The sequence below is a fragment of the Nocardia sp. NPDC059236 genome (genome assembly GCF_042754085.1).
Taxonomy (GTDB): domain Bacteria; phylum Actinomycetota; class Actinomycetes; order Mycobacteriales; family Mycobacteriaceae; genus Nocardia.
In genome coordinates this window covers 285,413-340,617 of the sequence record NZ_JBHZAF010000005.1, presented here as the reverse complement: position 1 = coordinate 340,617, position 55,205 = coordinate 285,413, and the positions used below count along the sequence as shown (strand labels likewise).

Below are 55,205 nucleotides of genomic sequence, written 5' to 3'. Positions count from 1 at the left end.
CCTACGAGATGCAGCGTGTCGCCGATCAGCTGAACCGCTACGAACAGTTCACGACGACGATCGACGGAGTCGACATCCACTTCCTGCACGTCCGCTCGCCTGTCGACGGGGCGACGCCGTGCATCATGACGCATGGCTGGCCGGGGTCGGTGATGGAATTCGTCAAGGTGATCGATCCGCTCGTGGATCCGGTCAGTCACGGCGGGAAGGCGTCCGACGCGCTTGATCTGGTGATTCCGTCGCTCCCGGGCTACGGGTGGAGCGGCAAGCCGACGGTGACCGGCTGGAATGTCGAGAAGATCGCGCAGGCGTGGATCGAGCTGATGGACCGGCTTGGCTATGAGCGCTGGATAGCTCAGGGCGGCGACTGGGGAGCGCAGGTCAGTTCGGCGATCGGGCGGCTGGCCGATCCCGCGAAGCTGATCGGGATCCACGTCAACTGGGCGCTCGCCGATCCGGCGAAGCTCACGGAGCTCGGCGGGCCGACCGAAGAGGAGCAGCGCTACCTCGCGCGCATCGAGAATTCCAGCCAGGCCGAGGTCGGATACGCGATCGAGCAGGGGACCAAGCCGCAAACGCTCGGATACGGCCTGACCGATTCGCCGGTCGGCCAGCTCGCCTGGATTGTCGAGAAATTCAAAACGTGGTCGGACTGCGGCGATGACATAGAGAATTCTTTTACGAAGGACGAGTTGCTGGACAACGTGATGGTCTACTGGACGTGTGCTGCGGCGGCCTCATCGGCGCGCCTGTACTGGGATTCGCTCGCGTCGAGTTTGGGAAGCTTCGACGAGGTGCCCGCGCCGTCCGCGTACTCTCTCTTTCCCGCGGACAACGTCGCGCTGTCCGAGCGCTGGGCACGGACCCGCTATACCGATCTGCGCTACTACGGCACGCCGGTGCGGGGTGGCCATTTCGCTGCCTACGAGGCTCCTGCCGAGTTCATCGCCGAGGTGCGCGCCGGGCTGGCCGCTCTCGTGCCAGGGTCGTCCAGTACGCATGCATCACCGCAGGTATAGGGCGACGGTTTCGGCATTACGACTTCGTGGTCGACCCCGCCCGGTCCCGCCCGAACCTCAACTCCCGCAAGTAATCGTCAGCAACCGCAACACGATCGAGGCGGTCATCGACCACCGTCCAATACCGATCTCCCGATGGCATCCGAACCCGAAACGCACGCATCCTGCCTCCGCCCTCCGTCGTAGCACCACGGAGCCACACGCCCCAGAGAACCGCCGCAAAACTCCACCGGAGTGTCTGCGACACAACACCACGCCACAGGTCTGGATCCCCCAGCACGCGCGGCCCCCCGGTCGCGCAGGTCGATGTCGCGCTGGGGGCTGCGGAACATGAAATATGCCTTGGCCTGCGGGTGGTTGCCCGAGCGGTAGATCCCGGTCATCCGGCCGGGGGTGTTGAACACTGCCATCGACCGGTCGGGGCCCAGCGCCGCGTCGGCATTGCCGAAGGCGAAGTAATGCCCCATGTACCGCACGAAGTCCGATTCCGGGCCGAAGGCCGCGGTGTCGGTGCGGGAAATCGCTGAGCAGGTCGGGCTGACGAAAACCGCTGTGCTGTACCATTTCCCGAGCAAGATTGACATCGTCGCTGCCTTGGTCGAGCCATTGCTGGCCGATACCGAGGCTCTGCTCGAATCGGCTCGTCCCATCTCGGATCCGCGAACACGGCGCTGGGCGGTGGTGGAGGGGCTCATGGACACCTGGCTGCGGCATGCGCGATTGCTGCGGATGCAGATGCAGGATCAGGCGCTGTCCGACGACGCGACCTACGCGCGGCTACGCGATATCGCCCTGACGGCACGAGAACTGATCGCCGGCCCCGGCGCGGACTTCACCGAGCGGGTGCGGGACACCGGGTCGGCGGGCTGGGGCGACCAAGGACAGGGTGGCGACTGGGGTGGGTACAACCGTCCGAGCTGGACCGACCCGGGCGATCCGTGGCACAACGACTGGCACTGCGACCGCCACGGCAACTGGCATGACGACGAGCGCGACCAGTGGGGTCGTCACGACGATCGCTGCCCCGCCTGGTAATTCCCGGTGAGCCGAATACGATTCCAGTACAAGCCCGAATCAACGGCTCGGCAAAGATGAATACCGCTGAAATCCGTGCGTAAGTCGAGCAATGCGTGCTGTTCGAACAGAACGGATACCGCCGCCGGGAAATTCGATACGCACATTCGAATATCCCGGCGGCCTTGCCGGTTCACGGACAGTGGCGGATGTACTGCGGGGTGGGGCCCGAACACCGCGGATCCTCGCGATCGGGCCAACCTCCGCCCCATCCGCCCCCTTGTCGGGGTTCCGGGCGGGTGAGATCGCCTATTCGACTATCGCGGATTATTGTGTGTCCCTGGGCATCTCAGAAGCCGGTGGAGCCGAGCCAGTTATGTGGTGATCGCAGCAACTGGGTCGTGGAGTTGCATGACCAGCTGTCGAACGACCGGTGGGGCTGCTGTGAGGTCGCCTTCGATCCGAAGTTTGCCGCTGTCTGTTGCGAGTTCGCGGCGGTGTTCGGAGGCGGCGATGGCTTCCGGGTTGCCTGCCCAGGCTTGCCTGGAAAGCTCATGGTGCGTGACGTAGTCGGCGACGATTCGGATGTCGGCGTAGTCGACAGAGCCGCCGCTGACCTCGAGCTCGTTGTCGCGGATGCGGATGAACCAGCTCAGCGTTCCGGCGGGCGTGTTGGCCCTGCCGGGTGGTGGGTTCGTCAGGTCCTCACAGATGCAGAAATCGAGGGAATCGAGATCGTGGCCGTCCAGCAGACCAGCGATGATCATTGCCACGGCATCGAGCCACTTCAGGCTCACGTATTCGAACTTGCGGGTAGGTGCCATCTTCCGGATGTTTCCATGTAACGACCTGCCGATCTTGTGGTGATCTGTGGGGTTCCGGTAGAAATCGCGCGAAAGCAGCGAAGTTGCCTTGACCAGTGGTGAAGGCGGGTTGTCTGTGCCGGGCGCGACGGTGGAGCCGGGTCAATGGCCGGCTGCGAGTGCGCGTGGAAATCGCCCCCGGCCGCGCATTAGGGTCTGACCGTATGGCAGTCGTCTCCCGCCCCATCAGAAGCCTGGCAATCGTACTCGGTGTGGCCGTTGCGATTCCGATGCTCGCGACCCTGGCCTTCGCGGCCATCGGCCACCCCGAATGCGCGACCATCCCGGAAGATGTGGGCCCCTGCGGATACTGGGCCCGCGTGGGGGAATACGGGCCGTTCATCATGCTGTGGGGAACGGTCGTCACCGCAGGCTTCGGGTTGACGGTGTGGCTGGTGGTCGTCGGTGTGCTGAGTCTCTTCGCAGCGCTACGGCCTCGCCGCGAGTAGATAGCCGCGCCGTGTCGAGAATGCCGCCATCTCCTCGATGTGGTCACCGTGAGTCCGGACAGACGTTCGCCCGGTGGCTCATTCCGCCCGACACTCGGGCTGAAATGGGATCTCGGCAGCGGGGCGGTCGACACACACCGGCACGATTGAGCGAATGAAGAGTGGGTGAACCATGATCGAGTGGTGTTGTGTTGTCCGATGGGTATAGGTGGGTCGCGAACTTTGATATCTGAATCGAATAACCGGGCGGCGCACCGCATCTCGATCGGATTCGGGGGACCGTTGTGAGACCCCGCTTCGCACGCAGCGTGTTTCTGCGGGGTGCGCTCGGAATCGCGGTTGCCGGTGTCGGTTTCGCCGGAACCACCCGACTGCCCGCCTCCGACGCAGCGCCCGCCGCGGGCTCCTCCGACGGCACCGCCGGCTCCTCGGACAGCGCCTCCGGCTCCAGCACCGGCAGTGCCGACCCGAAATGGCGTGCGTTGCAGGACAAGCTGCGCGGCCGGGTGATACTGCCCGGCGATCTCGGATACCCGATGGCCAAAGAGGTCTTCAACACTCGTTTCGACGACGAGATGCCCACGGCCATCGTGCAGGTCGCGGATGCCGCCGATGTGGCCACGGCCTTCGGCTTCGCGGCCGAGAACGATCTCGAGGTCGCGGCGCGGGCGGGCGGGCATTCCTACGCCGGGGTCTCCACGGCGACCGGCACATTGATTGTCGACGTCCGGCGGCTGCGCGGCGTCCGAGTCGAGGGCGGACAGGCCGTCATATCACCGGGCCACACCCTGTACGAGGTCTACGGGGAACTCGACCGGTCCGGGCAGAGCCTGCCGACGGGCATGTGTCCCAGCGTCGGCGTCGCGGGCCTCACCCTGGGCGGCGGGTTCGGCTTCGAGTCCCGCGCCTATGGTCTCACCTGTGATCGGCTCACCGCCGCCACCCTGGTCCTGCCCGACGGCACCGTCACCGAGGTGTCCGCCACCGCGCGTCCGGACCTGTTCTGGGCGCTGCGCGGTGGCGGTTCACTGTTCGGCATCGTCACCTCGCTGACCTTCGACACCATCCCGGCGACCGCGAAAGACGTGGTGCGCCTGACCTTCTCGGGCGAGAACGCGGATCGCGTCATCGGTGGCTGGCAGGAGTGGCTGCGTGGCGCCGACCGCGAGCAGTGGGCCGATGTCAGCCTGGACGCCGACGGCGAGGGTGGCCTCCGCTGCTGGATGCAGCTGGTCTGCCCGGCAGGTTCGGCCGATACGGTGACGGCCGCGCTCATCGACGCAATCGGCGTCGCACCTGCCGACATCGATACCCGCACCCTCAGCCATATGGACACCGTTCTGTATCTGGCAGGCGGCACGCCGGATCAGCCGCGCGCCGCCTTCACAAACGGCTCCGACATCGTCTCGGAGCTCACCCCCGACACCATCGGCCGGGTGCTCGAGGCAGTCACCCGGTTCTCCAGCGTCGGCGGCACCGGCTGGGTGCAGATCAACACCCTCGACGGCGCGATCCGCGACCTGTCGCCCACCGCCACCGCCTTTCCCTGGCGAGACCACGCCGCCATGGTGGAATGGGGTGCCTACGAGCCGATCCCGCACGATGCCGCAATGGCCTGGCTCTCCGACGCCCACGCCACCCTCGCCCCCGATTCGGTCGGCGCGTACGTCAACTACCTGGAGCCCGGCGATCCGCTGTCCCGCTACTACGGCGACAACCACACCCGTCTGTCCGAGCTCCGCAATCGTGTGGACCCGGACAATCGGATCCGTTCCGTCCTGACATCCTGACCACGCGCCCGACGGTGACCGGGCACGGGGGAGTGCTGCCAGACGTCGCCTCGCTGAGCGGGGCGACGTTACTGGTCGAGGGCCTCGATGAGGGTGTTGAGGCCGGATTTGACGGACGCGCGCTGGGCCGGGGTGAGGGATTCGAGGGCGCCGGCGAAGCGCTGGATACGGGCGGAGGTAAGGCCGGTGACCAGGTTGTGGGCGGCGGCCGTGGCGGTGAGGAGTTGGGCTCGGCCGTCTTCCGGGTCGGCGTCCCGGGTCAGGTAGCCGCCCTTTTCCAGGCCCGTCACTATGCGGGACATGGTTGGGGCGCTGACCCGTTCGATATTGGCGAGGTCGCCGAGGCGGAGGGGTCCGGAGCGGGCGACGGTCGCCAGGGCCGAGGCCGCCCCGGGGCTGAGGGCCCCGAGGTCGCCGGAGTGGCGCAACAAGCGTAGGAGGCGGCCGATCGAGTGGTACAGGTCGGCAGCTTCGGTGAGCTGGTCGGGGTCGGCGACGCTCGTGGGCTCGGGCAGCGTGATCTCCTCCGGTCAGATTCCCTCGCGGACGGCTTCACGCAGTTCGGCAGCCTCGTCCGCGACGGTGGGGCTACCGGCGAACCACGAGGCCACCGCGCCGATCAGCATCATAATCGCGGCTCCCAGGAAGACCACGACCAGACCCGAGTGGAACGGGCCAGAGATCAAGTGCGGGAAGAACTCCTGGCCCGTGAGGACGTCCTTGTGCACGCCCGGGTGGTCCAGGATGCCGGTCGGGCCCAGCAGCGCCTCGATCGGATTCACACCGAGGAAGGCCGCGAACAGACTGCCGACCGGCGGCAGACCGGAGATGTTCTCCGCCACATTGGCGGGCACACCCTGCGCCTGCAGACCCGAATTCATGGCGCTCGGCAGCGTATTGGACAGGCCGATGATCATGAGCGAGAAGAACACACCGATCGACAGCGCCATACCGCCATTGAGCAGCGTGCCGCGCATGCCGGACGCGACACCGCGCTGCGACGCCGGCACCGCGGACATGACCTCGGCGGTGTTGGGCGAGGCGAACATGCCCGAGCCCAGGCCGTTGAGCGCGATGACCACCGCGAACGCCCAGTAGGAGAAGTCCACCGGCAACACCACCAGCAGCACGAACGTCACCGCGGTGATCGCCATGCCGAGGGTCGCGAACAGCCGCGGGCCGTAGAGGTCGGACAGCTTGCCCGAAACCGGCCCGGCCACAAGGAATCCCACCGTCAGCGGCAGCAGGTAGATGCCCGCCCACAGCGGCGTGGACTCGTAATCGAAGCCGTGCAGCGGCAGCCAGATGCCCTGCAGCCAGATGATCAGCATGAACTGCAGACCGCCACGACCCAGCGACGACATCAGGCCGGCCAGGTTACCGAGCCCGAACGCTCGGACCTTGAGCAGCGACAGGTGGAACATCGGCTGCTCCACCTTGGTCTCGATCCAGCAGAACAGCGCGAGCACCGCGATACCGCCGAACACCGCGGCCAGCACCCACGGGTTGGACCAGCCGGTATTCGAATCCCCGTACGGCTGAATGCCATAGGTGATGCCGGTGAGCAGGGCGGTCAGTCCGACCGCGAAGGTGACGGTGCCCGGAATGTCGAGCGAGCCCGCGTTGCGCTGACCGTTGTCGTGCAGCGACCGGTACGACCAGACGGTCCCGAGAATGCCGAACGGCACGCTCACCCAGAACACGGCCTTCCAGTCCCACTGTGCGAGCAGGCCGCCCAGCAGCAGGCCCAGGAACGAACCGGCCACGGCCGCAACCTGATTGATGCCGAGCGCGAAGCCACGCTGTTCGGCGGGGAACGCGTCGGTGAGGATGGCGGCCGCGTTGGCCATGAGCATGGCGCCGCCGATGCCCTGGAACACACGCCATCCGATGAGCCACACCGCGCCGCCGCCGTGCGTGAACGGATCGAACGAGAGCGCGACCGCCGCGATCGTGAAGATCACGAACCCGTAGTTGTAGATCTTGACGCGGCCGACCATGTCACCGAGCCGCCCGAACATGACCACCAGCACCGCGGATGCGAGCAGGAAGCCCATCATCATCCACAGCAGGTAGCTGACATTGCCCGCCGCAAGCGGGTTGAGATCGATGCCCCGGAAGATGTCGGGAAGCGAGATGATCACGATCGAGGAGTTGATCGTGACCATGAGCATGCCCAGGGTCGTATTCGACAGGGCTACCCACTTGTAGTGCGGGTGGTCATGCTCGATTCGGAGTCGCCTCCGAATGGTCTGGACATCACCGGTATCCAAACCGGTGGTCGGGGCCGCAGCCATCAGAGCCTCCCGCAAGTCAACGAACGAACAGCGCCTGAATATAGTTACATGCCGCTAACTAATGAAATCGTGTGATGGCTCACTCACCGGAATCGCCTGCCGCGCACAGCCCACCGCCTGGAACGCGAGTTGTTGCGGTGCTGCGGATTCCGCGCGGCGCCCGAACTGTACGAGAACCAATCGCTTTCCGAACGCGAGCGGGAATCAACAAGGGAGGCGGGCGGCTTCGGTGTCGATGTCCGTCGGGTCGACGGGGGTGGCCTGGTCGACACGCCTTGCTGTGACACCACCTGGCCGGTGGCGCCGTTTAGGCTTGCGAAGCGGTGTTCCTCCCGTGTGGGTTTGTTCCTGTGCTGTCGAGTTGCCTATCGTCGCGAACCGGAAGGCTCCAGGCATGCGACGTTCGTTCACCGACGCCCTGGCCGCTACGGCCGCGGCAAATCTGGCCGCGGTGGGCCTGTGTACCGGTGGCGCCGGACTCGGCCGCGCCCAGTCGCCCGGCGCAGACGTCTCCGGTGGGGAAGTCCATCTGACGGCGTCGGTCGACAGCATCGAGGCGAACCCGCCCGGTGACCGGACACCGACCTTCCTCATGACGTTCTCGCATGCCGCGCAGATGTCCGGCGATTACTCGGTCACCGTCAACGGTGGCCCGATCACGTCCGGACGGGCGGTCGCGGGATTCATCCTCGGCTGCGGGATCAGTGTGGACGGCGGCTTCGGTGTCGAGATCGGCACCGATCAAAGGCTGGGAGTCAGGGTTTTCCCCTCGGCGGGCTTCCCCGGCGCCTCGGTCATCCTGCCCGGTACGGGTCGGCCCGCTGTCGGCGGGACTCTGGGCGTGGGCGAAGGCGTGTTCGCGAACTTGGGACCAGGCCAGGTCACTGTTGCGAGAACGGAGACGGCCCGCCTCGATGCCAACACGACGTTCCCGCATCACATCGCGTTCAACAATGCCGCGCTGAACATCGCCCAATGCGCCTCGCCGGTATCGGCCGTCCCTTTCATCACCACCACAGTGAGCACCGCCGAGGGACTCGCGCAGACCACCGCCTACGGCGACCAGTTCACGTTCTGAAACCCGACCGAATCGGGTCCTACGGGCGAGATCCTGTACCGGGTGGCCAGGCTCGTCCGCAGGCCCAACGGTGCAGGTAGCATGGGCTGCGCCCTCGCGCGTGATGTGCGCAGTTCGCACGATGCCGCGCTGCGGGGTGTCTGCTGCAAGTTCGGTTCTTCTCCGGATCTTCCCGACCACGTGAGGAGTTCGACGATGACGACTGTGGCACCAGCCAGTAACTGGCCTCTCATGCTTGGCAGCGCAGCGGTGTTTCCCGCCACGGACGGCGGCTTGATGGCACCGTTCATCTTGGTGGGCGACTCGGACGTGACGGCCGTCGATCCCGGTACCTTCGCTCGGCAACTCGACAGCCCGGGGTACTCGTTCCGGGAGGCGCTCCGCGCCGCCGGCGCCGATTTGATCCTGGTGTCGCTGGGCAGTAGTGACACTCTCGACGGCTCCGCCCACCGCAGTGTGCTCGAGGTCCTGTTCCGCGCGATCGGCGAGCGCCTGGGCTCGACTCCGTTCACAGTGTGCGGGATCGGGCGCGGAGCCCTGCAACTGCGCTACACCCTGGCCAGGTGCGAGTGCGACCGCATCGACCACCAGACCGGGCAGTTCGTGTCCTACTCCAGCACTACCCCGACCGCCGCAGAGGCCGACGCGCTCAACAAGGTCGGCTCCTGGCCCGTCATACCCCGCAGACTCGAGGTCGCAGGCCCCGGCATCACCGCGGACAGCTTCGACTACGAGAACAGTGCCTTCGACGACCTCATCACCGGTGCGGCAGCCAACCGGAACCCGCTGTTCACCGAAGAACTGGGCACCAACATCATCGAAGGGACCGTCGACCTATAGAACATGCGCCCCGCGTATGCCGGATCGGTAACCATCTGGACAGACACCGGGCCCGCTCGACAAACGCTCGCCTTCACCACGCAAGGCGGGCGTTTGTCGTTCCCTTCCCCGCCGGACCGGTATCACCGGGGCCCCGACACCGCGATGGTATTCATCGGGAGCATCCACCGCGATCCCGAGCCGACCCAATGTCCGGATCTCCCGAACCACGCGGACATCGTGCTCGGAATACTCGCGATAGCCGTTCGCCGACCGCCGCGGCGAAATCAACCCCATCGCCTCGTATCGTCGAATCGCTTTCGGGCTCGCGCCCGCCAACCGCGCGACTTCCCCAATTCTCACACCCGGACCGTAAACCCTGCCCCCAGGGACAATGTCAATCAGCTGTCGGGGGCCGGGCGCGAGTTTAGTTGCTGGAAAACTCGGCGATCAGGTACTACGCACCGCGAAAGGCCTTGTCCGCCACCCTGTCCGGGTCGGTGATGTGGGAGAGGAACAGGCGGGCGGCGGGGGCTGGGGTGCGGGTGGTGACGACGTGCCAGGGGCGGTTGAGGGGGGTGCCCTCGACCGCGATGACTTCGAGCAGTCCGGCTGCCAGGTCGGTGGCGACGGCGTCGGAGTGGATGAGGGTGATGCCCAGGCCCTCGCGGGCGGCGGCCAGCGCGGCGCCGTGGGTGCCGAGAGTCAATGTGGGCGGGCGGATTTGGAGGCGGTCGAAGAGGGCGAGGGTGGTGTCGCGGGTGCCGGAGCCTTTGCCGCGCAGGAGCCAGGTGGCCTCGCAGGGGTCGGGCCAGGCGTCGGGTGCGCCGACTACGACCAGTTGACAAGGGCGGCGCGCGCGGGTGACCAGTCCGGCGTCGCGGGGTGGGCGGCCGGCGATCACGAGATCGGTTTCGTGGTGGGTCAATTCGAGGTAGAGCACGTCGCGGGGCTGGATGGACAGGCCCAGTTCGATGTCCGGGTACCGCACGCGGAAGGACGCGAGCAGCCGGAGCAGCACGTATTCGCCGGCGGTCGCCACCACGCCGATACGCAACCGGCCGGTCTCGGCTTCCCGGACCGCGGCGTGCGCCTCCTTCATCAAGCCGAGGATGCTGCGGCAGTAGTCGGCGTAGACCCGCCCGGCCTCGGTGAGCGCGATACCCCGCCCGGATTTGGCGACGAGTTTCGCGCCGAGTTGTTTCTCGATGTGTGCTACGGCCGCGGAGGCCGCCGCTTCGGTGATGTGCAACTGTGCGGCCGCGCGGCGAATGCTGGAGTGCTTGGCAACGGCGAGAAAGGTTTCCATGCGCACTGCGCTCACCGTACCCATACTCAACGGTAGCAAACTCGACGAAAAGGTTGAGCGAGAACAGAAACAATCGAATTGTTTGTCGTTAACGGCCCGGTCATCCTGGGAATCACAAGTCGCCCAACCCGGTTCGCAGGAGGAATGATGGCCGGATCTGTCGATGATCAGCGCAGCCGGTGGGATCCGGGTGTGCAGTCGTACGCGTCGATGGGATACTACGCTCCCGACTATCAGCCCAAGGACACCGATGTCCTGGCGGTCTTCCGGGTGACGCCCCAGCAGGGCGTCGATCCGGTGGAGGCGTCCGCGGCGGTGGCGGGTGAATCATCCACGGCCACCTGGACGGTGGTCTGGACCGACCGGCTCACCGCGCACGAGCGCTACCAGGGCAAGTGCTACCGGGTCGACGAGGTTCCGGGCCGCAAGGGCGAGTACTTCGCCTATGTCGCCTACGATCTCGATCTCTTCGAGGAGGGTTCCATCACGAATCTCACCTCCTCGGTCATCGGCAATGTATTCGGTTTCAAACCGCTGCAGGCATTGCGGCTGGAAGACATGCGTATTCCCGTGGCGTATGTCAAGACCTTTCAGGGTCCGCCGCACGGAATCGTTATGGAACGGGAGTATCTCAACAAATACGGCCGCCCGCTGCTGGGTGCCACGGTGAAACCGAAACTCGGCCTGTCGGCCCGCAACTACGGCCGCGTGGTGTACGAGGCCTGCCGGGGCGGACTCGATTTCACCAAGGACGACGAGAACATCAACTCGCAGCCGTTCATGCGCTGGCGCGATCGCTACCTGTTCGCGATGGAGGGCGTCAACCGCGCCATCGCCGAAACCGGAGAAATGAAGGGGCATTATCTCAATGTCACGGCCGCCACGATGGAGGACATGTACGAGCGCGCGGAATTCGCGAAATCGCTCGGCAGCTGCATCATCATGATGGACCTGACGGTCGGCTACACCGCCATGCAGTCCATGTCGAAGTGGGCGCGGCGCAATGGCATGCTGCTGCACCTGCATCGGGCCGGGCACTCCACCTTCACCCGGCAGAAGACCCACGGCGTCAGCTTCCGGGTCCTGGCCAAGTGGTGCCGGCTGATCGGCGTGGATCACCTGCACGCGGGCACGGTCATCGGCAAGCTGGAAGGTGATCCGCACACGGTCAAGGGCTTCTATGACACGTTGCGTGACAACCACATTCCGATGAACCCGGTCAACGGCATCTTCTTCGACCAGGACTGGGCCAGCCTGCCCGGCGTCATGCCGGTCGCCTCCGGCGGCATCCACGCCGGCCAGATGCACCAGTTGCTGGACCTGTTCGGCGACGACGCCATCCTGCAGTTCGGGGGCGGCACCATCGGCCATCCGATGGGCATCGCCGCGGGCGCGGAAGCCAACCGGGTCGCTCTCGAAGCAGTGGTCAAGGCGCGCAACGAGGGTCGCGATCTGCTCAAGGAGGGCCCGGACGTGCTGCGCCGCGCCGCCGAGATCTGCCGCCCGCTCGATGTCGCGCTCGCCACCTGGGGTGATGTCACCTTCGACTACACCTCCACCGACGCCCCCGACGCCGTCCCGACGGCCTCCCGCTGAAAGTCGAGGAATCCCCATGCATCTGCGCCAAGGCACCTTCTCGCACCTGCCGGATCTCGACGACCCCGAGATCGCCGCCCAGGTCCGCTACGCCCTGCTCAACAACTGGCCGGTGTCCATCGAGTACACCGACGATCCACATCCGCGCAACAACTACTGGGAGATGTGGGGCCTGCCACTGTTCGATCTGGACGAGCCCGACGGGGTGCTCGCCGAGATCAACGCCTGCCGGGCCACGTTCCCGCGCCACTACATTCGCGTGAACGCCTACGACGCCTCCTACGGCCGGCAGACCACGGCGCTGAGTTTCCTCGTGCAGCGCCCGGCCCACGAGCCCGGTTTCCGCCTCGACCGGACCGAGTCCGACGATCGCCGTCAGCACTACGGCTTCCACGCCTACGCGCTCGACGACCGTCCGGGCCAAAGGTATGGCGGCTGAACAGCTTTCGGAACGGGAGGATATCGTGAGCGCGGAACGCCCCGCGGTACCGGGCGGCCGGCAGCCTGCAGCCGGCCGCCCGGCGGGCGGGTTCCAGATGCATCGGCCCGGGGTCACGAGCCCCGCACCGGTGCGCGGTACGGCCGCCGATGGTCCTCCCCGACCGGAGGATTCGGCGGCCGGCCACCTGCACCGCCCCGCTTCCGGCCCACCGGAGATGCTGGCCGACGACGCCCTGCTGGATCTGTCGACGGATGTCGCGGGCAAGGACGTCAAGGACACTCTCGCCCGCCTCGACGCGGAACTGGTGGGTCTGGCGAACGTCAAACGCCGCGTGCGGGAAATCGCGGCATTGCTGCTGATCGATCGCGCCCGTCAGCGTTTCGGGCTCCAGGCTACCCGCCCGACCATGCACATGAGCTTCACCGGCGGGCCCGGCACCGGGAAAACGACGGTCGCCCTGCGCATGGCCGAGATGCTGCACGCCCTCGGGTACATCCGGAAACCCAAGGTGCACACCGTCACCCGCGATGACCTGGTCGGCCAGTTCATCGGTCACACCGCGCCCAAGACCAAGGAGGCCCTCGCCAAGGCCGCCGGGGGAGTGCTGTTCATCGACGAGGCCTACTACCTGTTCCGCCCCGAGAACGAGCGCGACTACGGGCAGGAGGTCATCGAGATCCTGCTGCAGGAGATGGAGAACGAACGCACCAGCCTGGTGGTCATCTTCGCCGGCTATCCGGACCGCATGGAGACCTTCTTCTCCGCCAATCCCGGCCTGTCCTCCCGGGTGGCCCACCACATCGAGTTCCCCGACTACACCCACGACGAGCTCATGGCCATCGCCGAACTGATGGTGCGCCAGGAGAACTTCCGCTTCGATCCGGAAGCCGCGCAGGCCTTCTCGCGCTATCTGAAGCTGCGCATGGCCCGCCCCCGTTTCGCCAATGCGCGCAGCGTGCGCAATGCCCTCGAGCGCTGCCGGCTGCGGCAGGCCAAACGCCTGGTCGAACTGCACCGGCCGGTCGGTCGCACGGATCTGATCACCCTGACGGACAGCGATGTCCTCGGCAGCAGTGTGTTCGCGGACACCCTCGCCGACGAGGGGGCCCCTCCATGACGAATTGAGAGCGATTGTGCCCGAAGGATTGAAGACCCTCACCCGCTACACCATCGAGCAGGAGCACCGGCATCCCGGATCGTCCGGGGAGTTCTCGGCGCTGCTGAACGTGCTCGCCACCGCAACCAAGATCATCGGGAATCAAGTGACCCGGGGAGCGATCGTCGGCTCCCTGGGCGCGTCCGATGCCGAGAATCTGCCGGTCACTGTGCACCGGAAGATGGACGCGATCGCCAACGACATCATGGTGGCCGAGAGCCAGTGGACCGGACCGCTGGCGGCGCTGGTGTCGGAACAGATGCGCGAATGCCATCAGGTGCCGACCGAGTACCGGCGCGGGAAGTATCTGCTGGCCTTCGATCCGCTGGACGGATCCAGCAATATCGACGTGAATCTGCCGGTGGGAACGATCTTCAGCGTGCTGCGCGCTCCGGAGGACGGGCGCGAGGCGGCCGGCACCGACTTCCTCCAGCCGGGCGTCCAGCAGGTGTGCGCCGGCTTCACGCTGTACGGGCCCGCGACCATGCTGGTACTCACCACCGGCAACGGGGTGGACGGGTTCACGCTGGACCGCGAGGTGGGCGCGTTCGTGCTCACCCATCCCCGTATGCGAATCCCCGACGACACTTCCGGTTTCGCGATCAATGCCGCCAATGAGCGGTTCTGGGAACGCCCCGTCCGCCGCTACGTCCACGAATGCCTCGAAGGCGTGGACGGCCCGCGCGGACGGGATTTCAATATGCGCTGGGTCGCCTCGCTGGTGGCCGACACCTTTCACATCCTGACCCGCGGCGGGCTCTACATGTATCCGCGCGATACCCGCAATCCCGAACGCCCGGGCCGGGTTTCGCTGCTGTACGGGGCCAATCCGATCGCCTTCATCGTCGAACAGGCCGGGGGTGCGGCCAGCACCGGGCACGAACGGGTGCTGGATGTGCGGCCCGAGGAGCTGCACCAGCGGATCCCGTTCATCTTCGGCTCCCGCAACGAGGTCGAACGGATCGAGCGCTATCACCGCGAACCGGAGGAGGGGCCCAGTTTCGACGCCTCGCTCTTCGGTTCCCGCTCCCTGTTCCGCGCGTCCCGGCACTGAGCTGCCGGTTGTGTGAAAGCTGTTGTCCGGCAATCGAGGAGGTGCCATGTCGGTCAAACATCCCGTGGTCGCGATCACCGGGTCGTCCGGTGCGGGGACGACCAGCGTCACGCGAACCTTCCAGGAGATATTCCGCCGCGAGGGAATCAGTGCGGCCATCGTGGAAGGGGATTCGTTCCATCGCTACGACCGCAACGAGATGAAGCTGGCCATGGCAGAGGCCGAACAGCATCGCAACCTGACCTTCTCGCATTTCGGGCCGGAGGCGAACCTGCTCACCGAACTGGAGTCACTGTTCCGCGAGTACGGGGAGACCGGTGTGGGCGCGGTGCGGCGCTACCTGCACGATGACGACGAAGCCAAACCCTTCGGACAGCCGGCGGGCACGTTCACGCCGTGGGAGGAGCTCTCGCCGGGCAGCGATCTGCTGTTCTACGAGGGCCTGCACGGGGCGGCGGTCGGCGACGGTGTCGACGTGGCCCGCTATGCCGATCTGCTGGTGGGCGTGGTTCCCATCATCAATCTGGAGTGGATTCAGAAGGTGCACCGCGACAAGACCGAACGCGGCTACTCCAGCGAGGCGATCATCGACACCATTCTGCGGCGCATGCCCGACTACGTGAAGCACATCTGCCCGCAGTTCTCGCGGACCTATGTGAACTTCCAGCGCGTGCCCACGGTGGACACCTCGAATCCCTTCACCGCCCGGACCATTCCGACCGCGGACGAGAGTTTCGTGGTGATCCGCTTCGCCGATCCGAAGGTCATCGACTTCCCGTATCTGCTGTCCATGCTGCACGATTCGTTCATGTCGCGGCCCAACAGCATCGTGGTGCCGGGCGGGAAGATGGACCTGGCGATGCAGCTCATCTTCACGCCGCTGATCCTGCGGCTGATGGACAAGCGGCCCAAGCGGCTGCGCTGAACCAGGTTGTGCGGCACGAGAAACGGCGGCCGCCCGGGGAGGGCGACCGCCGTGGGGTTACGCGGATCGAAGCGGTCAGACAGCGGTGGGCACATCCTTGGCGCGGCTCTTCACCAGGAAGGCCGAGACCACCTCGAAGACGCCGATGGCGATCAGCCAGCAGCCGACCACCACGACCAGGGCCGTGATCGAGCGGAACGGCTCCACGATCAGCAGACCACCACCGACGATGAGCAGGATGCCGAACAGGATCTGCCAGCCCCGGCCCGGGACGGCTGCATCGGACATCGCGGCCACCAGCACCGCGGTGCCACGGAAGATCCAGGTGATGCCGATCCACAGCGCCAGCAGGCCGATGGCCTGGAACTCGTTGCGGAAGCAGAAGAAGCCCAGAATGAACGACAGGATGGCGGTAATGAAGGACAGCACCCGCATCCAGGTGCTGATGTGCACTCCGAAGGCCGCGATCAGCTGGAAAACACCGGATACGAGCAGGTAGATGCCGAACAGGACACCGGCGACGACCAGGGTGGGTCCGGGCCACACCAGCACCAGGATGCCCAGCACCACCGAGAGAAGGCCGGTGACCAGGATCGACTGCCACGCGCTGCGGGCCAGTGCATGGACCGGCCCTTCGTAAACTCCCTCTTTGCTGGTTGTCATATTCAGCAGAATATGACCAGTTCGGGCCGTTTGCGATTAATTAGCCAAGTGTTGCGCGGCTGTGACATGACTCAATCGTCGTCGGCGCTCAGGCGCGCGATGCGCCGCATCCAGCGAATGTCGGCCCGCCAGGTGTATCCGGCGACCAGCAGCGAACCGACGACCGCGGCATTGAGCATCGAGGAACCGTTCACCACCAGCGACACCAGGCCACCGATGAGCGCGCCCGTGCTGAACGAAACATATTGCGTCGCATAGCCGAGCCAGTCACGGACAGTGCCGCCACCGAAGACGTGCCGCTCGATGCCCTGCGCGAGTTTCACCAAGGTGCCGGTGACGTAGCTGACCGGAATGGAGACCTCGCCGTTCTTGACGAAGGAGGTGTTGAGCGCGCCCATGCCGAAGGCGACGAACAGGATCGGGACCAGGCCGATGCCACGCTCGCCGAGCACGGCGTCAACGATGGCCGCGAGCGCCAGCGCGCCGGTGGTGAGCATGGTCGCGCCGTGCGGGTGGTTGGTCCACCAGTACCGGCGGCAGATCGAGGCAATGAAGACGCCGGCCAGGAAGCAGACGATGATCGCGGCCGCGCCGCCGGCCAGGGCCGGGTCGCCGGCGAAGTTGCCGAGAATCGTGCGTTCCGTATTGCCGGTCATGAAGGTGACGAAATAGCCCTCCGAGTGGGTGTACGCGGCCGCGCCGATGAATCCCGCCAGCATGGACAGCACCGCGGACAGCCGCATCTCGAGATCCCAGAAGGGCTTCTGGGGTTGCTTGCCGATCGCAGTCACAGCAACAGGCTAGCAATCCGCGGGATGTCGGCCCGGAGGGGAAAATTCGCGCCGGTGACGCCGCGCTGCCGGTGCGGTACAGTGCGTATGTTAACCGGAATTCGCAACTGGAATGTCCAGTGGGAACAAGGAGAAGTCATGACCTCCGCCGTCATCGTCGACGCTGTCCGCACCCCCTCCGGGAAGGGGAAAACCGGTGGCGGCCTGTCGGAAGTGCATCCGGCGACACTGCTGTCGGGCGTACTGGAAAGCCTGGTCGAGCGCACCGGGATCGATCCCGCGCTGGTCGATGATGTGATCGGCGGTTGCGTCACCCAGAGTGGCGAGCAGGCCTTCAATATCTCCCGCACCGCGGTGCTGGCGGCCGGCTTCCCGGAAGCGGTGCCCGCCACGACGGTGGACCGGCAGTGCGGATCCTCACAGCAGGCCGCCCATTTCGCAGCGCAGGGTGTCATCGCGGGGGCCTACGACATCGCCATCGCCTGCGGCGTGGAATCCATGTCGCGGGTGCCGATGTTCTCCAACGCCCAGGGCCGCGACGCCAATCGCGGGCCCATCGCGCACCGGTACCCGGACGGGCTTGTGCAGCAGGGCATTTCCGCCGAGGTGATCTCCGCGCGCTGGAAGTTCGACCGGACCGCGCTCGACGAATTCGCGGCGCGCTCGCACCAATTGGCCGCCGCCACCGCGGCATCCGGAGGCTTCGACAACGAACTGGTCCCGGCGGGATCGCTCACGGCCGACGAGACCATCCGCCCCAGCACCACCGTCGAGGGCTTGGCCGGGCTGAAGCCGGCCTTCGTGGACGCCGAATTCAAGGCCCGGTTCCCGGAAATCGAATGGTCCATCACCCCCGGCAACTCCTCGCCCCTCACCGACGGCGCGTCGGCGGCGCTCATCATGAGTGAGGAGAAGGCCGCCCAGCTCGGCCTGAAGCCGCGCGCCCGCTTCCACTCCTTCGCCGTCACCGGTGACGATCCGCTGCTCATGCTCACCGCCGTCATCCCGGCCACCCGCAAGGTGCTGGCGCGAGTGGGACTGTCCATCAACGACATCGACGTCTACGAGGTGAACGAGGCGTTCGCACCCGTGCCGCTGGTCTGGGCGCACGAGCTCGGCGCCGACCCGGCCAAGCTCAACCCGCGCGGCGGCGCCATCGCCCTGGGTCACCCGCTCGGCGCCTCGGGCACCCGCATCCTCACCACCATGCTCAACCACCTCGAACAGACCGGCGGCCGCTACGGCCTCATGACCATGTGTGAGGCGGGCGGCCTGGCCAACGCCACCATCATCGAACGCCTCTGAGCCCCGCGCCCGGATCGGCGCCTCAGGCCTGTTGTCGCCGCCGGCCGAACAGCGGTGTCGAGGACGACGTAGACCACTCAGTCACGTGGACGCCGGGATCGCACTTCTGGATTGGTCTGTGTCATGCTGCGGCTAGTTGGATCCGTCCAGCGGCTGCTGGCGGCCGGAACCTGGTGCGCTACAGAACATCCGGAAATGCCGAATGCGGGGCATTCCAGTCTAGAGTCTTGTCTCTGGGCGCACGCGCGCGACCATCGTCGTATGGGCGTGTTCGGCGCTCGAATCGAGGTGGAGACATGTCACAACCGAACGTCGACCGCGAGGGTCTTGCTGCCGACCTGGAGCGAGTGAGAATCGACTTTCACCACCTGCTCGATACCACCGGTGCCGAAGAGTGGACAGCCCCGACGAATGGCACCCGTTGGACCAACGAAGAGCTGTTGTTCCACATGGTCTTCGGCTACATGATCGTTCAGAAGCTCCTGATCCTCGTGCGCGTATTCGGCCGCCTGCCCGCTGGTGCCAGCCGCGCGAACGCACGATTCCTGAACGCGGTGACCGGCCCGTTCGACGTGATCAACTTCTATGGCTCGCGCCTGGCGACGCGTGCGTACAACCGGCGCAGGATGGGCGCGAAGATGGATCGGGTCATCGCTTCGTTGCAGCGTTCCCTACGGCGGGAGAATGCAGCGAAGTTCACGCGCGAGATGCACTATCCGAGTCTTTGGGATCCGTACTTCCAGGGGTCCATGTCCCTTGCGGAGCTCTATCAGTATCCGGGGCAGCACTATGACCATCATCGGAAACAGTTGACAGTCACTGGTGTTCGCGAACCGTAGTCCTGCTCGCTGAACGCACTCTCTTGCCGCATACCGCGCAGACCGAACCGACCAGCGCCGGGCATCGGAAGATCAACTGGCCATGGCGATCCGAGGCCGGCGGAACGTCCGCTATTGCCGATTATGTGATGGGGCAGGTGTCAGGATTGCTTCCTGCAGATTGCGCGACTCCACCGTTCGAATCTGCTGGCCATGCGGCCACGTGATACCACCAGTCGGGCACGACGACCACCCGCAATACGCGATGATGAACTCCCGGTACACCAATTGATCTCAGCAATCACTGCTCTACCTGGGTTCATTCAAATCTCGAGCGTCACACACCCAACACCGGAGTTCGCAGACGCTCACTCAGATGCACAGGACGACACTGCCGAGGGGGAAACACAACGTAGCTGATCCGAACGATCCGTCGACTGGAGTGGCGGAGGGTGACGTAGGCGCCACGGTATTCGAATCGGCAGTGGCTGCGGGCGCGGCGAGGACGAGCAGGGGCGCGGCAATAACAGTCGCGGCAAGGGTTTTGATGATCTTGCTAGACATTTCGCCTCCTTACAACGAGCTTTATGACGTCCGGGTACTCGGCTGCGCTGCCGAGTTACCGGGCTGGGTCTGCGGGTGCGTCGCGTGCCGAATCGGCTTTGCGACACCCGATTTGCTCCTTGGTGAAGTTCATGATGCGTCCCGACAGGAACGCTCATTCAGGCTCCGACAGCTGCAGCATCGACCGGACCGGACAAGACGTCGTTTGGTACCGCGGAAGACGTCAGTAGTAGTTTACCGCTGGCTACCAAACGATTCGGCCGAGGGAGGCTGACTGCATAGCCCCTCGCTGCTTCGTCGACGCCGTTACACCGACGCCGACCAGGCACTTACGGGAACCTCGTTGGATTTTCGGCGGGTCCGGAACCCCCAGACTCATCAGTCTTATTCGAATGCGCATTCGATGAATGTGTCGGCGCGTCGCGACATGGGTGGACGGGATGGGGGCCGGTAACGACCTCATCATCAGTCAGCCACGATCGGGCACCGACCGGTTGAGAAGGCCGACCTGTTGGTATGCGCTGAGGTGTCGGCGCAGCACAACAACCCCCTGACCCTGCTGAGCCGATACGAGGGTCTCGCCCCACGTGCACTACCGCGCCGCTGCGGCGAGACCCTCGTCCATCCGATGTCGTCAGCGCGGGATGCGCCACCGCTGGGCATTCGCGCCTCTATGGCGTCGTGCCCGGCGCGGATGAGGGTGCCCGCCTGGTCGACGTGGAAGCCACGTTCGCAGGCCTATCGGTGCAGGTAGCATGGGGCTGCGCCCCCGCGTGTGGTGTGCTGTTCGCGCCGTGTCGCGCTGTGGGGTGTCTTGCTGCAAGTTGGGTTCTTCTCCGGATCTTCTCGACCACGTGAGGAGTTCGACGATGACGACTGTGGCACCGGCCAGTACCTGGCCCCTCATGCTCGGCAACGCAGCGGTGTTTCCCGCCCAGGACAGCAGCCTGAGAGCACCGTTCATCCTGGTGGGCGACTCGGACACGACGGCCGCCTATCCCGGCGCCTTCGCCCGGCAACTCGACAGCCCGAGGTACTCATTCCAGGAAGCGCTGCGCGCCGCCGGCGCCGACTTGATCCTGGTGTCGCTGGGCACCAGCGACACCCTCGACGGCGCCACCCACCAGAGCGTGCAGGAGGTCCTGTTCCGCGCGATCGCCGAGCGCCTGGGCTCGACTCCGCTCACGGTCTGCGGCATCGGGCGCGGAGCCCTGCAACTGCGCTACACCCTGGCCAGGTTCGAACGCGACCGCATCGACCACCAGGTCGGGCAGTTCGTGTCCTACTCCAGCCCTACCCCGACCGCCGCAGAGGCCCACGCGCTCAACGGGGTCGGCTCCTGGCCGGCCATACCCCGCAAACTCGAGGTCGCAGGCCCTGGCATCAGCGCGGACAGCTTCGACTACGCCAACAGCGCCTTCGACGGCCTCATCCTCGGCGCGGCAGCCAACCGGGACCCGCTGTTCACCGAAGAACTGGGCACCAACATCATCGAAGAGACCGTCGACCTATAGGACACGCGCCCCGCGGGTGCCGGATCGGTAACCATCTGGGCAGACGTCGGGCCCGCTCGACAAACGCTCGCCTCATCGGCGCCACCTGACGCTGCGGGAACACCGCCATCTACCGCTGCGAGTCCCACGAATCGAGGTGGGAGGCAGCGTATCTCGGCTACCAGGCTTGGGGCTCGTGCACCGCGGGCCCGATCGCGACGTGTGCGAGTAACCCCGGTAGGTCGATGCCCAGATGCCGGGTGACCTCACACAGCGCGTTGTCCAGTGCCACCCGCGTGGACCCCGGTCGCGGGTGCAGCCGCACAATGGTGTCCTCCCAGCGGATTTCGACGTGACAGACCTGGTCACCGCGGGCGGATCCGGCGACCGGGCGCGGTGCACCGATGACGACGTGGGCCTCACTACCGCAGCGGCTGACCCGGCCGCTGATGAACATCTGCACTCGGGTACTCCCCCTCGACCGATTACGTCACCGTTCGATAGTTCGACGCCGCACGCCCCGCGGATTGCTCGACCCGGATCATCGACCGAGCAGTCCGACCACACCCTCGAGGGCGGCCATGCGACCCGATTCCCCGCTACCGCAGCTCGTTGCCCACCATGACCCGTGCGACCGGTGTGGGCAGCGGCGATCGCGGCGCACGGATAGCGCAGGTACGCGGGCGGGAGCAGGTCGTCGGCGGTGGCGCGCCAGCGCCACCGGATCCGATCGGGGATGGTGGTGAACATCCTGAGCTTCGGACTAGGCGCTGGCGGCCGGAACCTGTTGCGGCGCAGAACGTCCGCTAACTAGCCGCATACCGCGCTGACCGAACCGGCCAGCCCGGGGCATCGGAAGGTCGACGGGCAGAGCGTCGTATGGCTGGCGGCAGTGCTCGCTCATGCTGATGTGGGATGAGTTGTGGTACAGGCCATCCGGAATGTTATGAGGTATGCCTTAGCTTGGTGAAAGACGTCACCTTATGTCACGTGGACGCCAGGATCGCACTTCTGGATTGGTCTGTGTCATGCTGCGGCGTAGTTGGATCCGTCCAGCGGCTGTCGGCGGCCGGAACCTGGTGCGCTGCAGAACATCCGGAAATGCCGAGTTGCGGGCCCTCCAATGGCGCTTACGTCTGCTTGACGACGTGGCAGGCGGGACGTGGGAGCAGGCTGGAGACAGTCTTCAAGATGTTGTCGGCCACGGAACTGCCGGTGCTAGCGACATGAACATACTCGGCGTCGCCAGCGTAATCGGCCCCCATCTGGCTGGCTGGTCCGCCCGTCGCGCTGTTCTGGGTCGCGACCACATGGAACGGGTTGTCGATGCAATCGAGCCAGAGAACGACCGCATACGACCCGCCCGACCACAGCGTGGGAGTGAACGGGCCGCCTGCCAGCACTGCACCGTTGATCGTGAACGACACCGGCGTCGAATCTGTCAGGTTGGCGGAGACTGCAACGTAAGTGCAGCCGCCGGAGAGCGCGCCGCCGACACAGCCCGCCGCCACGTTGGTGATTGTCGCCGACGCCGGTGCCGCGGCGACCGCGAGACTGGCCGCCGCGGCACCGGCCGCGACCGCGAATCCCTTGCCGGTCAGTGATTTCAGAGTCATCGGTGCAGAACCTCTCTTGTTCGATCCCCCCGGAGATTGCTGCCCGGGCGCTCGCAGCCTAGCCACCGAACCAGCATTGCGAACCGAATTCATTTCACATCTTTTGGGGTATTGACACCTCCAGCACCCACCGCAGTGCACCGTCATTTTGGGTTCCCCGTCGACCACCGATCGGTTGCCCGCACCAAGGCGAACCCTGGCACCGACCAAAACGAGTCGGGACCATTCTCTAAGAAGCCGCATACCGCGTTGACCGAACCGGCCAGCCCGAGGCATCGGAAGATCGACGGGCAGAGCGTCGTATAGCCGGCGGCAGTGCTCGCTCATGCTGATGTGAGATGAGTTGTGGTACAGGCCATCCGGAATGTTGTGAGGTATGCCTTAGCTTGGTGAAAGACGCCACCTCATGTTGCGATCGCCCGAGCGGTTCCCATGCGTCGTGTCCACGGGACGCCTCGGAGGATGTTGTGCCGGAAGGGCGGCGGCGCAGATGGCCGATCGTGTCGGGGGTCGGCCGTAAGCTGGGGCCGTCGTGCGGCTGGCGTGCGGAGCGGGTGCGGGAGGCGCAGTGCGGGTTTCGTGGGATCAGGTGTTCAGCTGGCGGGTCCAGCGGCAGTTCGTGGACCCGCGGACAAAAAGCGATGCCGTGGCCGTGGTCGAGCGGCTGTGCGGGGTGCAGGCGCAGGTGACCTCGGCGGCGGAAACCGCTGTGGCGCTGCGGCGTTCGGCGGGTGAGCCCGGTGTGGTGGTGGCGGCGCTGGGGGAGGGTGCGCTGATGAAGACATGGGCGATGCGTGGCACGCTGCACGCGCTCACGCCGGAGCAGGGGTCCGCGGCGTTGTCGCTCATGGGGTCGGCACGTACGTGGGAGAAGCCCGCGTGGACCAGGGCGTCCGGGGCGACACCGGATGATGTGGCGGCGCTGGTCAAGGCGGTCGGCGACATTCTCGACGGGCGCGTGCTGACTCGCGACGAGCTGGTCGCGGAGCTGATCGCCGAGCGGCGATTCCAGCCGCTGGAGGAGCATCTGCGCTCCGGCTGGGGTTCGATGCTGAAGCCCCTGGCCTGGCAGGGCGCGCTGTGCCACGGCCCGTCCCGCGGCACGTCGGTCACCTTCACCAATCCCGCGCACGTCATCCCGGGCTGGTCCGGCATCCCCGACCCGGATGCCGCCGCGCCCACCATCATCCGCGCCTACCTCGGCGCCTACGGTCCCGCCACCCCGGAGATCTTCAATACCTGGCTGACTCACGGCTTCCTGAGCAAACCGACTGTGCGCCGCTGGTTCTCGGACCTCGGCAACGAGCTGACGGAGATCGACGTCGAGGGCCGCCGCGGCTACTTCCTCACAGCCCACCTCGACGAACTCGCCAGGACCGAACCGACTTCCGCGGTCCACCTCCTCGGCCAGTTCGACCAGTACGTCCTGGGCCCCGGCACCGGCGACACCGTCCTCCTCCCCGGCGACCACCGCGCCAAGGTCAGTCGCACCGCAGGCTGGATCTCCCCGCTCGTCCTAACCGGCGGCCGGATCACCGGAACCTGGGACCTCGACAAGGGCGACCTGACCATCTCCATGTTCGACGGCGCACCCGTCCCCACCGCCCAGCTCACCGCCGAGCTACCCCGCATCGCCAAGGCCACCGGCCAGCCCGTCACAACAGTCCGCGCTGCCTGACGCAGATCGCCCGGTCACCGCGGGTTGCGTGACCGCAGGGGGACCCACCCCACAAACCAGAACAGAGCCGCAGATGCCACTGTCAGCACCGCGAACAGCTGGCTCCAATGCTCCGTATGGTCGAAGTTGAGGATGTAGCTGACCAAACTGGCAAGGCACAGCCCGCCCGTGATGGCCAACGCGACCAGAAACCGCCAGGTCCATCGCGCTCCACGCAGGTCCGACATCGCGAGATCCCCCCGAATCCGTTGTGCGCGAGCCCCTTCGGCCCACACATAACACAGAATTCTACGCTTCGGACCGGCCCGGAGCGCCTGCGTCTCGCACCGCACCGAACGTCGCGGACCTACTCGCCGGCAATCGTAACCGGCAGCATCCGGTCGGCGACGCGATGTACGACGACACCACAGAGTGGCCCGAAGGATTCCCGCCCTGGCTGCTGTCGAGTGGGTTTTGTCCGTCAGTTGCTGCCGGGCAGCAGGGACGGGTCGTGAGCGCCTGGGCCCAGTTGAGGGCGTAGGTCCTTGACGGTCAGCTGATCGCCGCATTCCGAGCAGACGGGCTGGACGGTCATGACGTGGCCGCAGGATTTGTGGACGGATTCGATCGGGGGGCCATCGGGGGCGGCCCATTCGTCGCCCCATTGGCGCATGGCGGCCAGGATCGACCACAGGGAGCGGCCCTTGTCGGTGAGCAGATAGTCGTAGCGGACCGGGTTGTCCTGATAGGGGGTCTTGTCCAGGATGCCTTGGGCGACAAGGTGTTCCAGGCGCTGGGTGAGGACATTGCGGGCGATGCCGAGGCGGGAGCGGAAGTCGTCGAAGCGGGTGATGCCGAAGAGGGCGTCACGGACGATGAGCAGGGTCCACCATTCGCCCACCACCTCCAGACACTGGGCGATGGAGCAGTTCATGTCCTCGAAGCTGGTTCGCCGCATGACCCCAGCATAGTCGGTTGCTTGAAGAGACTTACTCGCCTATGGTCCGTCTCATGAAAAAACTCACTCGGGCCGACGGCCGGACGTATGGGGGAGAACGATGAGCACCGTTGTCGTGCAGGAGGAACGGCGGGCCGCCGATCCGCGGGTGGTGCTCGGGATCGTCGCGGTGGCGGTGCTGCTGTCCAGCCTGGACCTGTTCATCGTCAATGTGGCGCTGCCGCGGATCGCCCAGGATTTCTCGGGAGCCCGGATCGCGGGACTGTCGTGGGTGCTCAACGCGTATTCCATCGTGTTCGCGGCGCTGCTGGTTCCCGCCGGGAGGCTGGGTGACCGCAACGGGAACAAGACCGCGTTCCTGACGGGGCTGGGCGTGTTCGTGCTGGGGTCGGCGCTGTGCGCGGTGGCGTGGAATACCGGTGCGCTGGTGGCCTTCCGCGTCCTGCAGGCAGCGGGCGCCGCGTTGCTGACACCATCCTCACTGGGCCTGCTGCTGGCCGCGACACCGGCCGAGCGACGGGCGACGGCGGTGCGGCTGTGGGTGGCGTTCGGTGGTCTGGGTGCGGCGCTGGGGCCGGTGATCGGCGGACTGCTGGTCGAACTGCATTGGCGCTGGGTGTTCCTGGTGAACGTGCCGCTGGGGATCATCGCGCTGGTGCTGGGAGCGCGGCTGTTGCCACGGCCGAACGGTACGGGCGGATCGATGCCGGATGGGGTCGGCGCGCTCATGTTGATCGGGTCGGTGGCGTCGCTGATTCTGGCCGTCGTCAAGGGCGAGGATTGGGGGTGGGGGTCGCCCGGTGTGATCGGCGCGTTCGTGGCGACCGCCGTGTTCGCGGTGGTGTTCCTGGTCTCGTCGCGTCGCCATCACAGTCCCGTCGTCGATCCGGGACTGCTGCGCGTGCCGAATTTCGCGCTCATGCTCGGCAATTCGCTGCTGTTCAATATCGCGTTCGCGGGGATGCTGCTGTCGGCGGTGCTGTGGATGCAGAACGTGTGGGGGTGGTCGGCCTTGCAGACCGGGCTGGGGATCGCGCCCGGGCCGCTGATCGTGCCGCTGGTGGCGGTGTCGGCGGGCCGGCTGATCGCCCGGATCGGTGTCGGGCCGGTGCTCGCGCTCGGCGGGGTGGCGTTCGCGGCCGGAATCGTCTGGTGGGCGCAGGCGATCACGCTGCGGCCGGACTATCCGGCCGGGCTGCTCGGCGGCATGCTGGTGACCGGTCTGGGCGTCGGCCTGACCATGCCGACCAGTGTGGCGGCGGGGACGGCGGGGCTGCCGCCGCAGCAGTTCGCGACGGGGTCGGCGGTGCTGAGCATGGCGCGACAGCTCGGAATGGCGGTGGGTGTGGCCGTTCTGGTGGCGGTGCTCGGCACGCCCGCCGGCGCGCAGGCGACCCTCGACGCCTTCCAGCACGGTTGGTACGTCATGGCCGGCGCTTCGGTGGCCGCGGGCGTGCTGGGCCTGGCAGCGCGAATGCCGAAGGCCGCATCGGTATCCGGGTAGATTCTCAGGGACGGACTCAGGGGTTGTCCGGATGTCCCGGTCCGCCGCCGCCCCCTACCGTCGAGATATGCGAATCGGGCTGACGGTGACAGTGCTGGCGCTGGTGGGGGCCGCGGGATGCGGGAGTATGACCACCTCGGCGCCGCAGTCGGTCTCCACCACCCCGATGGCGGTGTCGCCCAAGCGAGTCGAGCGGATTCGCGACGACATCGACGGGCTGGTGCGGGCCGGGACCACCGGGGTGATCGCGACCCTCACCGAGAACGGGCAGACCATCACCCTCACCGCCGGGGTCGGCGACCGCACCAGCCGGGCGCCGATTCCGATGGCACCGCCGCAGCAGGTGCGGGTCGGCAGCATCTCCAAAACCTTTGCGGCGGCACTCATCATGCAATTGGTGTCGGAGGGGAAGGTGCGGCTCGACGAACCCGTCGACGCCTATCTGCCCGGGCTCCTCAGGGGCAATGGCGTGGACGGGCGCGTGATCACGGTGCGCCAGATCCTCCAGCACCGCAGCGGACTGCCGGAACTCTCCGACGACCCCGAACTCGACGAGGTGCGCGCCGCGGCCGGGGGCCGCACCTTCACTCCCGCCGAGGAGATCGCGATCGCGCTCCGCCGCCCCGCGCAGTTCGCGCCGGGGGAGCGGTTCAAGTACACCAATACCAATTTCATCGTCGCGGGCATGCTGGTCGAAAAGGTGACGGGCAGAACATATTCCGAAGAGCTAGCGGGCCGAATCACCACCCCGAACCAGCTCGCCGACACCTACCTGCCCGGTCCGGGCGAGACCGGCTTCCGCGGCCCGCACCCGCAGGGCTACACCCTCGTCGGCGGCGTCCCGACCGACGTCACCCGCTCCGAGCCGTCGGTGGGGTGGTCGGCAGGCGGACTGATCTCCACCGGCAACGACCTGAACCGCTTCTTCATGGCCCTGCTCGCCGGGAAGATCGTCGCCGACGCGCAGCTGCACGACATGCTGACAACCACACCCCGTTCCCCCGATAGCCTCCTCGACTACGGCCTCGGCATCGGCGCGATCCAACTTCCCTGCGGCGCACAATACTTCGGCCACGTCGGCGAAATCGCCGGCTACCTCACCATTTCCGGCGCCACCCGAGAGGGCCGCGCAGTGACCATCGCGATGAACGACTCCCCGGACACCGATCCGGACATCACCGGCCTGCTCGGCGACGCCCTGTGTCCCTAGCCGTCACAACTGCCCCGATAGTCATCAGCTGGGCATGGCATCCGAGCATCCCCAGGGTTCCGGGATCCGGCGCGTACGGTGACCTTGCCCTGACGTCCGGTCTATCTGATCGTCTATCTGGACTCGAGTCTCTACGTGAAGATGATCCAGGAGTACCGGCTCGATTGGGCCGCGCGGACCTATCGGCTCGCGGAAACCCATGAAGACGCATTGCTGTTGGAGAGCACTTATTCGGCAGTCGTTCCATTTAGTCGATTGGATGGTTGACGGGCGCTGCGGTTCTCGGGGTCAGCGTGGGTGAAGTTCGGCGGCCAGTTCGAGTAGTTCGGGGACGTGGGGGCCGTCGGTGGCTGCCAGGTGGATGGCTTCGGCGAGGGGGAAGGTGCGGACTTCCAGGATTTGTTCTGCGTCATCGGGATTGGTGGGGTGGCCGGTGAGGGTGACGTCGGCGGTGCACCAGAGCCAGGCTTTGTGGGGGTGGGGTTGCCAGGGGCGGTAGGGGGTGGGGCGGTCGGTGGTGGCGTAGTGAGCGCCGAAGTAGTGGAGGGGGCCGGACAGTTCGGCGCCGGCCTCCTCGGCAAGTTCGCGGACTACACAGGACTCGATGGATTCTCCGGCTTCGCGGGTGCCGCCGGGGAGGATCCAGCGGTTCCGGTCGTCGCGGCAGAGGACGACGCGGTCAGCGAGGAAGCAGACGACGTGGATGTTGGTGACCAGGTGGTCCGGTGGGAGGTCGGTGGAGAACTGGACGTCGAGGCCGCCCCACTCCCACCGGGCGGGGGTGTGGAGGAGGGGGTAGCGGTCGGCGAGGGTCATGGTTCGACGGTACTGGGGGACGGGTGCAGTCGCTGGGGGCCGTAGGTGATTGTGCGGAGCAGGAATTCGATGGGGCCGCAGCGGTGGTGGCGCGATCGCGTCCCGGATCACTCGTGAGGGTGAGAGGTCATTGCTCGCGGAGTGACGGCCCGCCCCACCGTCTAGAACTGGTTTCAGTATTGTTCCCCTATGGCCTTCGTCATCGACAAAAGCGTGGAGATCGACGCGCCCGCCGAGCTGGTCTGGCAGGTGCTCACCGACGTGGACAAGTACGGGGAATGGAATCCCTTCTGCCTGGAGTGCAAGACCACCCTCGAACCGGGGTCGCCGATCGATATGAAGGTGCGGCTGGTCGGGCCGAAGCCCAAGCAGCAGCGCGAGTTCATCCGTTCCCACACACCGGGTAGGGAATTCAGCTACAACATGAAGCCCGCGCCGCTGGGCCTGCTCAGCAGCGAGCGCTCGCACACCCTGACCCCGCTGGCGGACGGCCGCACCCGCTACTTCTCGCACTTCCAGCTCAATGGGCCGCTGGCCCCGGTGGTCGCCGGCCTGCTGGGCGGCGCGCTGACCACCGGGTTCGAGGGCATGACCGACGCCGTCAAGACGCGGGCCGAGGCCCTGAAAGCCGTGCGCGACTAGCGCTCACGCCTCGAACGGCAGCACATTGCCGGCGGCGTCGCGGCCACCGCTCTCGTTCTCGATGGCGGTGGCCAGATCCTGCACGCTGGTCCAGCTGCGTGGTTCCTGGTCCTCCAGATTGCCGATGGTGTACCAGGTGGCGGTGCCGCGATAGCGCACCAGCCCGTGGCCCGAATAATCCAGCGTCACATCGAGATCCCCGGAGACCGTTCCCTCTTCCCGGGTCATGACGGCTGCCTCGCTGCGGATTTCGACGACGGCGACTATGTGAACTCTCCCTTGCTGACACAGTCCTTCACCGCGGTCTGCAGTGCGGTCTGCTCCTTGGCATCGACGTTCAATCCGTACTTTACTTTCACCTGGATGTAGTGCCCGATATAGGCGCACCGGAAAGTCCCGGGCGGCAGATAACTGGACGGATCCTGGTCGCCCTTGGAGCGGTTGGCGGTGGGATCGGAAATCACCAGGTTCAGCGCGTCATTGGCGATATGGCGCCGGGTGTCGTCGTCGAGGTTCGCAGCGCCCGAACGCCACGCCTCGGCCAGCGCCACGATGTGGTCGATGTCCAGGGCCGACGAATCGGTGGTCCACTTGTAGGGCTTGAGGGCATTGGTCTTCTTGTCCATGACGCCGTACTGGTCGCGCCAGCCGCCATTGGTGCCGACGCTCAGTTTGCAGCTGCTCGGATCCAGCTTCACCGGCCCGGTCGCGTCGCGTAGTAGCACCACGTCACGGGTGGTGCAGCGACTGTATTGCGCGAAGGCGTCACCGAATCCGTGTTCGGGCTTGTCGGTGTCCCAGTGCGGGAATCGGTCGCGGGAGTAACCGGTCATCGGCAGTTCGTCGGCCACCTTCAGTTTGCCCAGCAGACTGCTGATCTCCTTGGCCGATCCAGCCGGCTGAGCGCCGCGATCCGGAATCGGCGGGCCGCTCGCGTCCGGTTTTTCGGTGCCGACATGCTTTTCGAGGACGGCGGCCACGATGGCCAGCACGATCACGAACAGCAACGACACCGCCGCTTTCAAGGCGCGGCGCAGGGTGGGGGAGGAACGGATCTTCGACCATGTCACCGCGCATCACCGCCCGCGGCGGCCGGGGACAGGGGCTTCGACAGGCGTGACGGCTTCGTGTGCAACATATCCCGCAAACCTTGGCAATCAGCGACCCGAAACGGCAAGCCGCACGAGGGTTTCGGAGACCGGTGTCACACCGCACCCCGAGAATCGGCGTCCGGAACCGGACTCGTGGCACACCCGCCGCAATGCCATACTGAGTCGCACAGAGAGCGAAAACAATGACGGTGCAGGGATTTCCGCTCGGCTTCCGGCGCGTTGACAGTGTCGCCCTAGATCTGATGCCACCAGGCTATGAAGAACACCGCGCCGCCCGCGCACAGCGCGATGGCCACCGGTATCGGCCACCACGGCCCGCTGCGGCCCAGCAAACGCTGGGCGAGACGCTGTTCGAGCCTTCCGAACCCGGCGATGAGCAGTACCCACAGGGGCAATGGCAGCGCTCCCCCGGCGAAATGCACCGCCCACGCGCCGGCCAATGTCGGCCCACCCCAGGAATGTTCGAAATCGTGCGCTGCCACCAGGGGATAGAAGATGCCGCGCACCGCGGCCAGCACCATCAGAAACGCCGCGAACCAGGCGACCAGCCCGACCGCGACCGCCAGCACCGTGTGCCCGGCGGTCCGCCACGGTCCCGGTTCCCGCAGCTCGAACGGCGCCCGGAACACTCGGCGCACCACCCGGGCCCGAACCCCCGTGGGCGCGAAGGCAACCGGCACCGAGAGCAGCGCGTAGTACGCGGCCCGCAGCACCCGCTCGACCTTCCCCATGGGGACAACCCTAGCGCCGGCCGATGCTCCGAGCCGGCAGCCCGCGACCTGGTGCCGCGCGCCCGCCGGAGATGCGTCGGCGCGCCGGGCAGCCCCTACCCAACGCGCCGAATCGCCTGAGCATCAGGCGGTGTCGATATCCTGAGAATCAGGCGTTGTTGAGCTTGTTCAGCCGCTCGCAGGACTCCAGGTACTCGGTGATGAGCCGCTGCACCACGTCGGCGGAGCGCTCCATCTTGTTCATCATGCCGACGACCTGGCCGACCGGATTGAAGTTCACGTCCTTGGCCTGCTCCGGGTACCGGTGCCCGCGCTTGACGCCGTCGAGAGCGACCATCATCTGCAGCGGCATGCCCAGCGGCTTCGGATTTTCCGGCTGCTCCCAGGCCTCGGTCCAGTCGTTCTTGAGCATGCGGCAGGGCTTGCCGGTCCACGAGCGCGAGCGCACGGTATCGGAGCTGGTGGCGTCGATGTAGGTCTGCATCTGGGCGGGCGGCACATTGGCCTCCTCGACGGTCAGCCACAGCGAGCCGGTCCACGCGCCCGCCGCGCCCATGGCGAGGGCGGCCGCGACCTGGCGGCCATTGCCGATACCACCGGCCGCGAGCGCCGGCATGTCGCCGATGGCGTCGATGACCTGCGGCCACAGCACCATGGAGGCGATCTCACCGCAGTGGCCGCCGCCCTCGGTGCCCTGCATGACCACGAAGTCCAGCCCGGCGTTCTTGTGGTTGAGCGCGTGCTTGACCGAACCGCACAGCGCGCCGATGAGGCGGCCGGAGTCCTGGATCTGCTTGATCACGTCATCGGGCGGGGTGCCCAGCGCGTTGGCGACCAGCTTGGCCTTGGGGTGCTTCAGGATCACCTCGATCTGCGGAGCGACCGTGGTGGCGGTCCAGCCCAGCAGCTGGTTGTGGTGCTCCTCCGGCGGCAGGTGCGGCACGCCGTGGTCGTTGAGGATCTTCTCGGCGAAGTCGCGGTGCTCCTGCGGAACCAGCTTGGCCAGTTGGGCTTCCAGCTCCTCGGGGCTCAGGCCCTCGACGCCCTTGCCCTCGTACTTGGAGGGGATGACCAGGTCCACGCCGTAGACGCTCTGTACGTGCTCGTCGAGCCACTGCAGCTCGACCTCGAGCTGTTCGGCGGTGAACCCGACCGCGCCGAGCACACCCAGACCGCCCGCATTGCTGACCGCGGCGGCCACGTCCCGGCAGTGGGTGAAGGCGAAGATGGGTACGTCGATGCCGAGGCGATCACAGATCTCGGTACGCATGGTGTGGTGGGCTCCTCTGAACTTTCCGGCACTGGAAATGTTGTGCCCACCACACTAGAACATGTTCTACATTCGGACCAGTCTCTCGATGCCTACCCGAAGGTCACTGTCAACAACATGTTCTAGTTGCCGGAAACGGTCAGCCGCGTGCGAGCAGGCCGTCGGCGTGCAGATCGTCGAAAAGGAGCTGGTCCACAGGCGGGACGTGCGGCCGATCGGCGTAGGTGAACCAGGCGATCTCGTCGATCTCACTGCTGGCCGCGAGCGTGCCGGAGTACTCGGCGGTGTAGCAGGCCATGCGCACGACGGCGTCGGGAATCAGGGCCTCGTAGGTGCCGACGTGGGCGACGGTGTCCGGCGCGAGTTCGACCGTGAGCTCCTCGCGGATCTCGCGGACGAGGGTTTGCAGATCGGTTTCCGCGCCCTCGCGTTTGCCGCCGGGGATAAAGAAGATGTCCTTGCCGCGCGGCCGCGCGCACAATATGTGACCGTCCTCGATTCGCACCCAGGCCACGGTGTCGATCAGCCGCTGCTCCCGCTCCGTCTGCATGGGCGCAGCCTAGCGGGCGTCAGTCCGCGGGCTCCCAGGCGGCGACGAGGTCGAGCAGGCCGGGGAAGCGGGCTTCGAGGTCGTCGATGCGGACCTGGCTGCGGCGTTCGAGGCCGTACTGGCGCTGGCGGGTGATACCGGCTTCGCGCAGCGCCTTGAAGTGGTGCGTCAGTGACGATTTCGGGCGGTCGATGCCGAACCAGCCGCAGGAGTGGTCGTAGGCCTCGGATTCGAGCAGCAGCTTCTGGACGATGTGCAGCCGCAGCGGGTCGCTGAGCGCGCCCATGACGGTCTCGAGTCGCAGCTCGTCGAGTCCGGGTTCCGGCAACGGATCCGGCACGACGGCCGGTTCCGCGGGGAGCGTGAACGTCGGCGCGGGGCGCTGCTTGGCCGGCATCGATGAACTCCTCACTATCGGCGCTTGTACGACTTTGATCGTACAGCATGCTATGTTCGACTTCGTTCGTACTAGTTCGAGTCGATTCGAACTTTGAGTGGAGGTAGTGGAAGTGGTTGCGACACAATCTCGTCCGGCACAGACCGCGGAGCCGATCGATCTCGGAATCGCATCTCGCGTCGCCCCGGCGTGGTGGATCTGGCTCGCGGCGTGGCCGGTGACCGCGGTCTTCGTGCTCTCGAACGCGGCGACGCCGCTGTATGTGCTGTGGCAGCGCGACGTCGGGTTCTCCAAGGGCACGATGACCGTGGTCTTCGCGTTCTACATCGTCGGTTTGCTCGGATCGCTGCTGGCGTCCGGCGTCGCCTCGGACCGGCTCGGCCGCAAGGCCGTGTTGATCCCGGCGCTGATCCTCGCGGCGGCCGCGTGTCTGATCTTCGCCACCGCGCCGAGTGTGATCGCGCTGATGATCGCTCGCCTGCTGACCGGTATCGCGGTGGGCGCTGCGGTGTCGGCGGGCATGGCCGCCGTGACCGATGTCGCCGGACCTGAACGCAAGCACCTGGGCGCGCTCTTCGCCTCGACGGCGATGGTGCTGGGCGCGGGCGTCGGCCCGCTGCTGTCCGGTGTCCTGTCCGAAACCGTCCCGGCCCCGACGGTCACCGTCTTCCTTGTCGAGATCGCGCTGCTGGCAACCGCTTTCGTGACGGTACTGCGGATGCCCGTCGGCCGTCCGGCGCACCGGGGTGCGGGTTCATGGATCCGGGTGCCCCGGGTGCCCCACGCGAACCGCCGCCAGCTCTTCCTCGGCATCGCGGTGTTCGCGCCCGGAATCACGGCCACGTCCTTCGTTCTGTCCCTGGGCCCGGCCCTGCTGTCCGGCCTGCTCGGCACGACGAGCCGAATCGTCGCCGGCGCCATGGCCTTCGCGATGTTCTTCACCGCCACCGCCGTCCAGTTCGCCGCCCGATCCCTGCCGCGCCCGGCGACGATGGCGATCTCCGCCACCGCGACCGCTCTCGCGATGCTCACCCTCGTGATCGCCGTCCACACCCACTCACCGACCTCCCTGATCGCCTCGGCGCTGCTCGCCGGGGCGGGCCAGGGCTTGGGCCAGCTGGGTGGGCTCTCCCTGCTCAACCACGCCGTCCCGACCGCTCGCCTGGCAGAAGCCAATGCGGCGTTCAATATCGGCGGCTACATCCCCGCCGGTCTGCTGCCCGTCAGCGCCGGGTACCTGAGCGACATCGTCGGCCTCTCGACCGGCGCGACGACCTTCGCACTGACCCTGCTGGCGCTGTCGGTGCTGGCCATCGGCGCAATCCTGCGCAATCGCCCCGCCCTCACTCCGGCCTGACCCGCCGGCATGCCTTGGCGCAGCACCCTTTCCAGTGTGTGCGCCAAGGCATGTTCGCTGTTCACGAGGGCGTGGGGATGGCCTGGGCTATGAGGAGGTTCACGGCGCGGTGGACCCGGGTGGTGTCGCCCGTGACCCACCAGTCCTGGATCAGGCCGCGCATACCCGAGATCAGCAGGGTGGCCGAGGCCTCGGGGTCGGGGATGGTGGGGTCGATTCGGCTGAGGGACCGGGTCATTGCGGTGATGAGCACCAGGATGGCGTCGGTCGCGTAGGCCTTGAACGGGCTGTTGGGGACGGTGGCCGCTCCGAGAACCTGGAGCAGCACCGGGAGGCTGGTCGCGAACTGGCCTGCGGTGTTGATCGCGAAGGACGCCGAGAGTCGCTCACGGAGGACCTCCGCGGAGTCGATGCCCGAGAACAGTGCGGCGATATCGGGCCGCTGGGTTTCCAAGGCGGCGACCAGCATTGCCTCTTTCGTTCCGAAGTAGTGGATCAGCATGCGGGAGCTGGTGCCCAGGTATTCCGCCAGCGGGCGCAGGGAGAGTTCGGCCAGGCCGTACTCGGCGATGTAGGCGATGACGCCTTCGAGGAGCTGAGCGCGGCGGGCGTGGTCGAGTGGGCGGGGCACGGGTTGACTGTAGCGGGTGGTACAGGTATCCATGTCAGCATGAGTGTAACGACTGGTACAGAAACTCGCCGGGGCGTCGTGGTGACGGCAATGGCGGCAACCACCTGCCTGGGGGCCGACCTCGACACCACCTGGTCGCGACTGCTGGTGGGGGACAGCGGGATCGGCACGCTCACAGACGATTTCGTCACCGACAACGACCTGCCGGTGCGGATCGGCGGGCGGCTGGTCGCGCAGCCGGGAGAGCAGTTGACCCGGATCGAGCAGCGGCGGATGTCGTTCGTGCAGCAGCTGGCACTGGTACTGAGCCGGCAGGTCTGGCGGGAGGCGGGGACGCCGGGCGTCGAGGCGGAACGGCTGGCGGTCGCCGTGGGCACCGGGCTCGGCGGGGGCGAGGCACTGGTCAATGCCGTGGACCTGATGAAGGCCGGGGGCTACCGGAAGGTGCCGCCCATGACGGTGCCCATGGTCATGCCCAACGGTTCGGCGGCCACCGTCGGATTGGAGATCGGCGCGAAAGGCGGTGTGTACGCACCGGTTTCGGCCTGCGCCTCGGGCGCGGAGGCCATTGCGCACGGCTGGCGACTGATCGCCACCGGTGAGGCCGACGTGGTGGTGGCGGGCGGCGTCGAGGGACACATCGACGCGGTGCCGATCGCCAGTTTCGCCATGATGCGGGCCATGAGCACCCGCAATGACGAACCCGAGCGCGCCTCACGGCCTTTCGACAGGGACCGGGACGGGTTCGTGTTCGGCGAGGCGGGCGCGCTGCTGGTGCTGGAGTCGGAAGCGCATGCGCGGGCGCGGGGTGCGCGGATGCTCGGCCGGGTCCTCGGCGCGGGCATCACCTCGGACGGCTACCACATCACCGGCACCGCGCCCGACGGTGACGGCGCCGCCCGCGCCATGCGCAAGGCCCTCACCACGGCCGGCCTGACCGGCGCGGACATCGACCACGTCAATGCCCACGCCACCGGCACTCAGATCGGCGACGCCTCCGAGGCGAAGGCGATCATGACGGTCGCGCCGCATGCCTCGGTGTACGCACCCAAATCGGCCCTCGGCCACTCCATCGGCGCGGTCGGCGCCCTCGAGGCCATGCTCACCCTGCGCACGCTCAACGAGCAGATCGTCCCGCCCACACTGAATTTCGAGACCCCGGACCCGGATACCGAGCTGGATGTGGTGGCCGACAAGCCGCGCCATCAGGAGCTCCGGTACGCGCTGAGCAACTCCTTCGGCTTCGGCGGCCACAATGTCACCCTCGCCCTGGGACGCGTCTGATCGATAGCCCTTGGGCCGCAGCCGGATTCGAAAGCTCAGGGCAACTTGTCCGTCTGGACACGCGGGTCCAGCTTGCGCAGCGTATCGGGGCGGTCGGTCAGACACGGCCAATCCCGGCTCACCGCTTCGAGAGTCGCATGCCCGGCCGGAATGAGTGCGTCCGCGTCGGGGCGATCGGCGAGGGTGTCGCCCAGATGATCACTGGCCGGGCGGTCGAGGGGCTGGATGACGGTGTTCGGCAGATCCAGCAGCACCGAGAGGATGTCCAGGCGGCCGGGCGGAATCAGCGCGCGGGCCGCGGCGAGAGCGGTGGCCGGGACGATGATGGTGTGGCCCGCGTCCGCGGTCGCCCACACCACCGATTGCACGTATGCCACGCGATGCGCCCAGGCGGTCAGCGCTGCGGTGTCGAACACGACACCGCCCAGCGTCGGGGCGGCGGGGGTCATGCCGCGCCGGCGTGATCGCCGGGATCCTCCTTGTCCGATAAGGGCGGCAACCCCTGCACGGCACGGGCGCGATTGATCAGATCCAGCGGCGGGCGGCCGCCGAGCGCGTTCTCCAGGCGGGCCAGCGATTCGGCCCGATCGACCCGGGTCTTCACGGATTCGGCGACGAACGCGGAAATCGAGGCGATGCGGCCGGTGCTGCGCCAATCGTCGAGGGTGGCAGCGATCTCCTCCGGCATCGTCACGGTGATCTTGCGGGTACGACGCGGTCTCGCCATACCGCGATGGTAGAGCGGTATGGCGCGCGGACGCGAGCTGACATCGCCGAAAGACGCACTACCCGTTCCCGGGGCATCCCGCACGAAAACCGGCCATTCGGATTGCGCTGATCCGAAACCTGCCGGTCAGGCGCGGATCCGAGTTCGATACGGTGGAGTGTGCCCACGGCCGTGGGCGTCGCCGCAATTCTCCAGTCAAGAGGACAGAACTAGATGGATCAGAGTTCGATCGCGTGGGCCGACGGTGCGCTCGTCACCATCGACCAGCGGGCGTTGCCGCACGAGGTGCGGGAGCTTCGGATCACGACGGTCGACGAAGTCATCGATGCGATCAAGACTCTGGCCGTGCGCGGGGCACCGGCGATCGGCGTGTGCGGCGCGTTCGGTGTGGTGATCGCGGCCCGTGCCGCCACCACCGATGGCGTGGTCGACGCCGGGCAGGTCGAGGACGAGGCCGCGCGGATCGCGGACGCCCGGCCGACCGCGGTGAATCTGGCCTGGGGTGTGCAGCGCACGCTGGCCAAGCTTCCCGAGGGACTGCAGGCCATGCTCGACGAAGCCCTCGACATGCTGGCCGAGGACGGGCGGGTGAATCTGGCCGCCGCCACCGCGGCCGCCGATCTGATCCAGCGCCTGTGCGCGGACCGCCCGCTGCGGCTGCTCACCCACTGCAACACCGGCCGCCTGGCCACCACGGCATGGGGGACCGCCATCGGCGCGCTGCGGGTGCTGCATCAGCGGGGCGCGCTCGCCGAGGTGATCGTGGACGAGACCCGCCCGCTGCTGCAGGGCGCGCGCCTGACCGCGTGGGAGATGGCCGAAGCCGGTATCCCGCACCGGCTCACCATCGATTCCGCCGCCGCGTGGGCCATGGCCACCGAGCAGGTGGACGCCGTGGTCGTGGGCGCGGACCGGATCACCGCCGACGGGTCGGTCGCCAACAAGATCGGCACCTACATGCTGGCCATCGCGGCGCAACACCACGGCATTCCGTTCATCGTGGTCGCACCCGAATCGACGCGGGACATCTCGACTGCGAAGGGCTCCGACATCGTGGTGGAGCAGCGCGCCGCGACCGAGGTGACCGGATTCGGCGGCGTCGCAACGGCTCCCGAGGGCACGAAGACGTTCAACCCGGCCTTCGACGTCACTCCGGCCGAGCTGGTGACCGCGGTGGTGACCGAGTTCGGGGTGCTCGAGGACCCGGCGGCCGCGCGGACTTCCGCGTCGGCGGTGACCACCCCGAAGTCTGCGGCGGGCGCGGAGATCGCGGAGATCGCGCGCGGCCTGTACGCCAGCGGCTGGATGCCCGGCACGGCCGGCAATATCTCGGTGCGCCAGGGCGATACGGCCCTCGTCACCGCCAGCGGGTTGTCGAAGGGCGAGCTCACCGCCTCCGACATGGTGACCGTCGCCGTGGTCGACTCCAAGCCCGTCGACGCTTCGGGCCGCAAGCCCTCGGCGGAGACCACCATCCACACCGCCGTCTACCGCACCCGCGGTGCCGACGCGGTGGTGCACGTACACCCGCCGCACGCCACGGCCGTCTCGATCACGACGGCCGGATCAGGCGTCACCACAGCGCGTTTCGCCGGCTACGAGCTCATCAAGGGCCTCGGTTCGGCCCGCCCGGATGTCATCGACATCCCCGTGTTCCCGAACCACGCCGATGTCCCGCAGATCGGCGCGGATATCGAGAAGTACCTGACCGAGCATCCGGAGGCCCCGCCGGTGCTGTTCATCGCCGGGCACGGCATCACCGCCTGGGGTTCGAGCCTGGCACAGGCGCGCGATCGCGCGGAGTGCCTCGAGGCCATGTGCCAGCTGACCGCCTTGACCGGACACCGCGAGATTCCGGTGGGCGACCATGTATGAACTGAATACTGCGTTCCGAGAAAGGAACCTCCTATGACTCTGTTGCAGATCATGTCCGACAAGGACGCCGGTGATGTGGTGCTGCGCACCGACGATGACGCGGTGATCGCCGCCGAGCTGGCCGAGCGCGGCATCACCTTCGAGCGCTGGCCGCTGCTGGAGGGTTTCAGCGCCGCCACCACCACCGAGCAGCTGCTGGCCGAATACCAGGGCCGCATCGACGAATTGAATGCCGACGGCCGCTACAAGTTCATCGACGTGGCGCGCATCCACCCCGACGACAGCGATCTGGAGTGGCCCGCCAAGGCGGTCGCCGCCCGCACCAAGTTCCTCGACGAGCACCGCCACGCCGAGGACGAGGTCCGCTTCTTCGCGGCCGGCACGGGCTGCTTCTATCTGCACCTGGGCGACGAGGTGCTGGCCACCGTGTGCACCGCGGGCGATCTGGTCTCGGTGCCGGCCGGCACCCTGCACTGGTTCGATATGGGCACCCGGCCGGAGTTCGTGGCCGTGCGCTTCTTCGAGGAGGAGGACGGCTGGATCGGCGATTTCACCGGCGACAAGATCTCGTCCGGCTTCCCGACCCTCGACGAACTACTGGCCCCGGCATGATCAAGGCGGTCGTGCTCGATATCGAGGGAACCACCAGCCCGACCAGTTCGGTGCGGGAGGACCTCTACGGCTACACCCGCGACCGGCTCCCGGCCTGGCTGGCCGAGAACACCGGCGGCGCAGCGGATCCCATCCTCGAGGCCACCCGCGCCCAGGTGAACCGCCCCGGCGCCGACGCCGCCGAGGTGGCCCGGATCCTCATCGAGTGGCTCGATACCGACGTGAAGTCCGAGCCGCTCAAGGCCGCCCAGGGCATCATCTGCGCCGAGGGCTTCCGCAACGGGTCCCTGCACGGCGAGTTCTTCCCCGACGTGCCGCCGGTGCTGCGCGCCTGGCGCGACGCCGGTCTGGAGCTCTACATCTACTCCTCGGGTTCGGTTCGCAATCAGAAGGATTGGTTCGCGTTCGCCCGGGGCGGCGATCTGTCCCCGCTGATCAGCGGGCACTTCGACCTGTCCACCGCGGGCCCGAAGCGCGAAGCCTCCTCCTACGAGAAGATCGCGAGCGCCATCGGCGTCCCTGCCGACCAGATCCTGTTCCTGTCCGACCACCCCGACGAGGTCGACGCCGCCGTGGCGGCCGGCTGGCAGGCCATCGGTGTCACCCGCCCGGGCGAGCCGAACAGCCCGCGCGGCTCGCACCGCTGGATCGGCGACTTCGCCGACGTCGTGCCCAACTGACCTGCCGCACAAGCGAAGACGAGGCGAGCCCGTCCGGATTTCTCCGGGCGGGCTCGCCTCGTATTCCGGGACAGCTGTCAGTGCACGCCGGCGGTGGCAGCCCGGTCGATGAGGTACTCGACCAGCGTCATCAGCACGTTCTTGCACGAGCCGCGGTCGCGGGCGTCGCACAGCAGTACCGGGATTCGCTCGTCCAGGTCGAGCGCGTCGCGGACCTCGGACGGGGTGTACAGGGGCGCGCCCTCGAAACAGTTGACGGCCACCGTGAAAGCGACGCCGCGGCGTTCGAAGAAGTCGATCGCCGCGAACGAGCCCTCCAGGCGGCGGGTGTCGGCCAGCACGACCGCGCCCAGCGCTCCGCGGGCCAGTTCGTCCCACAGGAACCAGAAGCGGTCCTGGCCGGGCGTGCCGAACAGGTAGAGCACCAGGTTCTGGTCGATGGTGATACGACCGAAGTCCAGCGCCACCGTGGTGGTGGTCTTGCCCTCGACGCCGCGCAGATCGTCGACGCCGGCGGACAATTCGGTAATGAGTTCTTCGGTGCGGAGCGGAGTGATCTCACTGATCGCCCCCACCATCGTTGTCTTGCCCACGCCGAAGCCGCCCGCGATGAGGATTTTCACCGAGGCGGCCATGGGCTGGGCGGTATCAGAGTTTTCGAATGCCATCGAGTACCGCTCGCAGAATGTTGAGGTCACCGGGCGCGGCCTCGGGGGAGGCCGGGGCCCGGAAGTTGAGGATGTTGTCTGAAATCAGGTCCCCCACCAGGATTTTGGTCACCGCCAGCGGCAGCCGCAGGGCGGCCGAGACCTCGGCCACCGACAGCGGCAGCCGGCACAACCGGACGATTTCCGCGTACTCCGGTTCGACACGACGCAGCGGTGGGGCGGCATTGGGTACCACCACCACCGTGAGCATGTCCAGATCGTGTCCCGCACCCATGGTTCGGCCACCGGTCCGTGCGTAGGGGCGCACGAGCGGACCGGCCGCGTCATCGAACCACTGTTCCCCCGGCCCCGGCCTCATGACAGTCGGGGGTTGCCTTGTCCGGCCAGATTGTGGCGCGGGGTGGTGGACAGGTAGTTGCCTACGCGCTGCACGGTCAGGTTCATCTCGTAGGCGACCATGCCGAGGTTGGCTTGTTCGGTGGCCTGTAGCGCGAGGCAGGCGTGGCTGCCGGCGGCGGTCACGAACAGCACCGCGCGCTCGAGTTCGATGACCGCCTGGCGGACGCCGCCGCCGTCGAATCTGCCTCCGGCGCTGCGCGCCAGGCCGTAGAGGGTGGAGGACATGGCACCGAAGTGCTCCGCGTCCTCGCGGCTCATGGCGGAGGAGCGGCCCAGCAGCAGCCCGTCGGTGGAGTGCACCACCGCGTGACGGACGCCTGCGAGCCGGTCGACCAGATCATCGAGTAGCCAGTTGAGATCACCAGCGTTTGAGGTGGTCACCGTCGCCTTCCTGTCGTTCCGACTGTGTGCCTTCGAAGAAGGCCTGGGACTCAGGCCCGAACGAACCGGGGTCGGCCTGGCGGCCCTGCCTGGTTCCGTTTTCGATGGCGGAGAAAAGGTCTCGGGCCTGCTCGGCCGTGCGGGTGGCCTGGACCGTCGACTCGGGGGCCGACTGCTCCTGCGCCAATTCCGGTGCGAGACTTGCCTGCCGGCGCCTACGCGGGAGCGCGGGCCGGGCGTCGGAGCCAGTGTAATGGGAGCGCCCGAATTCGCGAGACCGGAAGCCGTTTTCCACCGGCGGGACGGGTTCGGCCGGCGGATTCGGGTTCGGCCGCGGGTTGGTCGGCGGGTCGAACGGCGTTGCGGCTCCGAAGGACATGACCGGCGGCACCAGCGAGCCGGTGGACGGCCCGAACGGCTCCGGTTGGGGCGCGACCGGGGCCACCGGCGCGCTGGGCGCGACGGGCGGTTCCGGTGCGGCCGGGGGTGTGTAGGCCTCGTAGCCGACGATGGGCAGCTCGTAGCTCGAGATCATCGACGGGGGAACCGCCGGCGCCGCGGGGAGCTGCGGCAGCGCGGCCACCGCCAGCGAGGCCGCGGACGGCTCGGCGGCATCCAGCTGCCGCGGCACGACCGGGATCTCGCCGGTGCGGCCCGAGGGCTGCACGACCACGCTGTTGGGCACCAGCACGATGGCCCGCACGCCGCCGTAGTCGGATTCGGTGAGCCGCACCGAGATCCCGTTGCGGGCCGCCAGCTGGGCGACCACGAAGCGGCCGAGGCGGAAGTCGTCGGGCAGCATGGCGACACCGAAATCGGGTGCGTTGCGCAGGATCTCGTTGATCCGCGCCAGCTCCTCCTCGGGCATGCCCATGCCCTGGTCGATCACCTCGATGGCGACGCCCTTGCCGACCACGTTGCCGCGCACCTCGACCTGCGACTGCGGTGGCGAGAAGTGGGCGGCATTGTCGACGAGTTCGGCGAGCAGGTGCACGAGGTCGGCGACCGCGCTGCCCGCGATGGACACGTCGGGCAGCCGCGCGATCTTGACGCGGGTGTAGTCGAGGGTCTCGCCGACGGCCGAGCGCACGATCTCGAGCAGCTGCACGGGATTACGCCACTGCCGGCCGGGCTGACCGCCCGCGAGAATGATGAGGTTCTCGGCGTTGCGGCGTTCGCGGGTGGCCAGGTGGTCGAGGCGGAAGTAGATGTCGAGCAGCGCCGGATCCTCCTGCGACGACTCCGCGGCGTCGAGGATCTCCAGCTGGCGGTGCACGATGACCTGGCTGCGGTGGGCGATATTGAGGAACATCGCCTTGACGCCCTCACGGGTGCGGGCCTCGGTGACCGCGGCGGTCACGGCGGCGGAGTGGGCGTGGGTGAACGCCTTTGCCACCTGGCCGATCTCGTCGTGGCCGAAGTCCAGCACCGCGGCCTCGGCGGCGATGTCGACCGGCTGGCCCGTCCGAAGCTTGGCCATGATCTCGGGCAGCCGATCGTCGGCCAGCACCAGGGTCTCGTTGCGCAGGCCCTTGAGGCGGCGGATGATCCGGTTCGCGAGCACCAGCGACACCAGGAAGGCCAGCCCGGACACCGCCAGCATGCCGCCACCGGCGAGCGCGGAGTTGCGCGAATTGCTGTCGGCCACATCGGCGGCCATCTTCTCGTTGTGGCGGCTCATCTTCTCCCACAGGTGCAGGATCTGGGTGTTGAGCCGGGCAACTGTGTCGCGCCACTCCTGCGCGGTGAAGGTCAGCGGTGCGACCTGCGGTGTGCCACCGGGTTTCACGGGCGGCACGGTCATGGGGTCGAGTGCCCGCGACAGCAGCACGTTCTCCATCATGACGATCTTCGTCCAGTCCGGATCGTTCATGAGGGCCTGCATGTCGACGTCACCGTTGGTGCCGTCGCCGCCGGCCAGCACGCCGAGGTTCACCCGGTAGGTGCCTGCCACGCGGGAGAATTCGATGGCCAGCTCGGGTGGCAGGGTGCCGCCGGCGAGCAGGACCTCGCCGACCGCGGCCTCGCGGGAGAGCATCTCGGCGGCCTGCACGACCTGCAGGCCGTTGGCGACCTCCAGGGCCACTTCGGAACTGGGCGCGGTGTCGGCGACGATGCGGGTGCCGATCCAGACGAACTCGAGCAGCTTGCCGTAGAAGTAGTAGACGTCGGAGATCGACACCGCATTGGTGTCGATCTGGGTGCGCAGACCTGCCAGCTGGCGGGTCAGGGTGAGCAGCCCGCCGACGTCGCCGGTGACGGATTTCGGGCCGAGGTTCTCCATGGCGGCGCTGACCGGCGCCATGCCCTGCAACGCAGTGTCGAGACGGGTGCGCGCCTGCGCCAACGACTTCGGATTCGCGTCGTCGCCTCCACCCATCTGGGAGAGGGAGAGCTGGCGCTCCTGCTCCACCGCGGCGATCACTTCTCCGGTGGGCGGTCCCGCGGCGGACAACGCGTCCGCCCAATCCCGCGCGTGCTTGCCCTCGACCACCAGGTACCCCGCGCCACCCACGCCGATCACGAGCAGCGCCAGGCTCGGGACAAGTGCGATGGCGAGCACGCGGGTCCGGACCCCGAGCCTCGCTCTGAACATCCGGCAAAGGTAACGGGGCGTAAGTCACATATGCCCCACCGATCCCGTTGAGCGGGACTGAGATTGACTTTCTAATTCATGTATGCGTATAAATCACAAACAATACCGGTTGCCAGCTATCTTCTGGCAACCGGAATCCGGGGCAGGACAGCACGATTCGCGACTCTCACGCACGCTGGCGCGGTGCTGCGGAGAGGAAGGATCCGACCCGCTGCACGGCCAGGTTCATCTCGTAGGCGACCATGCCGAGGTTCGCGTCGGCCGCGGCCTGCAGTGCCAGGCAGGCATTGGCACCCGCCGCGGTGACGAACAGGACCGCGCGGTCGAGTTCGATCACGGCCTGCCGCACCCCGCCCGCGTCGAATCGGCGCCCGGCGCTGCGGGACAGCCCGAACAGGGTCGAGGACATGGCACAGAAGTGCTCGGCGTCCTCCCGGCTCATCCGCGCCGACCGGCCGAGCAGCAGCCCGTCGGCGGAATGCACCACCGCGTGCCGCACGCCCGCGAGTTTGTCGACGAGATCGTCGAGGAGCCAGTCGAGATCACCAGCGGGGGAGGTGTTCACCTTCGCCTTCCTGTCGGGTGGCGGGCGGCGCGCCGGGATCGGTCTGCCGCCCCTGTCGGGTGCCGTTCTCGATGGCCGACGGGATGAGGACGATGGCGCGCGTGCCGCCGTAATCGGAATCGGACAGGCGCACCGAGATGCCGTGCCGGGCGGCCAGCCGCGACACCACGAACAGGCCCAGGCGGGAATCCGAGGACAGGCTGGTGACGGCGAAATCCGGTGGCCCGGCCAGCAGCTCGTTGAGCCGGGCCAGGTCGGACTCGGGAATGCCCATGCCCTGATCGCTGATCTCGACCGCGACCCCGCGGCCCACCGAGGCGCCGGAGATCTCGACGCGGGACTGCGGCGGGGAGAAGGAGGTGGCGTTGTCGATCAGCTCGGCCAGCAGGTGGATGAGGTCGGCGACGGACCCGCCGGCAATGAAAGCCGCAGGCAGGCGGCCGGTCTGGACCCGGGTGTAGTCGGCGGTCTCGCCGACGGCGGACCGCACCAGTTCCAGCAGCGGAACCGGATTGCGCCACTGGCGGCCGGGGCGCCCGCCCGCGAGGATGATCAGGTTCTCGGCATTGCGGCGCTCGCGGGTGGCCAGGTGGTCGAGCTGGAAGTAGATGTCCAGCAGCTCCGGATCCTCCAGCCGGGATTCGGCCTCGTCGAGGATCTCCAGCTGCCGGTGCACCACCACCTGGCTGCGGTGCGCGATATTGAGGAAGACCGACTTCACACCCTCGCGGGTACGCGCCTCGGCGACCGCGGCGGCGACGGCCGTCCCGTGGGCGAGGCCGAAAGCCTCGGCGACCTGGCCGATTTCATCGTGGCCGAAGTCCAGGACGGGTGTCTCGGTCTCGATGTCGAGGTGTTCACCGGCGGCAAGCCGACTCATCGTCTCGGGCAGCTGCTCGTCGGCCAGGGCCAAGGTGCGGTCGCGCAAACGCCGGAGCCTGCGGATGATCCGATTGGCCAGCGCCAGCGCGACCACGATCGCGCCCACCCCGACCACGACCATGCCCACCGCGGCCGCCAGCGATTTCCTGGTGGTGTCGTCAGCGGCGGCCCCGGCCAGCTGCTGGGCCTCGGCGTTCTCCGCCTGCCAGAGGTTCGCCAGGCCGTGCGTGATCTCCCCGGCGCTGTGCTGCCATTCCGCGACCGAGATCGGGAGCGGTTGCAGCGCCGAGCGTTTGGCTGAGCCGTCGGACGGCACCAGGGTGTGCTGGGCCAGGACGGGCTCCACCACGCCCAACTGCTGCCAGGCGGCGGTCGAGACCAGCGCCCGGGCCGCGGCGGCCTGCTTCTCGTCGGGTGCGCTGACGATGCCGTCGACCCGGGTGCGGTAATAGCCGACCAGGCTGAGGTATTCGGCGCCCAGCTCGGGGGAGAGGTTGTCGCCGTCGACGAGGGCCGCGCCCAGCGCGTTCGCGCGGCTCATGGCCTCCAGGCAGTGCAGTACGTCCGCGGCCTGGGTGAGCTCGACGGCGGTGGCGGCATCAGGCGCGGTCTTCTGCGCGACCTGCACGCCCGCCATGACGGCCTCGGGAATATGGTTGTAGAAGGCGTAGGCGTCGGCCGGCCCGAGAGTGCCTGCATCGACGCCGGCGCGAATTCCGGCCAGCTGCTTGCTCATTTCGCCGAGGGCACCGGTGGCCTGGCCCATGGACGCGGGCCCGATCCGCGACAGCGCCGACTGGGCCGGGGCGATCAGTCGCACGGCACTGTCGAGCCGCTGGCGCGCCGTCGTCAGCTGGCGCACATCGGAATCCATCCCGGCCACCCGCCACAGGGTCAGCTGCCGTTCGGCCTGCACGGCCTCGATCAGCTCGCGGGTGGGTGCGATGCCCGCCTGCATCTCGTCGGCCCAGGTGCGGGCCTGGTGTGAGCGGTCGATCAGGGTGCCGGCGACGCCGAGGCCGATGGCCGCCAACGCCACGCTCGGTACCAGCGCGATGGCCAGGATCCGGGTGCGGACCCCGAGCGTCGGAAAGCGCATCGCTGCAACGTAATTGCGCCGCGATGCGCTCGGCGGGTCGAGTCCTTTTGTGCGGGACGGGATTTGACACCGGCGAGACGAGTCCCGTACGCCGGGAGGTGGCCGATCTCCCTGCAATTTCTTTAGAGTTCGTTTACCCTCGAGCCAGCTGTGAGCTTCCTGTGAGACCAGAGTGGGCAAACTTTCAGCACTAGCTTCGTCCGCGCCCGGGACAGCGGGCCGCGCTGGCCGAGATGACCACCAAGGCCATCGACCTGCTCTCGAAGCGCAAGGACGGCAAGGGCTTCCTGCTGCAGGTGGAGGGCGCGCTCATCGACAAGGGCTTCCGGTACTGGTCAACGAATAGCCCGTTCCCGCAGCGCTTTTCATGATCCCGCGCACGCACCCCTCGTGCGTGCGCGGGATCGGGCCCTTGGCCGGTGCTGCCTCACCGGCGATGGATCCCTGCCCGGGTACTGCTGGCTGTTTCTTCGTTCCGCGTTCATGATCGGTTACAAGATTGCGCAGGTAGCAGCCAAAATCGGGGCAATCACGACATTTCGGCCCAACTGCCCCTCCGGCCGGAACCCGATCCGACCGGGCGGAATCCCGCAGTCCCGGCCGGGCGCGGGCGTAGCGGAGTAGATTGTGTGTATCCGGAAGTTACTCGTAAGTAGGAGGCAATGATGCCGGTGCCGGCTGCCGCGGTGTTCGAACGGTTGCGCTCGTTCGCGGCCGTGGATACCGCCCAGGACCATGCGACCCGAGCGATCACCGAGGTGTTCACCGGCGAGACCCTGGGCTCGGTGCCGGTCGGGACCGCCGCCGATGTCACGGCCGCTATCGCCAAAGCGCGTATCGCGCAGGCCGAATGGGCCGCGCGTACGCCCAAGCAGCGGGCCGAGGTGCTGGATCGGTACCGGGCGCTCGTGGTCGAGAACCGCGACTACCTGATGGACGTCATCCAGGCCGAGACCGGCAAGGCGCGATGGGCGGCTCAGGAGGAGGTCATCGGGCTGATGTTCGCGGCCCGCTACTTCTCCCGGGTGGCTCCGCAGCTGCTCGCCCCGCACGGTGCGGCGGGCGCGTTCCCGGTGCTGAACCGGGCCTCGGTGCGCGCGGTGCCCAAGGGCGTGGTCGGGGTGATCGCGCCTTGGAACTACCCGATGCTGCTCTCGGTGGGCGACTCGATTCCGGCGCTGCTGGCCGGCAATGCCGTGGTGGTCAAGCCCGACAGCCAGACCCCGTACTCCTCGCTGGTCAACGCCGAGCTGTTTGCCCGCGCCGGGCTGCCGCGCGATCTGTTCGCGGTGGTCCCGGGGCCCGGCACGGTGGTCGGCACGGCCATCGTCGAGGACTGCGACTACCTGATGTTCACCGGTTCCTCCGCCACCGGCCGTACCCTGGCCGAGCAGTGCGGGCGCCGCCTCATCGGCTTCTCGGCCGAGCTCGGCGGTAAGAACCCGATGATCGTCACCCGCGGCGCCGATCTGAACAAGGCCGCCAAGGCCGCGGTCCGCGCCTGCTTCTCCAATGCGGGCCAGCTGTGCATCTCCATCGAGCGGCTCTATGTCGAGCGCGAGGTCGCCGACCAGTTCACCGCGAAGTTCGTCGCGGCGATGCGGGCAGCGAAACTCGGTGCCGCGTACGACTTCTCGCAGGATATCGGCAGCCTCATCTCCGAGGCCCAGCTGGAGACGGTCACCAAGCATGTCGCCGACGCGGTGTCCAAGGGCGCGAAGGTGCTCGCCGGCGGCAATGCCCGTCCGGACCTGGGCCCGCTGTTCTTCGAACCGACGGTCCTGTCCGAGGTCACCGACGCGATGGAGTGCGGCCGCAACGAGACCTTCGGCCCGCTGGTGTCGATCTACCCGGTCGACTCGGTGCAGGAGGCCATCACCCGCGCGAATGACACCGAGTACGGCCTGAACGCCAGCGTGTGGGCGGGCAGCAAGGCCGAGGGCGAGCACATCGCGGAGCAACTGCACGCGGGCACGGTCAATGTCGACGAGGGCTACGCCCCGGCCTGGGGCACCACCGGTGCGCCGATGGGCGGCATGGGCATCTCCGGCGTCGGCCGCCGCCACGGTCCCGACGGCCTGCTGAAGTTCACCGAACCCCAGTCCATCGTGGTCACGCGGTTCCTGAACCTGGACGCCCCGCCCTTCATCCCGCAGAACAAGTGGCAGCCGTTCCTCATGGCCATCGCCCGCGGCATCCGGTTCCTGCCGGGTCGCTGATCCTCCCGCTGGACCACCCGTCCGGTGTGCGTACACTGTACCCGTCGGAAGGGTGGTCGAATGCCGGAGAATCCGCTTGCCGCGCCGGGCCCGTGGGACCAGGTCGCTGAGAGTTACGATGACGTCGTATCGGACATGATGCGGCCGTTCGCGATTCGTGCATTGGAATCGGCCGAACTGAGCGGCCGGTCCCGGGTCATCGATGTGGCCACCGGGCCCGGCGTACTGGCGCTGCTGGCCGCGCCGCGGGTCGCGGAGGTGGTCGCGGTCGACTTCTCCGAGGCCATGATCCGGCGGCTACGACGGGCCATCATGCAGACCGGGGTCGGCAATGTGCTCACCGGCGTCGGCGACGGGCAGGAATTGCGCTACGCCAGTAACACTTTCGACGCCGCGTTCTCGATGTTCGGGCTCATGTTCTTTCCGGACCGGGCCAGCGGGTTCGCCGAGCTGCACCGGGTGCTGCGGCCGGGCGGCATCGCGGTGGTGTCGAGCTGGGCCCCGATCACGGACTCGCCGCTGATGACATTGCTGTTCGAGGCGTTCCAGGCCGGGATTCCGGGATTCCCTGCGCCCCAGCCGAATCCGGAGAGCCTCGAGAATCCGAACCTGTTCGAGAAGGAGCTGCTCGCCGCCGGCTTCACCGAGGTGGTGCTGCGGCCGCACGCGGAATCGTTCAGTTACGACAGCGCCGAGCAGATGTGGGACCGGCTGACCCGGGGCAGCGCACCACTGCAGGCGACCCGCCGGCGCACCGACAAGGCCACCTGGGCAGCCCAGGAAAAGGTCATGATCGACTATCTGCGCGAGCACTACGTGCCGGGCACACCGCTGTCGACGACCGCATGGCTGGGCACCGGTCGCGTTCCGCGATAAGGACTTTCGGGTTCGGAGCCGTCCGGAGGCTCCGGAGGTTTACGATGGCGCGGCCGACCCGGAGAAACCGGCCGCGCCACCTTCCTTCACCCGGCCAGCTCGTTGCCGCGCAGCGGAGCGGGAGCCGCTTCCAACGCCGCTGTCTCGGCATCGGTGAACAGGCGTGACCGGATGACGAATCGGACTCCCTCGGGTGCCTCGAGGGAGAAACCACCGCCGCGGCCGGGGACCACGTCGACGGTCAGATGGGTGTGGCGCCAGTACTCGTACTGGTCGGCGCTGATCCAGAACGCCGTGTCCGGGAAGACGCGGCCGAGCAGCACATCGGCCGCGCCCACCCGGAACTCGCCCAGGGGGTAACACATCGGGGAGCTGCCGTCGCAGCAGCCGCCCGACTGGTGGAACATCACCGGACCATGGTGATCGATGAGGTCCTGCAGCACGTGTGCGGCGGCCTCGGTGATGGTCACCCGGGATACGGAACCTGCTTTCATCACGCTCCTCGCAGACCGTCCGGCCCGTCCGACTCCGAATTACCGACAAAAGTTCCGAATGAACCGAATTGCTTGTGGTTCAGAAGAATCCGAGCTTGTTCGGGGAGTAGGACACGAGCAGGTTCTTGGTCTGCTGATAGTGGTCGAGCATCATACGGTGGTTTTCCCGGCCGATGCCGGACTTCTTGTAGCCGCCGAACGCCGCGTGCGCGGGATAGGCGTGGTAGCAGTTGGTCCACACCCGGCCGGCCTTGACCGCGCGGCCCACCCGGTAGGCGGTGCTGCCGTCGCGGGTCCACAGGCCCGCGCCGAGGCCGTAGAGCGTGTCATTGGCGATGGTTACCGCTTCGACCTCGTTGTCGAAGCGGGCCACCGCTACCACCGGACCGAAGATTTCCTCCTGGAAGATCCGCATGTCATTGCGGCCCTCGAAGATCGTCGGTTCGATGTAGTACCCATTGGGGAAGCCCTCCACCTTGCGCATCTCGCCGCCGGTGAGGACCCTTGCGCCCTCTTTGCGGCCGATGTCGATGTAGGACAGGATCTTTTCGTACTGGTCGTTACTGGCCTGCGCGCCGATCATGGTCGTGTCGTCGAGCGGATTGCCGCCCTTGATGGCCTTGGTGCGCTCGAGGCAGCGGGCCATGAACTCGTCGTAGATCGACGAGTGGATCAGCGCCCGCGACGGACAGGTGCAGACCTCGCCCTGGTTGAGCGCGAACATCACGAAGCCCTCGACGGCCTTGTCCAGGAAGGCGTCGTCGGCGGCCATGACGTCGGGGAAGAAGATATTGGGGCTCTTGCCGCCGAGTTCCAGCGTGACCGGGATGATGTTCTCGCTGGCGTACTGCATGATGAGCCGGCCCGTGGTGGTCTCGCCGGTGAAGGCGACCTTGGCGACGCGCGGGCTGGAGGCCAGCGGCTTGCCCGCCTCGACGCCGAAACCGTTGACCACGTTGACGACTCCGGGCGGCAACAGGTCGGCGATGAGCTCGATGACCAGCAGCAGCGAGGCCGGGGTCTGTTCGGCGGGCTTGATGACCACGCAGTTGCCGGCCGCGAGGGCGGGGGCCAGCTTCCAGGCGGCCATGAGGATCGGGAAGTTCCACGGAATGATCTGCCCGACCACACCCAGCGGTTCCTGGAAGTGATAGGCGACGGTGTCGGCGTCGATCTGGGAGAGATGGCCCTCCTGCGCGCGCACCGCGCCGGCGAAGTAGCGGAAGTGGTCGACCGTCAAAGGTAGGTCGGCGGCGAGGGTTTCGCGGACCGGCTTGCCGTTCTCCCAGGTTTCGGCGACAGCGAGCCGCTCCAGGTTCGCCTCGATCCGGTCGGCGATCCTGTTGAGGATGTTGGCACGATCCGTCACCGACGTGGCACCCCAGGCGTCGGCCGCCCGGTGCGCCGCCTCCAGGGCCATATCGATGTCCGCGGCACTCGAACGCGCCACCTGACAGAAGGTTTCACCGTCGATCGGGGAGGGATTGTCGAAGTATCTGCCCTCGATCGGCGCTTTCCACTCGCCGCCGATGAAGTTGTCATAGCGGCGGTTGAAGCTGACGATGCTCCCGTCGGTGCCGGGTTTTGCGTAGATCATGGCGCGGCTCCTGATCCCGTATCTGCGGTGACGGGGGCCACTATGAACCGCGAAGGTTGGCGGGAGGTTGGCGCGGGGTTGGCGAAACGTTGCTGAGTCACTGCCGTCGAATACGACTGCGGTAATGGACATTCCGGACAAGGCCGGCATATTCGTGGCATGGCGTGCACCCGCGCACGCACTGCGGCATCGATTACGCGCGCAAGGCGGTGTGCAGGCGTGCGGTCGCCAGCGCGCGGCGGCTGTCGCCGCGGGGGAGCAGATGCAGCGCGTGCTCGTGGATCTCGATGTCGTCCGGGCAGCGCTGACCGAAACGCAGGGCGTGCTCGGGGTTGTGGTCGGCGAGCACGGCCGTGCGCAGGCAGACGTCGAGGTGTTCACGCCACTGCACGATGCCCGGGACGTCCGAATCAGGCAGCAGCGGACCGCGATACAGGCGGACGGCGGTGGTCAGGTCGCCCGCTTCGAGGGCGGCGAGCAGCTCGACGGCGTCACAGGCGAGGGGTTCGGTGAGCATGTAGCGGCGGTCGGCGATGCGGCCGTCGGTGGCGGCGCGCAGGCGGGAGACGTCGGCCTTGAGGGTGCTGGAGGACACCGACCGGTCGCCATAGACGGCCTCGTGCAAGCGTTCCGGCGTGAAGCCCTCGGGCTCCAGGGCGAGCAGGGTCAGGATCTCCAGCTGCCGGGGCCGCATCGCCATCTGCTTGCCCTGCTTGTAGAGGCGCGGCACCCCCAGCGATTCCAGCCGGGTATCACCGGCGGGGCGGGACTGTTCGGCATGTACTCGGGCTTCGATGGCTGTCACCAGGGCTCGGACCGTTGTGAGGATGAGCGGATGTGAGCGATCCCAATACGTCGACAAATCCAGCACGCCGAGCTGACGACCGTCGGCGGCGCGGATGGGCGCACAGTAACAGACCCAGCCGTGCAGCGCCTCCACCAGATGCTCGGCGGCCCAGACCGAGGTGGGGCGGCCGCTGTGCAGCGACAGCGCGACACCGCTGGTGCCCATGTACGGCTCGTCCCAGCAGCCGCCGGGCGCGAGATTGACCGATTCCGCCCGCCGCCGGACCGATCGGTCGCCACAGCTGAAGAGCACGGTCCCCGTGTCGTCGGTGACCACCGCGACCATGCCCGAATCCTCCGACAGGGCCCGGAGTTCACCGGCCATCTCGGTGATGGGCGTGCGCAACGGCGATTCGGCCCAGCGCGAACCCAATTCGTCCCGATCGGTTCCGGGCGCCACCGCACGCGTCGGATCCACCGTGCGCAGCGACCGCTCCCACGACTCCGCCACCTCGTTGCGCAGCACCACCTCGGTGCCAGGCGGGCGGCCCGAGGAGGCCGTGGTCCACCGCACCCATGCCTTCTCCAACTCCGCACGCTGGTGCGAATGCGAAGAAGAAGAAGGGACTGGCAGCTGTTTGACATCCTCCCGGCCACGAATGACCGGGATTCCTCCTGAACCTTGCGGTTCTACGGTGGGTTCCTGTTTCACAGGGACTCGCTTCCCGCTAGGCAGAAAGACTGACAGTCCCTCCGCAGGCGTTTAGACTCTCGGCGCGTCCCGCCGCGAGGATGTTCATTGCCGCGTTCAGGTCGCGGTCGTGGACGGCACCGCACGTGCACGCCCACTCCCGCACGTGCAGGGGTTTCTTCCCGGACAGCGCTCCGCATACCGAGCACAGTTGCGACGAAGGGAACCAGCGGTCCACCTTGCCGAAGGTGCGCCCGTATCGGGCCGCTTTCTCCTCTACCATGCCGGTGAACATGCTCCACCCGGCATCGTGGACCGACTTCGCCAACCTCGTCCGGGTGAGACCTCTCACGCACAAGTCCTCGTTGTACACCGCTTGGTTCTCGCGGATGATCATGGTGGACTGCTTGTGCGCCCAATCCCGGCGCGTATCGGATGCTTTCGCATGAGCCTTGGCGACCCGCACGCGGGCTTTCACCCGATTCTTCGAGCCTTTCTCCTTGCGGGACAAAGACTTCTGCGCTTTGCGCAATCGGCGTTCGGCCTGCCGCAGAAACCTCGGCGAGGCGATCGTCTTGCCGTCCGACAGCACAGCGAACGTGGACAAACCCAGGTCGATGCCCACCTCGGTGTCCACCCCTGGGAGCGGCTGATCGTTGACTGACACGACGAACGACGCGAGGTACCGCCCGCTCGCATCCTTGATGATCGTTGCCGACGAGGGGTCTGACGGCAGTTCCCGCGACCAGCGAACCGCTAGTTCGCCGACCTTCGCCACATACAACCTGCCGTTCGGCCGGATTGAGAACCCGTTGCGGGTGAACCGGATCGAGTGCCGGTTGTCCTTCCGAGACCGGAAACGTGGTGGCGCGACCCTC

Annotated in this window: 57 protein-coding genes and 1 pseudogene (2 of these 58 running past the window's edge); 26 read left to right on the top strand and 32 right to left on the bottom strand. The window is 67.2% G+C overall.

Features of this window, described 5'->3' with window-relative positions; genetic code table 11:
* Both ACFXIV_RS16185 and ACFXIV_RS16180 read left to right on the top strand, forming a co-directional pair.
* Positions 1-1,019, top strand: partial view of an epoxide hydrolase family protein gene (locus ACFXIV_RS16185; RefSeq protein ID WP_379397004.1) — the 3' portion only. It extends 166 nt beyond the left edge of the window; only the last 1,019 of its 1,185 coding nucleotides appear in the window; its start codon lies off the left edge, out of view; it ends in the stop codon at positions 1,017-1,019.
* 465 nt (positions 1,020-1,484) lie between these two features.
* Positions 1,485-2,054, top strand: a complete 570-nt coding sequence (locus tag ACFXIV_RS16180) for a TetR/AcrR family transcriptional regulator (RefSeq protein ID WP_379397002.1) — start codon at positions 1,485-1,487, stop codon at positions 2,052-2,054.
* Between the two features lie 353 nt (positions 2,055-2,407).
* Here ACFXIV_RS16180 and ACFXIV_RS16175 read toward each other — a convergent pair whose 3' ends face one another.
* Positions 2,408-2,857 (bottom strand): hypothetical protein, encoded by a 450-nt coding sequence (locus tag ACFXIV_RS16175; RefSeq protein ID WP_379397000.1) that lies wholly within the window; start codon positions 2,855-2,857, stop codon positions 2,408-2,410.
* A gap of 203 nt (positions 2,858-3,060) precedes the next feature.
* Between ACFXIV_RS16175 and ACFXIV_RS16170 the strand changes: the two genes are divergently transcribed.
* Both ACFXIV_RS16170 and ACFXIV_RS16165 read left to right on the top strand, forming a co-directional pair.
* A complete protein-coding gene (locus tag ACFXIV_RS16170) occupies positions 3,061-3,345 on the top strand; it encodes a hypothetical protein (protein ID WP_379396998.1) in 285 nt (94 codons plus the stop codon).
* A gap of 284 nt (positions 3,346-3,629) precedes the next feature.
* Complete coding sequence (locus ACFXIV_RS16165) at positions 3,630-5,135, top strand: FAD-binding oxidoreductase (RefSeq protein ID WP_379396996.1); 1,506 nt, start codon at positions 3,630-3,632, stop codon at positions 5,133-5,135.
* Positions 5,136-5,203: 68 nt separating this feature from the next.
* Here ACFXIV_RS16165 and ACFXIV_RS16160 read toward each other — a convergent pair whose 3' ends face one another.
* Both ACFXIV_RS16160 and ACFXIV_RS16155 read right to left on the bottom strand, forming a co-directional pair.
* Positions 5,204-5,566: a MarR family winged helix-turn-helix transcriptional regulator gene (locus ACFXIV_RS16160; RefSeq protein ID WP_379396994.1), complete on the bottom strand. Its 363-nt coding sequence runs from the start codon at positions 5,564-5,566 to the stop codon at positions 5,204-5,206.
* A 99-nt stretch (positions 5,567-5,665) separates the two neighbouring features.
* Positions 5,666-7,432: an MFS transporter gene (locus ACFXIV_RS16155; protein ID WP_379396992.1), complete on the bottom strand. Its 1,767-nt coding sequence runs from the start codon at positions 7,430-7,432 to the stop codon at positions 5,666-5,668.
* Between the two features lie 394 nt (positions 7,433-7,826).
* Here ACFXIV_RS16155 and ACFXIV_RS16150 point away from each other — a divergent pair, with 394 nt between their 5' ends.
* Together ACFXIV_RS16150 and ACFXIV_RS16145 are read left to right on the top strand one after the other, a co-directional pair.
* The gene (locus tag ACFXIV_RS16150) at positions 7,827-8,510 is read left to right on the top strand and encodes an MspA family porin (protein ID WP_379396990.1); all 684 of its coding nucleotides are present in this window, start codon (positions 7,827-7,829) and stop codon (positions 8,508-8,510) included.
* A gap of 276 nt (positions 8,511-8,786) precedes the next feature.
* Complete coding sequence (locus tag ACFXIV_RS16145) at positions 8,787-9,350, top strand: hypothetical protein (protein WP_379421278.1); 564 nt, start codon at positions 8,787-8,789, stop codon at positions 9,348-9,350.
* Here ACFXIV_RS16145 and ACFXIV_RS16140 read toward each other — a convergent pair.
* Complete coding sequence (locus ACFXIV_RS16140) at positions 9,345-9,692, bottom strand: MerR family DNA-binding transcriptional regulator (RefSeq protein WP_379396987.1); 348 nt, start codon at positions 9,690-9,692, stop codon at positions 9,345-9,347. The genes ACFXIV_RS16145 and ACFXIV_RS16140 overlap by 6 nt on opposite strands.
* 94 nt (positions 9,693-9,786) lie before the next feature.
* Positions 9,787-10,662 carry a LysR substrate-binding domain-containing protein gene (locus ACFXIV_RS16135; protein WP_364610749.1) on the bottom strand — a complete coding sequence of 292 codons (876 nt, stop codon included), beginning with the start codon at positions 10,660-10,662 and terminating at the stop codon, positions 9,787-9,789.
* Between the two features lie 123 nt (positions 10,663-10,785).
* Between ACFXIV_RS16135 and ACFXIV_RS16130 the strand changes: the two genes are divergently transcribed.
* From ACFXIV_RS16130 to ACFXIV_RS16110, 5 genes are read left to right on the top strand one after another with little or no spacing between them, the layout of a single operon-like run.
* On the top strand, positions 10,786-12,234 hold the full coding sequence (locus ACFXIV_RS16130) for a form I ribulose bisphosphate carboxylase large subunit (RefSeq protein WP_364610746.1): 1,449 nt from the start codon (positions 10,786-10,788) through the stop codon (positions 12,232-12,234).
* A gap of 16 nt (positions 12,235-12,250) precedes the next feature.
* Positions 12,251-12,673, top strand: coding sequence for a ribulose bisphosphate carboxylase small subunit (locus ACFXIV_RS16125; protein ID WP_379396985.1), 423 nt, complete (start codon positions 12,251-12,253; stop codon positions 12,671-12,673).
* A 25-nt stretch (positions 12,674-12,698) separates the two neighbouring features.
* Complete coding sequence (locus ACFXIV_RS16120) at positions 12,699-13,793, top strand: AAA family ATPase (RefSeq protein ID WP_379396983.1); 1,095 nt, start codon at positions 12,699-12,701, stop codon at positions 13,791-13,793.
* Between the two features lie 16 nt (positions 13,794-13,809).
* Positions 13,810-14,886, top strand: a complete 1,077-nt coding sequence (locus tag ACFXIV_RS16115) for a class 1 fructose-bisphosphatase (RefSeq protein ID WP_354832763.1) — start codon at positions 13,810-13,812, stop codon at positions 14,884-14,886.
* A 46-nt stretch (positions 14,887-14,932) separates the two neighbouring features.
* Positions 14,933-15,811, top strand: a complete 879-nt coding sequence (locus ACFXIV_RS16110) for a phosphoribulokinase (RefSeq protein WP_379381040.1) — start codon at positions 14,933-14,935, stop codon at positions 15,809-15,811.
* A gap of 75 nt (positions 15,812-15,886) precedes the next feature.
* Here ACFXIV_RS16110 and ACFXIV_RS16105 read toward each other — a convergent pair whose 3' ends face one another.
* Together ACFXIV_RS16105 and ACFXIV_RS16100 are read right to left on the bottom strand one after the other, a co-directional pair.
* The gene (locus ACFXIV_RS16105; protein WP_379396981.1) at positions 15,887-16,474 is read right to left on the bottom strand and encodes an HdeD family acid-resistance protein; all 588 of its coding nucleotides are present in this window, start codon (positions 16,472-16,474) and stop codon (positions 15,887-15,889) included.
* 71 nt (positions 16,475-16,545) lie between these two features.
* Entirely contained in the window at positions 16,546-17,217 is a 672-nt protein-coding gene (locus ACFXIV_RS16100; protein ID WP_379397186.1) for a YoaK family protein, read from the bottom strand.
* 186 nt (positions 17,218-17,403) lie between these two features.
* Here ACFXIV_RS16100 and ACFXIV_RS16095 point away from each other — a divergent pair, with 186 nt between their 5' ends.
* Together ACFXIV_RS16095 and ACFXIV_RS16090 are read left to right on the top strand one after the other, a co-directional pair.
* Positions 17,404-18,570, top strand: a complete 1,167-nt coding sequence (locus ACFXIV_RS16095) for a thiolase family protein (protein ID WP_379396979.1) — start codon at positions 17,404-17,406, stop codon at positions 18,568-18,570.
* Positions 18,571-18,866: 296 nt separating this feature from the next.
* On the top strand, positions 18,867-19,409 hold the full coding sequence (locus tag ACFXIV_RS16090; RefSeq protein WP_379396977.1) for a DinB family protein: 543 nt from the start codon (positions 18,867-18,869) through the stop codon (positions 19,407-19,409).
* A gap of 351 nt (positions 19,410-19,760) precedes the next feature.
* Here the strand turns inward: ACFXIV_RS16090 and ACFXIV_RS16085 are convergent, their stop codons facing one another.
* Entirely contained in the window at positions 19,761-19,952 is a 192-nt protein-coding gene (locus ACFXIV_RS16085; RefSeq protein WP_379396975.1) for a hypothetical protein, read from the bottom strand.
* 869 nt (positions 19,953-20,821) lie between these two features.
* Here ACFXIV_RS16085 and ACFXIV_RS16080 point away from each other — a divergent pair.
* Complete coding sequence (locus tag ACFXIV_RS16080; protein WP_379396974.1) at positions 20,822-21,466, top strand: hypothetical protein; 645 nt, start codon at positions 20,822-20,824, stop codon at positions 21,464-21,466.
* A gap of 157 nt (positions 21,467-21,623) precedes the next feature.
* On the opposite strand, the gene ACFXIV_RS16075 is transcribed toward ACFXIV_RS16080, so the two are convergent.
* Positions 21,624-21,908, bottom strand: a complete 285-nt coding sequence (locus tag ACFXIV_RS16075) for a hypothetical protein (RefSeq protein WP_379396972.1) — start codon at positions 21,906-21,908, stop codon at positions 21,624-21,626.
* A 667-nt stretch (positions 21,909-22,575) separates the two neighbouring features.
* Positions 22,576-23,061 (bottom strand): hypothetical protein, encoded by a 486-nt coding sequence (locus tag ACFXIV_RS16070; RefSeq protein ID WP_379396970.1) that lies wholly within the window; start codon positions 23,059-23,061, stop codon positions 22,576-22,578.
* 568 nt (positions 23,062-23,629) lie between these two features.
* Here ACFXIV_RS16070 and ACFXIV_RS16065 point away from each other — a divergent pair.
* A complete protein-coding gene (locus tag ACFXIV_RS16065; RefSeq protein ID WP_379396968.1) occupies positions 23,630-24,739 on the top strand; it encodes a winged helix DNA-binding domain-containing protein in 1,110 nt (369 codons plus the stop codon).
* Between the two features lie 14 nt (positions 24,740-24,753).
* Here ACFXIV_RS16065 and ACFXIV_RS16060 read toward each other — a convergent pair whose 3' ends face one another.
* On the bottom strand, positions 24,754-24,966 hold the full coding sequence (locus ACFXIV_RS16060; RefSeq protein ID WP_379396967.1) for a hypothetical protein: 213 nt from the start codon (positions 24,964-24,966) through the stop codon (positions 24,754-24,756).
* Positions 24,967-25,199: 233 nt separating this feature from the next.
* The gene (locus ACFXIV_RS16055; protein WP_379396965.1) at positions 25,200-25,676 is read right to left on the bottom strand and encodes a winged helix-turn-helix transcriptional regulator; all 477 of its coding nucleotides are present in this window, start codon (positions 25,674-25,676) and stop codon (positions 25,200-25,202) included.
* A 100-nt stretch (positions 25,677-25,776) separates the two neighbouring features.
* On the opposite strand from ACFXIV_RS16055, the gene ACFXIV_RS16050 reads away from it, so the two are divergent.
* Both ACFXIV_RS16050 and ACFXIV_RS16045 read left to right on the top strand, forming a co-directional pair.
* Positions 25,777-27,180, top strand: coding sequence for an MFS transporter (locus ACFXIV_RS16050; RefSeq protein WP_379396963.1), 1,404 nt, complete (start codon positions 25,777-25,779; stop codon positions 27,178-27,180).
* Positions 27,181-27,247: 67 nt separating this feature from the next.
* Positions 27,248-28,390, top strand: a complete 1,143-nt coding sequence (locus ACFXIV_RS16045; protein ID WP_379396961.1) for a serine hydrolase domain-containing protein — start codon at positions 27,248-27,250, stop codon at positions 28,388-28,390.
* Between the two features lie 288 nt (positions 28,391-28,678).
* On the opposite strand, the gene ACFXIV_RS16040 is transcribed toward ACFXIV_RS16045, so the two are convergent.
* Positions 28,679-29,206: an NUDIX hydrolase gene (locus tag ACFXIV_RS16040; RefSeq protein WP_379396959.1), complete on the bottom strand. Its 528-nt coding sequence runs from the start codon at positions 29,204-29,206 to the stop codon at positions 28,679-28,681.
* Between the two features lie 189 nt (positions 29,207-29,395).
* Here ACFXIV_RS16040 and ACFXIV_RS16035 point away from each other — a divergent pair, with 189 nt between their 5' ends.
* Positions 29,396-29,848, top strand: a complete 453-nt coding sequence (locus tag ACFXIV_RS16035) for an SRPBCC family protein (RefSeq protein ID WP_379396957.1) — start codon at positions 29,396-29,398, stop codon at positions 29,846-29,848.
* Positions 29,849-29,851: 3 nt separating this feature from the next.
* Here the strand turns inward: ACFXIV_RS16035 and ACFXIV_RS16030 are convergent, their stop codons facing one another.
* The 6 genes and pseudogenes from ACFXIV_RS16030 to ACFXIV_RS16005 all read right to left on the bottom strand — a co-directional run bounded on the left by ACFXIV_RS16030 (position 29,852) and on the right by ACFXIV_RS16005 (position 33,908).
* Positions 29,852-30,076 (bottom strand): hypothetical protein, encoded by a 225-nt coding sequence (locus ACFXIV_RS16030; RefSeq protein WP_379396955.1) that lies wholly within the window; start codon positions 30,074-30,076, stop codon positions 29,852-29,854.
* Positions 30,077-30,111: 35 nt separating this feature from the next.
* Positions 30,112-30,918 (bottom strand): HNH endonuclease family protein, encoded by an 807-nt coding sequence (locus ACFXIV_RS16025; protein WP_379396953.1) that lies wholly within the window; start codon positions 30,916-30,918, stop codon positions 30,112-30,114.
* A gap of 275 nt (positions 30,919-31,193) precedes the next feature.
* Positions 31,194-31,697 (bottom strand): annotated as a pseudogene (locus ACFXIV_RS16020) (sensor domain-containing protein); the annotation flags it as partial.
* 142 nt (positions 31,698-31,839) lie between these two features.
* Complete coding sequence (locus ACFXIV_RS16015) at positions 31,840-32,961, bottom strand: NAD(P)H-dependent flavin oxidoreductase (protein WP_379396951.1); 1,122 nt, start codon at positions 32,959-32,961, stop codon at positions 31,840-31,842.
* A gap of 139 nt (positions 32,962-33,100) precedes the next feature.
* On the bottom strand, positions 33,101-33,511 hold the full coding sequence (locus ACFXIV_RS16010) for an NUDIX domain-containing protein (RefSeq protein ID WP_379396949.1): 411 nt from the start codon (positions 33,509-33,511) through the stop codon (positions 33,101-33,103).
* A 19-nt stretch (positions 33,512-33,530) separates the two neighbouring features.
* The gene (locus tag ACFXIV_RS16005; protein ID WP_379396947.1) at positions 33,531-33,908 is read right to left on the bottom strand and encodes an ArsR/SmtB family transcription factor; all 378 of its coding nucleotides are present in this window, start codon (positions 33,906-33,908) and stop codon (positions 33,531-33,533) included.
* Between the two features lie 112 nt (positions 33,909-34,020).
* On the opposite strand from ACFXIV_RS16005, the gene ACFXIV_RS16000 reads away from it, so the two are divergent.
* Complete coding sequence (locus ACFXIV_RS16000) at positions 34,021-35,265, top strand: MFS transporter (RefSeq protein WP_379396945.1); 1,245 nt, start codon at positions 34,021-34,023, stop codon at positions 35,263-35,265.
* Positions 35,266-35,326: 61 nt separating this feature from the next.
* On the opposite strand, the gene ACFXIV_RS15995 is transcribed toward ACFXIV_RS16000, so the two are convergent.
* Positions 35,327-35,896 (bottom strand): TetR/AcrR family transcriptional regulator, encoded by a 570-nt coding sequence (locus ACFXIV_RS15995; RefSeq protein WP_379396944.1) that lies wholly within the window; start codon positions 35,894-35,896, stop codon positions 35,327-35,329.
* Positions 35,897-35,935: 39 nt separating this feature from the next.
* Between ACFXIV_RS15995 and ACFXIV_RS15990 the strand changes: the two genes are divergently transcribed.
* Positions 35,936-37,180, top strand: coding sequence for a KasA/KasB family beta-ketoacyl-ACP synthase (locus ACFXIV_RS15990; RefSeq protein ID WP_379396942.1), 1,245 nt, complete (start codon positions 35,936-35,938; stop codon positions 37,178-37,180).
* Between the two features lie 35 nt (positions 37,181-37,215).
* Here ACFXIV_RS15990 and ACFXIV_RS15985 read toward each other — a convergent pair whose 3' ends face one another.
* Both ACFXIV_RS15985 and ACFXIV_RS15980 read right to left on the bottom strand, forming a co-directional pair.
* Complete coding sequence (locus tag ACFXIV_RS15985) at positions 37,216-37,629, bottom strand: hypothetical protein (protein WP_033091132.1); 414 nt, start codon at positions 37,627-37,629, stop codon at positions 37,216-37,218.
* A complete protein-coding gene (locus ACFXIV_RS15980; protein WP_379396940.1) occupies positions 37,626-37,907 on the bottom strand; it encodes a hypothetical protein in 282 nt (93 codons plus the stop codon). Before ACFXIV_RS15980 ends, ACFXIV_RS15985 begins: the two co-directional genes overlap by 4 nt.
* A 213-nt stretch (positions 37,908-38,120) precedes the next feature.
* Here ACFXIV_RS15980 and mtnA point away from each other — a divergent pair, with 213 nt between their 5' ends.
* The 3 genes from mtnA to mtnC are packed head-to-tail and all read left to right on the top strand — an operon-like array spanning position 38,121 to position 41,074.
* Positions 38,121-39,782: an S-methyl-5-thioribose-1-phosphate isomerase gene (gene mtnA, locus ACFXIV_RS15975; RefSeq protein ID WP_379396938.1), complete on the top strand. Its 1,662-nt coding sequence runs from the start codon at positions 38,121-38,123 to the stop codon at positions 39,780-39,782.
* Positions 39,783-39,815: 33 nt separating this feature from the next.
* Positions 39,816-40,394 carry an acireductone dioxygenase gene (locus ACFXIV_RS15970; protein ID WP_379396936.1) on the top strand — a complete coding sequence of 193 codons (579 nt, stop codon included), beginning with the start codon at positions 39,816-39,818 and terminating at the stop codon, positions 40,392-40,394.
* On the top strand, positions 40,391-41,074 hold the full coding sequence (gene mtnC, locus ACFXIV_RS15965) for an acireductone synthase (RefSeq protein ID WP_379396934.1): 684 nt from the start codon (positions 40,391-40,393) through the stop codon (positions 41,072-41,074). The genes ACFXIV_RS15970 and mtnC overlap by 4 nt, the downstream gene beginning before the upstream one ends.
* Positions 41,075-41,151: 77 nt before the next feature.
* Here mtnC and ACFXIV_RS15960 read toward each other — a convergent pair whose 3' ends face one another.
* From ACFXIV_RS15960 to ACFXIV_RS15935, 6 genes are all read right to left on the bottom strand, one after another.
* Positions 41,152-41,742, bottom strand: coding sequence for an ATP/GTP-binding protein (locus ACFXIV_RS15960; protein ID WP_379396932.1), 591 nt, complete (start codon positions 41,740-41,742; stop codon positions 41,152-41,154).
* Positions 41,723-42,100 (bottom strand): DUF742 domain-containing protein, encoded by a 378-nt coding sequence (locus ACFXIV_RS15955; protein WP_354832682.1) that lies wholly within the window; start codon positions 42,098-42,100, stop codon positions 41,723-41,725. The genes ACFXIV_RS15960 and ACFXIV_RS15955 overlap by 20 nt, the downstream gene beginning before the upstream one ends.
* Entirely contained in the window at positions 42,097-42,522 is a 426-nt protein-coding gene (locus tag ACFXIV_RS15950) for a roadblock/LC7 domain-containing protein (protein ID WP_040857697.1), read from the bottom strand. The genes ACFXIV_RS15955 and ACFXIV_RS15950 overlap by 4 nt, the downstream gene beginning before the upstream one ends.
* On the bottom strand, positions 42,500-45,118 hold the full coding sequence (locus ACFXIV_RS15945) for a nitrate- and nitrite sensing domain-containing protein (RefSeq protein WP_379396930.1): 2,619 nt from the start codon (positions 45,116-45,118) through the stop codon (positions 42,500-42,502). The genes ACFXIV_RS15950 and ACFXIV_RS15945 overlap by 23 nt, the downstream gene beginning before the upstream one ends.
* Positions 45,119-45,284: 166 nt before the next feature.
* Positions 45,285-45,683 carry a roadblock/LC7 domain-containing protein gene (locus ACFXIV_RS15940; RefSeq protein WP_379396928.1) on the bottom strand — a complete coding sequence of 133 codons (399 nt, stop codon included), beginning with the start codon at positions 45,681-45,683 and terminating at the stop codon, positions 45,285-45,287.
* A complete protein-coding gene (locus ACFXIV_RS15935) occupies positions 45,661-47,664 on the bottom strand; it encodes a nitrate- and nitrite sensing domain-containing protein (RefSeq protein ID WP_379396926.1) in 2,004 nt (667 codons plus the stop codon). The genes ACFXIV_RS15940 and ACFXIV_RS15935 overlap by 23 nt, the downstream gene beginning before the upstream one ends.
* Before the next feature lie 224 nt (positions 47,665-47,888).
* Between ACFXIV_RS15935 and ACFXIV_RS15930 the strand changes: the two genes are divergently transcribed.
* From ACFXIV_RS15930 to ACFXIV_RS15920, 3 genes are all read left to right on the top strand, one after another.
* Complete coding sequence (locus tag ACFXIV_RS15930) at positions 47,889-48,035, top strand: alkaline phosphatase (protein ID WP_379397184.1); 147 nt, start codon at positions 47,889-47,891, stop codon at positions 48,033-48,035.
* A 294-nt stretch (positions 48,036-48,329) separates the two neighbouring features.
* A complete protein-coding gene (locus tag ACFXIV_RS15925) occupies positions 48,330-49,883 on the top strand; it encodes a succinic semialdehyde dehydrogenase (protein WP_379396924.1) in 1,554 nt (517 codons plus the stop codon).
* A gap of 60 nt (positions 49,884-49,943) precedes the next feature.
* Entirely contained in the window at positions 49,944-50,759 is an 816-nt protein-coding gene (locus ACFXIV_RS15920; protein ID WP_379396922.1) for a class I SAM-dependent methyltransferase, read from the top strand.
* Positions 50,760-50,845: 86 nt separating this feature from the next.
* On the opposite strand, the gene ACFXIV_RS15915 is transcribed toward ACFXIV_RS15920, so the two are convergent.
* The 4 genes from ACFXIV_RS15915 to ACFXIV_RS15900 all read right to left on the bottom strand — a co-directional run.
* A complete protein-coding gene (locus ACFXIV_RS15915; RefSeq protein WP_354832666.1) occupies positions 50,846-51,253 on the bottom strand; it encodes a DUF779 domain-containing protein in 408 nt (135 codons plus the stop codon).
* A gap of 79 nt (positions 51,254-51,332) precedes the next feature.
* The gene (locus ACFXIV_RS15910; protein ID WP_379396920.1) at positions 51,333-52,850 is read right to left on the bottom strand and encodes an aldehyde dehydrogenase family protein; all 1,518 of its coding nucleotides are present in this window, start codon (positions 52,848-52,850) and stop codon (positions 51,333-51,335) included.
* A gap of 193 nt (positions 52,851-53,043) precedes the next feature.
* On the bottom strand, positions 53,044-54,225 hold the full coding sequence (locus tag ACFXIV_RS15905) for a transcriptional regulator (protein ID WP_379396918.1): 1,182 nt from the start codon (positions 54,223-54,225) through the stop codon (positions 53,044-53,046).
* Between the two features lie 139 nt (positions 54,226-54,364).
* Positions 54,365-55,205: the 3' portion of an RNA-guided endonuclease InsQ/TnpB family protein gene (locus tag ACFXIV_RS15900; protein ID WP_379396916.1), read on the bottom strand. 308 nt of this gene lie beyond the right edge of the window; 841 of the gene's 1,149 nt are visible here — the last part of the coding sequence; its start codon lies off the right edge, out of view; its stop codon occupies positions 54,365-54,367.

What these genes read in the sequence shown, in the direction of transcription:
- ACFXIV_RS16180 (WP_379397002.1), top strand. Translation starts at nt 1,485, where the DNA reads ATGTACCGCACGAAGTCCGATTCCGGGCCGAAGGCCGCGGTGTCGGTG.
- ACFXIV_RS16175 (WP_379397000.1), bottom strand. Translation starts at nt 2,857, where the DNA reads ATGGCACCTACCCGCAAGTTCGAATACGTGAGCCTGAAGTGGCTCGAT.
- ACFXIV_RS16170 (WP_379396998.1), top strand. Translation starts at nt 3,061, where the DNA reads ATGGCAGTCGTCTCCCGCCCCATCAGAAGCCTGGCAATCGTACTCGGT.
- ACFXIV_RS16155 (WP_379396992.1), bottom strand. Translation starts at nt 7,432, where the DNA reads ATGGCTGCGGCCCCGACCACCGGTTTGGATACCGGTGATGTCCAGACC.
- ACFXIV_RS16150 (WP_379396990.1), top strand. Translation starts at nt 7,827, where the DNA reads ATGCGACGTTCGTTCACCGACGCCCTGGCCGCTACGGCCGCGGCAAAT.
- ACFXIV_RS16145 (WP_379421278.1), top strand. Translation starts at nt 8,787, where the DNA reads ATGGCACCGTTCATCTTGGTGGGCGACTCGGACGTGACGGCCGTCGAT.
- ACFXIV_RS16135 (WP_364610749.1), bottom strand. Translation starts at nt 10,662, where the DNA reads ATGGGTACGGTGAGCGCAGTGCGCATGGAAACCTTTCTCGCCGTTGCC.
- ACFXIV_RS16130 (WP_364610746.1), top strand. Translation starts at nt 10,786, where the DNA reads ATGGCCGGATCTGTCGATGATCAGCGCAGCCGGTGGGATCCGGGTGTG.
- ACFXIV_RS16125 (WP_379396985.1), top strand. Translation starts at nt 12,251, where the DNA reads ATGCATCTGCGCCAAGGCACCTTCTCGCACCTGCCGGATCTCGACGAC.
- ACFXIV_RS16110 (WP_379381040.1), top strand. Translation starts at nt 14,933, where the DNA reads ATGTCGGTCAAACATCCCGTGGTCGCGATCACCGGGTCGTCCGGTGCG.
- ACFXIV_RS16105 (WP_379396981.1), bottom strand. Translation starts at nt 16,474, where the DNA reads ATGACAACCAGCAAAGAGGGAGTTTACGAAGGGCCGGTCCATGCACTG.
- ACFXIV_RS16100 (WP_379397186.1), bottom strand. Translation starts at nt 17,217, where the DNA reads ATGCGGCTGTCCGCGGTGCTGTCCATGCTGGCGGGATTCATCGGCGCG.
- ACFXIV_RS16095 (WP_379396979.1), top strand. Translation starts at nt 17,404, where the DNA reads ATGACCTCCGCCGTCATCGTCGACGCTGTCCGCACCCCCTCCGGGAAG.
- ACFXIV_RS16090 (WP_379396977.1), top strand. Translation starts at nt 18,867, where the DNA reads ATGTCACAACCGAACGTCGACCGCGAGGGTCTTGCTGCCGACCTGGAG.
- ACFXIV_RS16085 (WP_379396975.1), bottom strand. Translation starts at nt 19,952, where the DNA reads ATGTCTAGCAAGATCATCAAAACCCTTGCCGCGACTGTTATTGCCGCG.
- ACFXIV_RS16080 (WP_379396974.1), top strand. Translation starts at nt 20,822, where the DNA reads ATGACGACTGTGGCACCGGCCAGTACCTGGCCCCTCATGCTCGGCAAC.
- ACFXIV_RS16070 (WP_379396970.1), bottom strand. Translation starts at nt 23,061, where the DNA reads ATGACTCTGAAATCACTGACCGGCAAGGGATTCGCGGTCGCGGCCGGT.
- ACFXIV_RS16060 (WP_379396967.1), bottom strand. Translation starts at nt 24,966, where the DNA reads ATGTCGGACCTGCGTGGAGCGCGATGGACCTGGCGGTTTCTGGTCGCG.
- ACFXIV_RS16055 (WP_379396965.1), bottom strand. Translation starts at nt 25,676, where the DNA reads ATGCGGCGAACCAGCTTCGAGGACATGAACTGCTCCATCGCCCAGTGT.
- ACFXIV_RS16050 (WP_379396963.1), top strand. Translation starts at nt 25,777, where the DNA reads ATGAGCACCGTTGTCGTGCAGGAGGAACGGCGGGCCGCCGATCCGCGG.
- ACFXIV_RS16045 (WP_379396961.1), top strand. Translation starts at nt 27,248, where the DNA reads ATGCGAATCGGGCTGACGGTGACAGTGCTGGCGCTGGTGGGGGCCGCG.
- ACFXIV_RS16040 (WP_379396959.1), bottom strand. Translation starts at nt 29,206, where the DNA reads ATGACCCTCGCCGACCGCTACCCCCTCCTCCACACCCCCGCCCGGTGG.
- ACFXIV_RS16035 (WP_379396957.1), top strand. Translation starts at nt 29,396, where the DNA reads ATGGCCTTCGTCATCGACAAAAGCGTGGAGATCGACGCGCCCGCCGAG.
- ACFXIV_RS16030 (WP_379396955.1), bottom strand. Translation starts at nt 30,076, where the DNA reads ATGACCCGGGAAGAGGGAACGGTCTCCGGGGATCTCGATGTGACGCTG.
- ACFXIV_RS16015 (WP_379396951.1), bottom strand. Translation starts at nt 32,961, where the DNA reads ATGCGTACCGAGATCTGTGATCGCCTCGGCATCGACGTACCCATCTTC.
- ACFXIV_RS16010 (WP_379396949.1), bottom strand. Translation starts at nt 33,511, where the DNA reads ATGCAGACGGAGCGGGAGCAGCGGCTGATCGACACCGTGGCCTGGGTG.
- ACFXIV_RS16005 (WP_379396947.1), bottom strand. Translation starts at nt 33,908, where the DNA reads ATGCCGGCCAAGCAGCGCCCCGCGCCGACGTTCACGCTCCCCGCGGAA.
- ACFXIV_RS15990 (WP_379396942.1), top strand. Translation starts at nt 35,936, where the DNA reads ATGAGTGTAACGACTGGTACAGAAACTCGCCGGGGCGTCGTGGTGACG.
- ACFXIV_RS15985 (WP_033091132.1), bottom strand. Translation starts at nt 37,629, where the DNA reads ATGACCCCCGCCGCCCCGACGCTGGGCGGTGTCGTGTTCGACACCGCA.
- ACFXIV_RS15980 (WP_379396940.1), bottom strand. Translation starts at nt 37,907, where the DNA reads ATGGCGAGACCGCGTCGTACCCGCAAGATCACCGTGACGATGCCGGAG.
- mtnA (WP_379396938.1), top strand. Translation starts at nt 38,121, where the DNA reads ATGGATCAGAGTTCGATCGCGTGGGCCGACGGTGCGCTCGTCACCATC.
- ACFXIV_RS15970 (WP_379396936.1), top strand. Translation starts at nt 39,816, where the DNA reads ATGACTCTGTTGCAGATCATGTCCGACAAGGACGCCGGTGATGTGGTG.
- mtnC (WP_379396934.1), top strand. Translation starts at nt 40,391, where the DNA reads ATGATCAAGGCGGTCGTGCTCGATATCGAGGGAACCACCAGCCCGACC.
- ACFXIV_RS15960 (WP_379396932.1), bottom strand. Translation starts at nt 41,742, where the DNA reads ATGGCATTCGAAAACTCTGATACCGCCCAGCCCATGGCCGCCTCGGTG.
- ACFXIV_RS15955 (WP_354832682.1), bottom strand. Translation starts at nt 42,100, where the DNA reads ATGAGGCCGGGGCCGGGGGAACAGTGGTTCGATGACGCGGCCGGTCCG.
- ACFXIV_RS15945 (WP_379396930.1), bottom strand. Translation starts at nt 45,118, where the DNA reads ATGTTCAGAGCGAGGCTCGGGGTCCGGACCCGCGTGCTCGCCATCGCA.
- ACFXIV_RS15935 (WP_379396926.1), bottom strand. Translation starts at nt 47,664, where the DNA reads ATGCGCTTTCCGACGCTCGGGGTCCGCACCCGGATCCTGGCCATCGCG.
- ACFXIV_RS15925 (WP_379396924.1), top strand. Translation starts at nt 48,330, where the DNA reads ATGCCGGTGCCGGCTGCCGCGGTGTTCGAACGGTTGCGCTCGTTCGCG.
- ACFXIV_RS15920 (WP_379396922.1), top strand. Translation starts at nt 49,944, where the DNA reads ATGCCGGAGAATCCGCTTGCCGCGCCGGGCCCGTGGGACCAGGTCGCT.
- ACFXIV_RS15915 (WP_354832666.1), bottom strand. Translation starts at nt 51,253, where the DNA reads ATGAAAGCAGGTTCCGTATCCCGGGTGACCATCACCGAGGCCGCCGCA.
- ACFXIV_RS15910 (WP_379396920.1), bottom strand. Translation starts at nt 52,850, where the DNA reads ATGATCTACGCAAAACCCGGCACCGACGGGAGCATCGTCAGCTTCAAC.